The sequence below is a fragment of the Nonomuraea sp. NPDC004702 genome (genome assembly GCF_053601695.1).
On record NZ_JBSGCE010000040.1, the window covers coordinates 41455 to 96444 of the forward strand.

Annotated in this window: 31 protein-coding genes; 16 read left to right on the forward strand and 15 right to left on the reverse strand. The window is 71.2% G+C overall.

Annotated elements, in window-relative coordinates; translation table 11 throughout:
- The 10 genes from ACWEJ6_RS36940 to ACWEJ6_RS36985 form a co-directional block, all read right to left on the reverse strand.
- Positions 1-1554: alpha-amylase family glycosyl hydrolase (locus ACWEJ6_RS36940; RefSeq protein ID WP_452429846.1), on the reverse strand; the 1554-nt coding region annotated here is incomplete at its 3' end.
- Positions 1555-2146: 592 nt separating this feature from the next.
- Complete coding sequence (locus ACWEJ6_RS36945) at positions 2147-3397, reverse strand: glycosyltransferase family 4 protein (RefSeq protein WP_020544432.1); 1251 nt, start codon at positions 3395-3397, stop codon at positions 2147-2149.
- A complete protein-coding gene (locus tag ACWEJ6_RS36950; protein ID WP_452429849.1) occupies positions 3394-4698 on the reverse strand; it encodes a lipopolysaccharide biosynthesis protein in 1305 nt (434 codons plus the stop codon). The genes ACWEJ6_RS36945 and ACWEJ6_RS36950 overlap by 4 nt, the downstream gene beginning before the upstream one ends.
- Complete coding sequence (locus tag ACWEJ6_RS36955) at positions 4695-5960, reverse strand: glycosyltransferase family 4 protein (RefSeq protein WP_020544430.1); 1266 nt, start codon at positions 5958-5960, stop codon at positions 4695-4697. Before ACWEJ6_RS36955 ends, ACWEJ6_RS36950 begins: the two co-directional genes overlap by 4 nt.
- A complete protein-coding gene (locus ACWEJ6_RS36960) occupies positions 5960-6736 on the reverse strand; it encodes an NTP transferase domain-containing protein (RefSeq protein ID WP_246649784.1) in 777 nt (258 codons plus the stop codon). The genes ACWEJ6_RS36955 and ACWEJ6_RS36960 overlap by 1 nt, the downstream gene beginning before the upstream one ends.
- Positions 6729-7430, reverse strand: coding sequence for an HAD family hydrolase (locus ACWEJ6_RS36965; RefSeq protein ID WP_020544428.1), 702 nt, complete (start codon positions 7428-7430; stop codon positions 6729-6731). Before ACWEJ6_RS36965 ends, ACWEJ6_RS36960 begins: the two co-directional genes overlap by 8 nt.
- A complete protein-coding gene (locus ACWEJ6_RS36970; protein WP_020544427.1) occupies positions 7427-8692 on the reverse strand; it encodes a 2-phospho-L-lactate transferase CofD family protein in 1266 nt (421 codons plus the stop codon). The genes ACWEJ6_RS36965 and ACWEJ6_RS36970 overlap by 4 nt, the downstream gene beginning before the upstream one ends.
- Positions 8689-9477, reverse strand: coding sequence for a glycosyltransferase family 2 protein (locus ACWEJ6_RS36975; RefSeq protein WP_020544426.1), 789 nt, complete (start codon positions 9475-9477; stop codon positions 8689-8691). Before ACWEJ6_RS36975 ends, ACWEJ6_RS36970 begins: the two co-directional genes overlap by 4 nt.
- A gap of 58 nt (positions 9478-9535) precedes the next feature.
- Positions 9536-10255 (reverse strand): hypothetical protein, encoded by a 720-nt coding sequence (locus tag ACWEJ6_RS36980; protein WP_157383170.1) that lies wholly within the window; start codon positions 10253-10255, stop codon positions 9536-9538.
- 404 nt (positions 10256-10659) lie between these two features.
- Entirely contained in the window at positions 10660-13998 is a 3339-nt protein-coding gene (locus ACWEJ6_RS36985; protein WP_452429853.1) for an alpha-amylase family glycosyl hydrolase, read from the reverse strand.
- A 390-nt stretch (positions 13999-14388) separates the two neighbouring features.
- On the opposite strand from ACWEJ6_RS36985, the gene ACWEJ6_RS36990 reads away from it, so the two are divergent.
- From ACWEJ6_RS36990 to ACWEJ6_RS37050, 13 genes are all read left to right on the forward strand, one after another.
- Positions 14389-15414, forward strand: a complete 1026-nt coding sequence (locus tag ACWEJ6_RS36990; protein ID WP_020544423.1) for a LacI family DNA-binding transcriptional regulator — start codon at positions 14389-14391, stop codon at positions 15412-15414.
- A 338-nt stretch (positions 15415-15752) separates the two neighbouring features.
- Positions 15753-17048: an extracellular solute-binding protein gene (locus tag ACWEJ6_RS36995; RefSeq protein WP_026214588.1), complete on the forward strand. Its 1296-nt coding sequence runs from the start codon at positions 15753-15755 to the stop codon at positions 17046-17048.
- Positions 17049-17071: 23 nt separating this feature from the next.
- Positions 17072-18052: a carbohydrate ABC transporter permease gene (locus ACWEJ6_RS37000; RefSeq protein ID WP_246649785.1), complete on the forward strand. Its 981-nt coding sequence runs from the start codon at positions 17072-17074 to the stop codon at positions 18050-18052.
- The gene (locus ACWEJ6_RS37005) at positions 18049-18915 is read left to right on the forward strand and encodes a sugar ABC transporter permease (protein WP_020544420.1); all 867 of its coding nucleotides are present in this window, start codon (positions 18049-18051) and stop codon (positions 18913-18915) included. The genes ACWEJ6_RS37000 and ACWEJ6_RS37005 overlap by 4 nt, the downstream gene beginning before the upstream one ends.
- Positions 18916-18970: 55 nt before the next feature.
- Positions 18971-20542, forward strand: coding sequence for a glycoside hydrolase family 13 protein (locus tag ACWEJ6_RS37010; protein WP_020544419.1), 1572 nt, complete (start codon positions 18971-18973; stop codon positions 20540-20542).
- Positions 20536-21576: a LacI family DNA-binding transcriptional regulator gene (locus ACWEJ6_RS37015; protein WP_026214586.1), complete on the forward strand. Its 1041-nt coding sequence runs from the start codon at positions 20536-20538 to the stop codon at positions 21574-21576. Before ACWEJ6_RS37010 ends, ACWEJ6_RS37015 begins: the two co-directional genes overlap by 7 nt.
- Before the next feature lie 25 nt (positions 21577-21601).
- Positions 21602-24115: an AMP-binding protein gene (locus tag ACWEJ6_RS37020; RefSeq protein WP_020544417.1), complete on the forward strand. Its 2514-nt coding sequence runs from the start codon at positions 21602-21604 to the stop codon at positions 24113-24115.
- A 63-nt stretch (positions 24116-24178) separates the two neighbouring features.
- The gene (locus tag ACWEJ6_RS37025; protein ID WP_452429858.1) at positions 24179-27247 is read left to right on the forward strand and encodes a non-ribosomal peptide synthetase; all 3069 of its coding nucleotides are present in this window, start codon (positions 24179-24181) and stop codon (positions 27245-27247) included.
- A 3-nt stretch (positions 27248-27250) separates the two neighbouring features.
- Complete coding sequence (locus ACWEJ6_RS37030) at positions 27251-28225, forward strand: hypothetical protein (RefSeq protein ID WP_020544415.1); 975 nt, start codon at positions 27251-27253, stop codon at positions 28223-28225.
- A gap of 71 nt (positions 28226-28296) precedes the next feature.
- Entirely contained in the window at positions 28297-29886 is a 1590-nt protein-coding gene (locus ACWEJ6_RS37035; protein ID WP_020544414.1) for a condensation domain-containing protein, read from the forward strand.
- Positions 29876-36301, forward strand: coding sequence for an amino acid adenylation domain-containing protein (locus ACWEJ6_RS37040; RefSeq protein ID WP_452429861.1), 6426 nt, complete (start codon positions 29876-29878; stop codon positions 36299-36301). The genes ACWEJ6_RS37035 and ACWEJ6_RS37040 overlap by 11 nt, the downstream gene beginning before the upstream one ends.
- Entirely contained in the window at positions 36298-36468 is a 171-nt protein-coding gene (locus ACWEJ6_RS37045) for an MbtH family protein (RefSeq protein ID WP_020544413.1), read from the forward strand. The genes ACWEJ6_RS37040 and ACWEJ6_RS37045 overlap by 4 nt, the downstream gene beginning before the upstream one ends.
- Positions 36465-41816, forward strand: a complete 5352-nt coding sequence (locus tag ACWEJ6_RS37050; RefSeq protein ID WP_452429863.1) for a non-ribosomal peptide synthetase/MFS transporter — start codon at positions 36465-36467, stop codon at positions 41814-41816. The genes ACWEJ6_RS37045 and ACWEJ6_RS37050 overlap by 4 nt, the downstream gene beginning before the upstream one ends.
- Before the next feature lie 68 nt (positions 41817-41884).
- Here the strand turns inward: ACWEJ6_RS37050 and ACWEJ6_RS37055 are convergent, their stop codons facing one another.
- The 3 genes from ACWEJ6_RS37055 to ACWEJ6_RS37065 all read right to left on the reverse strand — a co-directional run bounded on the left by ACWEJ6_RS37055 (position 41885) and on the right by ACWEJ6_RS37065 (position 47502).
- A complete protein-coding gene (locus ACWEJ6_RS37055) occupies positions 41885-45355 on the reverse strand; it encodes a S8 family serine peptidase (RefSeq protein WP_344219770.1) in 3471 nt (1156 codons plus the stop codon).
- 451 nt (positions 45356-45806) lie between these two features.
- Positions 45807-46679 carry an oxidoreductase gene (locus tag ACWEJ6_RS37060; RefSeq protein WP_344219768.1) on the reverse strand — a complete coding sequence of 291 codons (873 nt, stop codon included), beginning with the start codon at positions 46677-46679 and terminating at the stop codon, positions 45807-45809.
- A 70-nt stretch (positions 46680-46749) separates the two neighbouring features.
- A complete protein-coding gene (locus tag ACWEJ6_RS37065) occupies positions 46750-47502 on the reverse strand; it encodes an alpha/beta fold hydrolase (RefSeq protein WP_452429866.1) in 753 nt (250 codons plus the stop codon).
- A gap of 95 nt (positions 47503-47597) precedes the next feature.
- Here ACWEJ6_RS37065 and ACWEJ6_RS37070 point away from each other — a divergent pair, with 95 nt between their 5' ends.
- Positions 47598-48515, forward strand: a complete 918-nt coding sequence (locus tag ACWEJ6_RS37070; RefSeq protein ID WP_452429868.1) for a LysR family transcriptional regulator — start codon at positions 47598-47600, stop codon at positions 48513-48515.
- 1111 nt (positions 48516-49626) lie between these two features.
- Positions 49627-51246 carry a tyrosine-type recombinase/integrase gene (locus ACWEJ6_RS37075; RefSeq protein WP_020544404.1) on the forward strand — a complete coding sequence of 540 codons (1620 nt, stop codon included), beginning with the start codon at positions 49627-49629 and terminating at the stop codon, positions 51244-51246.
- A gap of 458 nt (positions 51247-51704) precedes the next feature.
- Here ACWEJ6_RS37075 and ACWEJ6_RS37080 read toward each other — a convergent pair whose 3' ends face one another.
- Positions 51705-52856 carry a hypothetical protein gene (locus tag ACWEJ6_RS37080; protein ID WP_452429870.1) on the reverse strand — a complete coding sequence of 384 codons (1152 nt, stop codon included), beginning with the start codon at positions 52854-52856 and terminating at the stop codon, positions 51705-51707.
- Between the two features lie 152 nt (positions 52857-53008).
- Between ACWEJ6_RS37080 and ACWEJ6_RS37085 the strand changes: the two genes are divergently transcribed.
- Complete coding sequence (locus ACWEJ6_RS37085; RefSeq protein WP_452429872.1) at positions 53009-54046, forward strand: tyrosine-type recombinase/integrase; 1038 nt, start codon at positions 53009-53011, stop codon at positions 54044-54046.
- Between the two features lie 318 nt (positions 54047-54364).
- Here ACWEJ6_RS37085 and ACWEJ6_RS37090 read toward each other — a convergent pair whose 3' ends face one another.
- Positions 54365-54886: a hypothetical protein gene (locus ACWEJ6_RS37090; protein ID WP_452429874.1), complete on the reverse strand. Its 522-nt coding sequence runs from the start codon at positions 54884-54886 to the stop codon at positions 54365-54367.
- Positions 54887-54990: the final 104 nt, after the last annotated feature.

Below are 54990 nucleotides of genomic sequence, written 5' to 3' on the forward strand. Positions count from 1 at the left end.
GGCGGTGTCCATGGCGATGCCGGGGACGGTGGTCCAGGTGCCGCCGATGCCGTAGTGGATGTTGGCGGTGCTCCAGCTCGTCTTGTAGAAGACGGTCGCGGTGCTGTCGCCCGTCGGGGTCGGCGTCGGGGTTGGGGTCGCGGTCGGCGAGGGCGAGGTGCCGACTCGGATGGCGACGGCGCTCTTGGCAGGCACGGTGACCGTCGCCGTGCCGCCGGCGTTCACGGTGACCGAGCCGCTGCCTGCGACGTTGGGGTACGTCCCGGCGGGCAGGCCGGTGGTGAAGGTGCGGGTGACGCCGCTGTTCTCGTTGTTGATGGCCACCCAGCCCCTGTCGCCGCGGCTGAAGGCGATCAGGTTGCTCCCGTTGTCGGTCCAGTTGCCGACGGAGGTGCCGCTGACGGCGTTGTAGAAGCCCACCATGCCGGACATCTCGCGGTCGAAGCAGGTCCAGCGGCCGTTGGAGCAGTCGGTGTCGGTGACGAACCCGCCGTTGGCCGACGGAGGTCCGCCCTCCCTGTCGTTCCAGGTGAAGGAGGAGTAGACGTTGGGCTTGCCGAACGGCCAGGCCAGCATGAACGTGTTGGCCAGCTTGTAGGTGGCGCCGTACTTGTACGTGAGCGTGGAGTCGCCCCGTTCGGTGTCGTGGTTGTCCACGAAGACCATGGCCTTGTCGCTGCCCACCGACAGGCCCCAGCTCTGGCCGAAGGTCTGCAGCGACTTGATCTGGCCGGTGAACTGCTCCTTGAGCTTGCGGCCGTAGACGAACTCGTCCACGTCGCCGACGCCGGTGTACTGGCTCGGCTGGACCGCCTCGTTCTGGCCGTAGATGACTTCCTGGTGGATGTAGGGCGACCCCTTGAGCCTGGACTTGATCGCCGCGAGGTCGTCGGGGCTCATGTGCTTGGCGGCGTCGATACGGAAGCCGTCGACGCCCAGGTCGATCAGCTTGTTCAGGTACGCGGCGATCTGGTCGCGCACGTGGTCGGAACCGGTGTTGAGGTCCGACAGGCCGACGAGCTCGCAGTTCTGCACCCGCCAGGCGTTGTTGCCGTAGTCGGCGTCGTTGATGCCGCAGGCCGGCTGGTGGAAGTCCTGGGAGGAGTACAGGCCGGGGTAGTCGTACTTGCTGAAGCCGTAGCCGCCGTAGCTCGTCGAGCCTTGCCCGGTCATGTGGTTGATGACCGTGTCCACCTGGACCTTCACGCCCGCGGCGTGGCAGGCGTCGATCATCTTCCTGAACGCGTCCTGGTCACCGAACTTGCTGGTCAGGTCGTACCGGGCGGGCTGGTAGATGTCCCACCAGACCGAGCCTCCCTTGGACATGGAATCGGACGGCGGGGACACCTGCACCGATCCGTAGCCGGCCGGTCCCAGGACGTCGGCGCACTCCTTGGCCACCGACTTCCAGTTCCAGTTCCACAGGTTGACGGTGACGCCGGGGCCGGAGGCGGCGTTGGCGGGCTCCTCGGTGAGAACCGGCAGCGCCACGGCGGTGGCCGCCACCGCGGCCGCGCTTAACGCGCCCGCAACGATTGCTTTGTACAGTCTCATGGTGGGGGTCTCCAGATTGAGGACGGGATCCCGTGAGGGCGGGCCGGGTGGGCGAACACCTGGCCCGCTTCCATGCGAAACGCCTGCCGAGAGGCGTACGGGTTGTTTCGGCTCGACGACACGAGCCGCCGTGACGATGTGGTGTCGTCCTCGTTCCGCGCCGCTGCGGAGTGCTTGAGAACGGAACACGGAGACGAACTGGCCGCCCGGCCCCGTACATCGTGGGCGTTGGGGGAGGGGGGCGGCGCCCTCGGAGGGGTGGGGGACGGGCACACCGTAGGGGCCTCCATGTTCAGGTTTCCTAGGTGTTGCCTGGAAGTTACTCAGTGGCCATCCGGATTGCAATACTTTGCAGAGAATTCCAGAATGTCTCTCGGTCTATCTCGCCACTATTGCTATCAAGTGTCCGCTTTTTCGCGGACATCCGCGCGCGTCGATGACTAAAAGTAACGGGAAAGAAGCGGTCCGCGTGAAGCCGAAGAGGTAATTGTGGATCATTGCAAAGAGCGTGGAAAGCTCTTGCGGTGACCGCAGAGGGGTCCGCAACGTTGCTGTCGCAAGTCCTTGCTATGGCTCTGTTCGGGGGAGAGGTTCACCTGTCCGAGACGACGGGGCGCAAGGCGGCCTTGTACACCGCGTGCGTCTCGTCGGCGGCGCGGGCCCAGCTCAGCCGCTCGCGGACGAGCCGCTCGCCGCGCTCGGCCAGTGCCCGGCGCAGGTCCGGATCGGTCATGACCTCGATCACCGTACGGGAGATGTCGCCAGGCTCATCGGCGCGTACGAACCGGACGGCGGGCCGATCCGGGTCGCCGAGGAAGACCTTGGAGAAGCCATGGCCGAGGATCGTCGGTCTGGCCATCGCCATGGCCTCGGTAGCCACCAGGCCGAACGGTTCGAAGAGGGAGGGAAAGACACAGACGTCGGCCATCTCGTAGTACTCCAGCAACTCCTGGCGGTCCACCCAGCCGCCGGAGTCGAGCACCCGCCCGTCCAGCCCGCTCTGAGCGACGATCCGCCGGACCCCGGAGTGGTCACCCTCCCCGACGATCACCAGCCGCAGCCCCGGGACGGCGGCGGCGATCGGCCGCATGGCCTCCAGCAGCTGGTAGATGCCCTTCTGCCGTTCGAGGCGGCCCACGAACAGCAGCACGGGGTCCCCGGCGGGGATCCCGAGCCTGGCGCGCAGGGCCTTGCCGCCTGCACGAAGCCCGTCCCGGGCGCCGCCGGTGGCCAGAAGCCGTTCGAAGGTGCCACCCAGGCACACGACGTCGATCGACGCCCGATCCCAGCCGGAGGCGGCCAGTTGCTCCCGGACCTCGGGCGTGGGGACGATCACGCGCCGGGCGACGCGCGCCAGCCACCGCTCGATCGCCGCGAACACCGCGCCCGCGAGGTCGCTCCGCCCGCGGTGCACCCCGTACTCCGTGGTGTGGACGTGGAGCACCACAGGGAGCCGCAGGACATGGTGGCAGAGCAGGCCGGCGAGGAAGTTCGTCGAGTCGTGGACGGCGACCAGGTCGGGCCGCCCGTCCCGCCCCGCGCGCCACAGCCGCAGGAAGTACCGCCAGTTGCTCGTCACGACCGTCAGCACGAGCAGGACGACGTCCGTGCCGCGCGTGCGGTTGAGGCGTCGGCGGCGGCCGAGCGCGCCGAGGACGCGGCTCATGGGCCGATACACGGTGACCCCGCCGTTCCGCTCGTGCACCGGGAGGCGGCCGTCGTTGAGCGTGAACACGGCAAGCCGGTGACGGGCCGCCAGATGAGGGGTGATCTCCTCGATGTAGCGGCCGAGTCCGGCCGTGATGTTGGGCGGGAACTGGGTGATGATCTGGGCGATCCTCATGGTGACGTCTCCGGGGCGGGGCAGGCGTCCACGGTCTCCGCCCGGCTGTACGTCAGCCGGCAGACGGCGACGATGAGGGCGACCAGGACGAGGTTGGACAGCGCGAACGCCCACAGCCCGCCGGCCAGGCCCTGCCAGGCGATGAGCGCCGCCTGGCAGCCGAGCACGAGGGGAGCGCCCGCGACCTGGGCGACGATGAGGGCCCTGGCCCCTCGCACCCCGTCCATGAGCAGAGCGAGCGAGTACAGATTGAAGACGGTGTGGACGCCGATCCCCACGGCCGAGAGCGCCATCAGCCCCGGCGAGTAGGGGTAGTCGGCACGCAGCAGCAGGAAGAACACCGCGCTGGCCGCGAACGAGACGAGCGCGGTCACGGCGAAGACGGCCGGGGACAGGCGGCCGATGCGCCGCAAGGCCGTCGGCTTGTGCATGGTCGCCAGCGTGGGGAGCAGCACCAGGCCGACGCCGTCGGTGAACAGCACCCCCAGCAGCCGCTTGGGGAAGTTGTTGTAGATCGAGTAGACGCCGACGTCCGCCTGGGCCGCCCAGTGGTTCAGGAAGATCACGTCGACGCCGAACAGCACGGTGGTGAGGGCGGTGAGTGCGGTCAGATAGGCGCCGTGACGGTACAGCGTGCGCGCCAGCGCCGCCGACCAGAGGCGCGGCACGACCCGGAAACCCGCCGTGGCGGCGACGGCGAAGAGCACGTTCGACGCGATGAGGCAGGTGAGGTAGAGGTAGGCGTCCCCGATTCCGGGGACGAGCAGGCAGTACGCCGACGTGCCGAGGTAGGCGACGGCCACGACGAGCTTCAGGCCGGCGGTGAGCGCGTACCTTCCGAGCCCGCGCAGGAAGCTCTCGGTCAGGTACGCGGCCGTCAGGGACAGCGCCAGGGCGAGCCCGAAGCAGAGCGTGGGGACGTCGACGCCGAACACGGCGGTCAGGACGGGAGCGGCCGTCAGCCCCGCGACGCACAGGACGATCCCCAGCACCAGCGTGGCGAGCAGAGCCGTGGTCACGAGGGCGGGGCGGTCGGCGGGCTCGGCCCGCGGCAGTTCCTGGTACATCACGAAGTGCAGGCCCATCACCATGGGGACGACCACGATCAACCCGATCGACAGGACCACCGTGAACCGGCCGAAGGCGGCGGCGCCGAGCCCCCAGGCCACGGCCAGTGTGGTCGCCGCCGAGATCCCGCTGGCGAAGGCGTTCACCAGAGCCGGTCCCACCGGCCGGCCCTGGGCGGCGAGGAGCCTGGCGACCCGCGCGGGCACGCTGGTCGCCGTCCGCGCCGGGGTCACCGCGTCGCCTCGCCGTACGCCGCCAGGGTACGCTCGGCCGTCCGGGCCCAGCTGTAGTGCTCCCGCACGTACGCCGCGCCGCGCCGGGCGAGCCGGTCCGAGCCCTGTGGGTCGCCGAGGCAGCCCAGCAGGAGCGCGGCCAGCTCGTCCGGATCGTCGTGGCCGCAGCGCAGCGCCCCGTCGCCGACGACCTCCGGCGAGTAGCCGGGACCGACGACGACAGGCCGGGCCAGTGCCATGGCCTCGACGGCGACCAGGCCGAACGGCTCGTACACGGAGGGGAAGACGCACACGTCGGCGGCGAGGAAGTGCGCGAACACCTCGGTGGACGGCAGGAACCGGTTCCCCGCGACCACGTGGGCGGCGGTGCCGGTCTCCTCGATCACCCGGGCCAGCACGGCGGCGTCGTCGGTCTGCGGGAGCTCGGCGCCGACGAGCACGACCCGGGTGCCGGCGTGCTCCTCGACGAGCCGGGGTACGGCACGTACCAGGGTGTGGACGCCCTTGTGGGACGACAGGCGGCCGGCGAAGACGACGAGCCGGCCCTCGCCGCCGGGCAGGTAGCGGCGCCGGACCTCCGAGCGGATCCGGTCGCGCTCCTCCTCGGGCAGGGCCGCCAGCCGCAGGAGCTCGGGATCCTCGAAACCGTGCGGCACGACGCGCACCCGGTCGGCCGGCCAGCCCCTGGCCGTCAGCTCGTCGCGCATCGCGGCGCTCGGCACCACGATGAGGCGCGCCAGCCGGGCCTGGGCCGTCTCCAGCGCGTCGAGGACGAGGGCGTGCCGGGGGCGACGCCGTCCCGGAGCCGCGTTGAGTTCGCGGGTGTGCACGTGGAACACGACCGGCAGGCGGCCGAGCACCCGGCACAGGATCCCGGCCGGGCAGCTCATCCAGTCGTGCACCGCGACGACCGCTCCGGCTCGTCCTGGCCCGGAGCGGCCCGCCTCGGAGCGCAGGATGCGTGCGGCGGCGCGCAGGTTGAACACGAGCAGCCCGGCCGTCCTGCCCAGCAGCCGCAGGGGCCGAGGAAGACGGGGATTCCCGACGAGGCCCAGGCCGGCCGAGGTCAGCCTGTGCAGCGTGAGGTCGCCGGAGCGTTCCGTCCGGGGGGTCCGGCGCCGCCCGGCGGCCCCCAGCACCTCGATGGGGATTCCGGATTCGCCGAGAGGGGCCGTCATCCTCTCGGCGTACCGCCCGAGACCTCCCACGATCTCCGGGGGAACCTCTGAGCAGACGGCGTAGATCCGGCTCGGACGGTCCATCAGTCCGCCCGCCGCAGGTAGGCCGTCCGGGCGAACTCGAGGTCGGCCGGAGTGTTGATGCCGCGCGCCTCGTCCGGGTCGCCGACCGGCACCGCGGTCACCGGCCGGCCCTGCCGGGACAGACAGGTGAGGAACGGCAGGAAGTTGATCTCGCCGGTGACCGCCCCGGGAACGGCGTCTGCCAGGAACCGGTTCCATGCCTCCGTGAGCTCGCGGGTGCCGAGACAGAAGACGCCGACGTCGCCGAGCCCGCCCGGACGGCACCGGTCGCCCTCGCGGGACATCCGTACGCGCAGCAGCCTGGAGGTCGCGGCGTCGTACTCGTACTCGACGTACGGGTCGGGCAGCGGGACCAGGGGGAGGACGAGTCCCGGCCGGTCCGGCGAGGCCGTCCGCGCATGAGCGCGCACGACCCGTCCGAGCGTCGCGGTCGACACGTTCGCCTGGTCGCCCCAGACCACCAGGATGGCGTCGTACCCCAGCCAGTACGGGGCCGCGCCGAAGACGGCGTCGCCCATGCCGGTGGGCGTGGCCTGGACGCTCACGGTGACCTGCCCGCGGGCGATCTCCTCGGCCGCGAGCCGCCGGAACGGGCCCTCTCCGCTGGGGGAGAGCACGACGTGGATGTGCTCGACCCATGGCCGCAGGCGGCGCAGGAGCAGGGACCAGACGGTCACACCGTCGGCGATCTCCAGCATGATCTTGGGGATTCCCGTGCCGAGGCGGCTGCCCTGCCCGGCCGCCGGAATCACCGCACAGGTACGCAGGTCACTCACGGTCGTCCGTCTCCGCGTCGATGAGGTGGATGAGCTGGTCCAGATGCCGTACCGGCAGGGCCCCCTGAGCGGGCAGGGCCGCGTGGACCTGGAGGGTCACCAGCCCGGCGCCGAGGGCGGAGGCCACCCCGTGGGCGGAGTCCTCCAGCACGAGGCAGTCGGCCGGGTCGAGGGACCACAGCCGGCAGGCGTGCAGGTAGAACCGAGGGTCGGGCTTGGCGCAAGCGACCTCGTCGGAGGTCAGCACCGCTCGGAAACAGCCGGTCAGGGCGCCGGCCGACAACACCCGCCGCACCGACTCACGGCTGCCGCTGGTGACCAGGTAGAGCGTGCGGCCGGTGCGGGTCAGGCGCTCCAGGAGTTGGCGGGCGCCGGGAAGGAGGGTCACCATGCCGGCCTCGACGCGTTCGCGGTACAGCTCCTGCTTGCGCCGGATCAGGCGCTCGGCGTCCGCGGGGGCCGCGCCCAGCGTGGTCACCACCTCGCGTGTGCCGGCCCCCGCGTGGTCGCCGTAGCTGAAGGAGGTAAGCAGTTCCGGTGCGATCTCGGCGAGGGCCTCGCGGAAGGCCGCCTCGTGGACGGGAGAGGAGTCCACCAGCGTGCCGTCCAGGTCGCACAGCCAGACTCGCCTGGTGGAGACCAGCCTCGCCACGTCGGTGGACAGGACGTCCGTCCGGACGCGGACCACGCTCATACGGTCCTCACCAGGGCCGTCTCGCCGGCGGTCGTGCCCACGACGCCCGCGAGGGCGGAGAGGGTGCGCCGGCCGCAGTGCACGCCTGGGCGCTCGGGATCCTCCAGGTCCGTCACGATCCAGCGCGCCCTTTCCCAGCCGCCGCCGTCCACGGCGCCGGCGAACGTGGCCCGATGGCACAGGACGTGGGTCACCGTGCGCCGCTCGTTGTACGGATCGCCCAAGTAGGACAGGGTGCGCCGCACGAGCGCACGCGGGCCCAGCCCCTGGACGTCGTGGTCGTCGTGGATGTTGACGACGAAGACCTTGGCGGCGGCCCGGCTGTCGGAGACGGCGTCCGCGACGCCGGGAGTGAGATACGTGGGCAGCAGCGAGGAGTGCGGTGTCCCGGGACCGTACACGATGAGGTCCGCGTCGCGGATCGCGTGGTCCGCCTCGGGGTTCAGCGTCACCTCGGCCGCCGCGCCGGCCAGAACCGGCCGGACGAGTTCGGCGGGAAGTGCCTGGAGTTCGGCGCGGCGCTCCGGGCTGACCGGCTCGCGCAGCAGGTACAGGTCGGTGATGGCGGTGTCGCACTGAGGGGCGACGATGTCGGCCTCGTCGGTGAGGATGCGGCCGTCCTGCTTGAGGGCGGTCAGGTAGGCGTTCTCGCCGTTCGTCACGTTGAGCAGACGGGCGGGTGACCGGAAGGTCGCGGCGCACGCGCGGACCGCGGCGTTGAAGTCCTCGCCCAATCGCAGGTAGGCCCCGGCGAACAGCAGGTTGCCCAGCGCGCAGCCGGCGAGGGCGAGCTCCTCGGGGTCACGGCCGAGCCGGCCCGTCATGAACGACAGGTCCCGTACCGCTTCGGCACGCGTCCGGGCCGGCAGCGCGGCGAACATCCGCCGGTCCTGATGACCGCCGATGCCGTCGCTCGGGGAACCCTCCGCCGATTCCCGGGCCGCCAGCGCGCGGACGATGGCGGCGAGGTCGTGGTAGGTCGCCCCCGGCGGTAGCCGGTGCTCCAGCAGGGCGATCATGGCCGCCTGCGCCGGGATGCCGGCGTCGAGGTGAAGCAGGAGGTTCTTGCGGAAGTCCGACGGCCCCAGCATGCCGGGGAGGTAGCGCCGGAGCATCCCGGTGGACGACCCGTTGTCGTACCCGTTGATCACCACCGACAGGGTGGTCCCGGGCGTTCGTACGAGTCCACGAGCGATGCTGGACCCGCCGCGGCCGCCGCTGAACAGCACCGCGGCTGCTCCTTCGAGGTGTTCCACGGTCATCCCGCCTCCTCGGGGCCAGAGGCAGTGCGTAGGACGCCTCGGCGCAGCAACCAATGGCGGTAGCCGAGATAGGCGACGAACAGGGCGCGGTCGCACGCGCCGCGCCAGAACCGCCAGCCGCGTCGGCCGCTGCCGCGCTCCCGATGTTCGATGGGCACCTCGACCCACTGGTGGCCGATCTCGGCGACCCGCGCGGTGATCTCGGTCGAACAGTTCATCCCGCCCGCCTCCAGCGGCAGCGCCCGGAACAGCGGGCCGTGCACCACCTTGAAGACCGAGTTGAAGTCGCGGTAGCGCGTGCGGTGCAGCAGGTTGCTGATCGCGCCGCTGGCTGCCGACCCCCACCGGTACGCCAGGCCGTCGGCCTTCCTGATCCGGGCACCGGAGAACGCCATGGCCTCCCCTGCCTGGACCCTCGGCAGGACGCGGTCGAGGTTCGCGATGGGAAACTGCCCGTCGGAGTCGAGCAGTACGACCCAGTCGAACCGGGTGCGGGCGATGGCGGCGGCGATCGCGGCGCCCGCCCCGCGGTTGTGCTCGAACGTGACGACCACCAGCTGAGGGCAGTCGTACGACAACCCGGCCAGGACGGCGCTCGTGGCGTCAACGCTGCCGTCGTCGCAGACGACGATCTCCCACTCGCCGACCGACGGATGCCGCTCCAAGTACTCCCGCCACTCGGTGACCACGGCCGCGATGGTGTCCGCCTCGTTGTAGGCGGGCGCCGCCACGGAGACATCGACGGTGCGGGTAGAGGTCGGGAGGCCGCGGGGAAAGGTCAGCATGGTTCCACCTCCTCTGGCTTCGGGTGAACGGGTGGGCTGGTTCCGACGACGAGGCCGGTCATCGCACCCGGGCGGAGGACGCGAGTCCCAGCAGGCGATCGATCCACCGGTCCAGCGGGAGCAGCGCGACCCCGACGACGATCGGGACGTGCGCCAGCGCGAACAGGATCGTCGCGCCGAAAGAGATGGGGCCGCCGGTGAACACCGCGATGTGGGGGGCGTCGATACGTTCGGGGATCGGGATGGGGTTCACCAGCTGCCACATGATGTCGAGGAAGCCGGAGAACACGATGAGGACGCCGTTCACCGCGATCTTGAGGCAGTTTCCGGGGCTTCCGCCCCCCAGCCGGTAGGCCGCGGCCACGCTCAGCACGATCCCGGGATAAAGCAGCAGGTAGAGGTGCGTGTAGAAGCCGTCACCCTGCACGCGGGCGGTGTCGCCGTAGTAGAAGTAGCTGATTCTGGGGAGCACGTAGCCGGTGAAGAAGACGAGCGGGACGTACAGCAGCCAGTACAGGCGCCGCGATGCCCATGGGAAGAACGCGATCCCGCAGCACAGACAGGCGAACGCCAACAGCTTGAGGCCGAGTTGCCACGCCGCCTGGATCTCCCGGCCGTGCGGCGTGGCCAGCCAGACGAACGCGGCTCCGCCCCCGCCTCCGAGCAGGGCGATCCACCAAAGGTGAGGAGCCCAGGCGCGCGGTGACCTGAGAACGATGTCGCCGGGCAAGGGATTCTTCTCACTCACTAAATGCGGGGCGTCACTGTCCGCCGTCATCGACCGGCCTCCGGGGAAGATAAAGGAAAGGCGCACGTGCTGCGCGCAAGGGAGTTCTACGGGCAAAAGACTGTGGCCAACTTCGCCTTACTGTCAACACTCTTGCAATAATTCCCGCAGGTCAGAAAGGGAGATCACGCTGACGAGCTGAAATGAGTTTCCCTTGGTGCCGCATCTTGCAATGGGCGGAAGGACGATTGAACTTTGGTCGGCGAAAGGTGGCGAAGGGAAGAGGTCGCCAGCAGCGGGGACAGAAGTAAGGGTGGCGCCTGCGATTCCGAAAAGGCGCAGAGTGAATCGCAGGATGTTGTCGCACTTCTTGCCTGCCGAAGCCCCGTTCCATGGAACGAGGTCACGTCCACGGGCTGGGCGGTCGACGCCCAGCCCGTGGCGATGGGTCCGGGCTAGCCGGCGAGGCTGACGCCTCGGGCGGTCAGCAGCGCCCCCTGCGCGTCGCGCTCCACGGCCACGACCTGGCCGCGGCGCGCCTGGTCGATCAGGTCCTCGTCACGCGGATCCACGCGGAGAGCGGCGTAGGAGGCCCACTCGGGCCAGGCGGCCCGCTGCTCGTCGGTGAGCGCGCCCGGCACCAGGCGGATGATGCGGTAGTCGCCGGTCAGCTCGCCCTTGTCGTGGCCGATGCCGTCCGGGGCGAACGCCAGGGTGTACTGGCGCGCGGATCCGGGCCGGACGTTCCACGCGATGGTGGAGCGGTCGATCCAGTGTGCCTCCGCCTTGTCGAGGTCCACGTCGGCGACGCGGGCCGGCGGCTGGGGCAGGACGTCGCCCGGCGAAGCGGCCAAGCGCCACACTTCGTGACCGGTGGTCGCCACATCCAGCGACTGGTTGTCGGGAAGGTCCTTCTCGTCGCCCTTGTGCAGGATGTAGCTCACGTTCTTGCCACCCTCGGTGAGCGGCACCTCGAAGACCGCGCCGAACGCGTCGTACCGGGCCGGTCGCAGCGGCGCCGACCATTCGGTGGGCTGCCGGACGTCACCCCACAGGTGCAGCCCCCAGCCGTCGTAGTCGCCGCCGGGTCGCCGGTAGTGCAGGACCATGGTGTTACGAGCCGCGGCCTCCGAAGGATGCACCTGCTCGGAACCCGAGTTCACGTACGCCTCCGCCTGACGGCCGGGCGTCACCGACTGGTCGCCCCCGGGGTCCTTGGCGTCGCCGCGGTGGATCACGAAGTTCACCGGCACATCCGCGTCACGCACCGGGACCCGCCAGTACAGCCCGAACGCGTCGGTTCCGTCGGGCACGCGCGGCTCGCTCCACTGCGTGGCCGCGCCGTCGGCCAGGCCCTCGCCCCACAGATGCAGGCCCCAGCCGGTGTAGGCCGCGTCCGGCCGGTTGTAGCGGATGGTCACGAACCCTTGGGCGGCGGCCCGGGAGACGTGCACGTCCTGTTTGCCCTGGACGAGCCAGATCTCACCGTTCCGCGCCGGATTGACGGTGCGTGGAGCCCCGTCGGCTCCGTCGGCGCCGCGAACGGTCAGGGTGACGTTCGCGGCGTTCTCCCGGAGCTTGATCCAGGCGAAGCGGCCGAACGCGTCCTGGCCGGTGAGCGGCGCGGCGCTCGGCTGCGCGACGTCGCCTGAGACCTCCAGGTCCCAGCCGTCGTAGTCGCCTCCCGGCCGCGCGTAGTGCACCACCAGCCAATCGCGCCGCGCCGCCCCGGGCTCCGGCGCCTGCGGCTCGGGGCCGACCACGGCGGAGGCCCTGGCCGAGGCCAGCCGTCCCGCGGAGTCCTCGACGACCGCCTTGTAGATGACGGGGGTCCCCGCCCGCAGCCCTGTCAGATCGTGGAAGACGCGGAAGGTGCGCCCGTTGGGCGCCGTGTCGGTGCCGAGCACCCGCCACGGTCCCGAGCCGGCCTTCGCGGCGAAGGTGACGCGGTCGAAGCCGGTGCCGGGAACGGTCGCCTTGATCTCGACGCGACCGTCGCCGTCGGCGCCGCGGATCTCGGCGCCCGGCAGTTCGAGGGCGATGGACGGGCGCGCGGCGGGCGCGTCGAGCGGACGCGCCGCCTTGTAGACAACGGCCGACAGCGGCGGGACGGTGGTGGTGAGGACGCGCCCGGCGTCGGCGCGCAGAACGTCGGGACCGGTGCCGTACAGCCTGGTGAAGCTCATGCCCGCCGTGTAGGTGGGGATGGCGGCCTTGGCCGGCTGCTCGGCGTTGTTCACCGCGACGACGTACTCGACGCGCCGCCCGGCGTCGATGCGGGAGAAGGCGTACACGCCGCCCTGCGCGAGGCGCTCGATCTGCGCGCCGTCGGCCAGGGTCGGGTGGGTGTCGCGGAGCCGGGCCAGGGCGGCGATCCCCTTGTAGAGCGGGTGGCCGGTGTCGTAGTTGTCCGTCGCGTGCGTGGACGTGGTGCCGATCAGGTCGTCCGACAGATAGGACGCCGCCTTCGAGGCGAACATCGGCTGCCGCGCGTCCCTGTCGCCGCCCTTGCCGGTGAAGCCCTGCTCGTCACCGTAGTAGACGACCGGCTGACCGCGCGTCAGGTACATCAGCTCGTGCGTGAGCAGGTCCCGGCGCAGCAGCTCCTCGTCGCTCGCGCCCGGATTGTCCTGCGCCAGGAAGCGGCCGATGCGGCCCATGTCGTGGTTGCCGAGGAACGTGGGCAGGCTGGAGGCGTCGGAGTCGGCGTCCGTGTAGGAGTCGTCGGCGGCGTACAGGCGTGACAGGCGGCTCGCGTCAGCGGTGCCGCCGCCGTACGACCGCGCGGCCTCCTGGAACGGGAAGTCCAGAGTGGCGTCCATGCCACCGCGGGTGGAGTAGCGGCTGGTCTCGGACGGGTCGCTGGAGTACACCTCGCCGAACATGAAGAACCGCTCGTTGCCGAGCTTGGCGGCGTAGCCGTGCAGCGCGGGGGAGAAGCGCTCCCAGAACTCCATGTTGACGTGCTTGGCGGTGTCGATGCGGAAGCCGTCGATGTCGGTCTCCCGCACCCACGTGCGGTAGATGTCGATCATCCCTTGGACGACTTCGGGCCGCTCGGTCCACAGGTCGTCGAGCTGGGAGAAGTCACCGTGCTGCGAGCTCTCCCCGGCGAAGGTGGAGTCGCCCCTGTTGTGGTACATGGTGACGTCGTTCAACCACGCGGGCTTCTTGACGACGCCGTCCACGGGCACGGGCGTGTACGGGAACGCCCCTTCGTCCACCTTCGGGAACGGCTTCGAGCCGTCGGCGTGGTCGCCGTCGTCGAAGGGCTTGCCCGTCGCGTCGACGTACGGATAGGCGGCCTTGGACCGGTAGCCGTACTGCTTCTCCTTGTAGTCGATGCCGTCGGCGGTGTGGTTGGTGATGATGTCGAAGAAGACTTTCATCCCGCGCCGGTGCGCCTCTTTGACCAGCTTCTTCATGTCGGCGTTGGTGCCGAGATGGGGGTCGATGGAGGTGAAGTCGGTGATCCAGTAGCCGTGGTAGCCGGCCGTCGTCCCCTGCACGGGACGGTTGCGGAACGCCGGTGTGATCCACAGCGCCGTGGTGCCCAGGCCCTTGATGTAGTCGAGCCTGGCCATCAGCCCCGCGAGGTCTCCACCCTGGTAGAAACCGGTGTCGGTGGGGTCGAAACCGGTGGCGAGTCGGTCGCCGGACAGCCCGCCACGGTCGTTGCCAGGAGTGCCGTTGGCGAAGCGGTCCGTCATGGCGAAGTAGAACCGCTCGCGGCTCAGCGGGAGGTCGCGGCGCTGTCTGGCCAGCTGCCGGTCGCTCGGCTCGCGGTCGCCCATCCCTTGAAGGGCGGACGGCGCCGTGTCGGCCTGGTGGTGAGCGGCTGCCTGGGCGGGAACGGGTGGCGTGAGGGGGAGGAGCAAGGGGAGCGCGAGGAAGGCGGACGCCAGCCCGAGCTTGCGTAACCGATGAGAAGGGGTGTTCAGGGGCACGGCGGCCTCCAGAGGGCGATCAGGGTGCGCAACTAGTTCCCGGAAACTACCTAGGAGATGAAGCTTCTGCAAGAGTTTGCAAGACAGTTGCAGGGACGGAACTGGACGACGGACGCCCTGGAGGGCGTCATGTCAGGCGTTCGGCTCCTCTCGGCAGGCCACCGAGTGCTGCTTCCGCTTGTAAAGCGGGCAAAGGCGCGGGTCATGGTGGGAAGGGAAGACGGTAAAATCACCGGCATGACCATGCGCCTCGCCGACATCGCCGCCCAAGCGGGCGTGAGTGAGGCGACTGTGAGCCGGGTGCTCAACGGCAGACCCGGTGTGGCGGCCGACACCAGGCAGGCCGTCCTCACCGCCCTTGACGTGCTGGGCTACGAGCGTCCGTTGAAGCTGCGGCAGAACCAGACCGGGCTGATCGGCCTGATCCTGCCCGAGCTCAACAACCCCATCTTCCCGGCGTTCGCGCAGGTCATAGAGAGCGCTCTGGTGTTGTCGGGCTACACGGCCGTGCTGTGCACGCAGACTCCTGGCGGCGTCACGGAAGACGACTACACCACCCTGCTGCTGGAGCGCGGCGTCGCCGGAATCATCTTCGTCAACGGGCTGCACGCCGACTCGCGCTCCGACCGCACCCGCTACGTGCGGCTGGCCGAGCTGGGCCTGCCAATGGTGCTCATCAACGGCTTCCGTCCCGACATCCCCGCGCACTTCATCTCCAACGACGACGTCGCCGCGCTCGACATGGGGGTCAACCACCTGGTGTCTCTGGGCCACCGGCGGATCGGGCTCGCGGTCGGGCAGGAGCGTTTCGTTCCGACCATCCGCAAGACGCAGGGATTCGAGCGCGGCATGGCCGCCTACGCCGGCGTCACCGACGTCTCCGAGCTGGTCGTCAACACCCTCTACACCGTCGAGGGCGGCCAGTCCGCGGCGCAGCAGCTGCTGGAGCGCGGCTGCACGGCCATCTGCTGCGGCAGCGACATCATGGCCATCGGCGCGATCAGGGGCGCCCGCAACCTCGGGCTTCGCGTCCCGGAGGACGTCTCGGTCGTGGGCTTCGACGACACGCCGATGACGGCCTACCTCGACCCGCCACTGACCACCATCAGGCAACCGGTCCGCGACATGGCCCTGGCGGCCGTCGCGAGCCTGCTGGACGAGATCCAGGGCCTGCCCGCGCCTCGCGCGGAGCTGTTGCACCGCCCTGAGCTGGTGGTCCGCCGCTCGACGGCTCCGGTCCGCGCCGCCGTTCCCACCAGCTGACCCCTGCCGGATCCCGCGAGGTCCCGGCTTTCGCCGTGCCCTCTTGCGGGCGGAAGCCGGCGCGAACAACCGTCCCGTAACGGCGCCCCTCCACTGGGTTGGGCGGCCGCAAGCGGAATGTTCCCGATGCGCGTCCTATGTCCGAAAAGCTGCATCACTCGACTACATAGAGTGATGATCTGACGCCTTGCTGCAAAGATAACGAAAAGAGTGTCTCTGTATGAAAGGTCTTTCAATTTTTCTTGCAGCCGCGTAACGTCCTCCTCACTTCCCAGGACCCCGGCGGCGAGGTACCGCAGGGCGTGTCCTCAACCCCGGCCTGAAACGAGGAGACAGAGATGCGGCAAGCCCTTTCAGCCGTGACGATGGTCGCGGCACTCGCGCTCGCGGTCAGTGCGTGCGGCGGTGGCGGCGGCACCACGTCCTCGGCGGCGCCGTCCAGCGCGGCCCCCGCGGACCCGACCCAGATCAGCGGTGAGATCACCTGGTGGGACACCGTCCGTCCCGACAGTGAGGGCCCGACCTTCCAGAAGCTGATCAAGGAGTTCGAGGCCAAGTACCCGAAGATCAAGGTCAAGTACGTCAACGTCCCCTCCGACCAGGCGCAGAACCAGTTCCAGACCGCGGCCCAGGCTGGCACGGGCGCTCCTGACGTGATCCGCTCCGAGGTCGCTTGGACGTCGCAGTTCGCCGAGCTGGGCTACCTGCAACCGCTGGACGGCACCCGCGCGGTCGACAACGAGGCCGACTACCTGCCGGGCCCGCTGAGCAGCACCAAGTACAACGGCAAGACGTGGGCGGTGCCGCAGGTCACCGACACGCTCGCGCTGCTGTACAACAAGCGGCTGCTGAAGGAGGCCGGCCACGACGAGGCCCCCAAGACGATGGCGGAGCTCAAGCAGACCGCCTTGGACGTCAAGGCCAAGGCCGGCGCCAACGGCCTGGCGCTGAACGTGGACGGCTACTTCCTCCTGCCGTTCATCTACGGCGAGGGCGGCGACCTCCTGGACGTCCAGAACAAGAAGGTCGTGGTCAACTCGCCGCAGAACGTCAAGGCGATGACCGAGCTGCAGGACCTCATCACGTCGGGCGCGGCGGCCAAGCCGGCGCTGCAGGACAGCTACGCCAACGCGATGACCGCGCTCAAGGACGGCAAGACCGCGATGATCTACAACGGCCCGTGGTCGCTGTCGGAGGTCTACCAGGGCAAGGAGTTCAAGGACAAGGAGAACCTCGGCATCGCCCCCGTGCCCGCCGGCTCCGCCAAGGCCGGCGCCCCCACCGGCGGCTGGAACCTGGCCGTCTACGCCGGTTCGAAGAACATCGAGGCATCGTACGAGTTCCTGCGCTTCATGAGCTCCTCCACCTCGCTGGCCACCGTCTCCAGTGAGCTGGGCCTGCTGCCGACCCGTTCGTCGAGCTTCGACGACCCGAGGGTCAAGGCCAACCGGGACGTCGCGGTCTTCAAGCCGATCCTGGACACGGCGGTGCCGCGCCCCTGGATCCCCGAGGGCGGCCAGCTCTTCCAGCCTCTGCTCGAAGCCTTCCAGGGGCTCGTCGGCGGAGCCAAGCCAGAGGAGACGCTGAGCAAGACCGAGCAGCAGTTCCAGCAGGTCATGAAGGCCTGGAGCTGAGCGTGGCGGTCTCGACCGGACGTGTGAGAAGCACGCCCAGCGCCGGCGCCCATCACGGCCGGCGCCGGGGCGGCCGCGCCCCGGGCCCGCTGCGGCGGGCCCTGGGGCGGCACTGGTACGCCTGGGCCATGGTCGCGCCGGTGCTGGTCGTCATCGGCGTACTGATCGGCTGGCCACTCCTGCGCGGCGTCTACCTGTCCCTGACCGACGCCACCGAGGCCAACGTCGGCCGGACGATCGGCGTCAACGTCATCCCGGCCAGCTACGAGTTCGTCGGACTGGACAACTACCTCGACATCCTGACCAGCAGCCTGTTCTGGGACAAGCTCACCTGGACGGTGATCTGGACGGTGTCCTGCGTCGGCCTGCACTACGGCCTGGGCCTCGGCCTGGCCATGCTGCTGCACCGCCGGATGCGCTTCCGCTCGGTCTACCGCATGTTGCTGATCCTGCCGTGGGCGATCCCCGGCTTCGTGGCCGCCTTCATCTGGCGCTACCTGTTCAACAGCGACTTCGGCGTCATCAACGCGATGCTGAAGGCCGCCGGCCTCGGCGCGGTCGGCTGGCTGGACGACCCGACCACCGCCAAGCTGGCCGTCATCGCGGTCAACGTGTGGGTCGGCGTGCCGTTCATGATGGTGGCCCTGCTGGGCGGCCTGCAGGCGATCCCGGCCGATCTCTACGAAGCCGCGGCGGTCGACGGCGCGACCCCCTGGCAGCGCTTCCGGCACATCACGCTGCCGATGCTGCGGCCGGTGTCGGCGACGGTCGTCCTGCTCGGCACGATCTGGACGTTCAACATGTTCCCCGTGATCTTCCTCATCACGAGAGGAGGCCCTGGCAGTGACACGGAGATCCTCGTCACCTACGCCTTCAGGGAGGCGTTCACGGGGGTCCGCAACTACTCCGGCTCGGCCGCGTGGGGCGTGATCATCCTGGCTCTGCTCATCGTGCTGGCCAGCGTCTACCGGCGCGCGCTGCGCAAGCAAGGGGAGGTCTGGTGAGCACCGTGAACACCCGCCCGGTCGCCGGCCAAGGCGACAGGCGCGGCCCTCTCGCGTCCGTGCTGTTGCACGCCACCCTGATCGCGGCCAGCGTCATCTCGCTGTTCCCGGTCGTCTGGCTGGTGCTGACGTCGCTGAAGCCGCGCGACGGGTGGCTGTCGGCCGAGCTGGAGCTGTTCAACCAGCCGTCGCTGACGAACTACTCCCGGGTGTTCAGCGAGACCGAGTTCCCCGTCTGGCTGCTCAACTCGGTGGTGGCCGCGGGCCTGACCACCGTGCTCGGCGTCTTCCTCGCCTCGACCACCGGGTACGCGCTCAGCCGGTTCTCCTTCCCGGGGCGGCGCGGGATCATGTGGCTGCTGCTGATCACCCAGATGTTCCCCGTCGCCATCCTCATCGTCCCGCTGTACAACCTGATGGCGGCGCTCGGGCTGCTCAACCAGATTCCGGGGCTGATCGTCGCGTACATGACGATCGCGGTGCCGTTCTGCGCCTGGATGATGAAGAGCTACTTCGACTCCATCCCGCGGGAGATCGACCAGGCCGGGCTGATCGATGGCCTGACGCCGTTCGGCACGTTCTGGCGGGTGATCCTGCCGCTGGCCCGGCCGAGCCTGGCCGTCACCGCGTTCTACTGCTTCATGACCGCGTGGGGCGAGGTGGCGTACGCGACGGTCTTCATGTCGCAGGAGGACAAGCGCACCCTCGGCGTCGGCCTGCAGCAGTTCGTCGGCCAGCACTGGTCCGACTGGGGACTGCTGACCGCCTCCGCCGTGCTCATCGCGGTCCCCGCCGCGGCGGTCTTCCTGGTCGTCCAGCGCCATCTGGTGGCCGGCCTGACCAGCGGCGCCACCAAGTCATGAGGCGGGCCGCGACCCTTCCCTCCAGCCATCCGCATCCGACCGATCGGGGAGACACATGACCGAACTGGCCGAGGACGCCGCGCGGGCGGCCGCCGCCACCCGCTGGTGGCGGGACGCGGTGATCTACCAGGTGTACGTACGCAGCTTCGCCGACAGCGACGGTGACGGCGTCGGCGACCTGCCGGGCGTGCGCAGCCGGCTGCCCTACCTGGCGGACCTGGGCGTGGACGCCCTCTGGCTGACCCCGTTCTACCCCTCGCCCATGGCCGACTTCGGCTACGACGTCGCCGACTACCGGGACGTCGACCCGCTGTTCGGCACGCTCGCCGACGCCCGCGAGCTGATCGCCGACGCGCACGCGCACGGCCTGCGCGTCATCGTCGACGTGGTGCCGAACCACACCTCCGACCGGCATCCCTGGTTCGCCCGGGCCCTCGGGGGCGGCCCCGACCGCGACCGCTACATCTTCAGGGACGGCCGGGGGGCGAACGGCGAGCTGCCGCCCAACGACTGGGAGTCCGTCTTCGGCGGTCCCGCCTGGACCCGGGTGGAGGACGGCCAGTGGTACCTTCACCTGTTCGCCCCCGAGCAGCCGGACCTGAACTGGGAGCACCCGGAGGTGCACGCCGAGTTCGAGGGCGTGCTCCGCTTCTGGCTCGACCTGGGGGTCGACGGCTTCCGCGTCGACGTCGCCCACGGCATGGTCAAGGCGCCGGGGCTGCCGGACGTCGGCCGTACCGGCCAGGTCGAGATGATCGGCACCGCCGTCGTGCCGTTCTTCGACCAGGACGGCGTGCACGACATCCACCGCGCCTGGCGGCGCGTCCTCGACTCCTACCCGGGAGAGCGGATCGGCGTGGCCGAGGCGTGGGCCCCCACCGCCGAGCGGCTGGCCGACTACGTCCGCCCGGACGAGCTGCACCAGGCGTTCAACTTCCACTTCCTGAAGACCCCCTGGGACGCCGCGCAGCTGCGCGCGGTCATCGACGAATCGCTGCACACCGCCGCGCTCGTCGGCGCGCCCTCGACCTGGGTGCTGTCCAACCACGACGTCAAGCGGCACGTCACCCGCTACGGCGGCGGCGAGCGGGGGCTGCGCCGGGCCCGCGCCGCGGCCCTGCTCGCGCTGGCGCTCCCTGGCTCCGTCTACGTCTACCAGGGGGAGGAGCTGGGCCTGCCCGAGGTGCTCGACCTGCCGGAGGAGTGCCTGCGCGACCCCCAGCGGCTGCGCGACCCCGACAGCGGCCGGGACGGTTGCCGCGTGCCCGTTCCCTGGACGCGCGAGTCCGGCTGGAACGACCCGTGGCTGCCCATCCCGGAGGAGTGGGCGGGGCTGAGCGTCGAGGCCCAGCGGGACGACCCCGGCTCGACCCTGGAGCTGTACCGGACGGCGCTGCGGCTGCGTCGCGAGTGCGCCGAGCTCGGTGACGGCGACCTCACCTGGCTCGACGCGCCGTTCGGGACGCTCGCCTTCACCCGCGGCGACGGATTCACCTGCGTCGTCAACCTCAACGACCACGAGGTGGAGCCACGCGTCGAGGGCGAGCTGCTGCTGGCCAGCGCCCCGCTGATCGACGGCGCGCTCCCGCCCGACTCGGCCGCCTGGTGGAGGCGGCCCTCGTGGTAGCCGCGGCCGGGAACGGGACGCCCCGGCTCATCGACATCGCCGCGCTCGCGGGGGTGAGCGAGGCGACGGTCAGCCGGGTGCTGAACGGCCGGCCAGGAGTGTCGGACCAGACCCGGCGGTCCGTGCTGACCGCGCTCGACCTCGCGGGGTACGAGCGGCCGGCGCGGATCAAGCAGCGCAGCCGCGGGCTCGTGGGCCTGGTGACGCCCGAGCTGGACAACCCGATCTTCCCGGCCTTCGGGCAGGCGATCGAGAAGGCGCTCACCCAGCACGGTTACACGCCGGTGCTGTGCACGCAGCTGCCCGGCGGCGCCCCCGAGGACGAGTTCACCGAATTGCTCCTCGAATGCGGCGTCAACGGAATGATCTTCGTGTCGGGGCTGCACGCGGACACGACCGCGCGTGCCGACCGCTACACCAGGCTGGTGGCGCAGAGCGTGCCGATCGTCCTGCTGAACGGGTACGCCGCCGACGTCGAGGCGACATTCCTGTCCACCGACGACCGATTAGCGGCCCGGCTCGCCGTCCAGCACCTGCACGACCTCGGGCACGTGCGGATCGGGCTGGCCGTCGGCCAGGCCAGGTTCGTGCCCGTGGTCAGGAAGGTCGAGGGCTACCGGCAGGCCATGGCGACACTCGGACTCGGCGGGGCCGACGAGTCGCTGATCGCCCACTCGCTCTTCTCCGTCGAAGGCGGGCAGGCGGCCGCGTCCCAGCTCCTGGACCGCGGCTGCACAGGACTGGTCTGCGCGAGCGACCTCATGGCGATCGGTGCGATCAGGGCCTGCAAGGAGCGCGGGCTCGACGTGCCGCGCGACGTGTCGGTGGTCGGCTACGACGACTCCACGCTCATCGCCTACACCGACCCGCCCCTGACGACGATGCGCCAGCCGGTGCAGGTCATGGCGACCGCGGCGGTCGACGCGCTCCTGGAACTGGTCGCCGGTGGACCCTACCGGCACCAGGAACTGATGTTCCGGCCGGAGCTCATCGTCCGCTCCTCGACCGGCTCAGGGCCCAACATCATCCGTTGACCGAAGGAAGAAGGGAGGCGAGGGTGTGGAGGCCGAGCTGACCATCCCCGGCCTGTTACAGGCCCGCGCCGAGGCCGAGCCGGACAGAGCGGCCATCGTCGTGGACGGCCGGGGCGAGCTGACCTTCGGCGCATGGGCGTCGCGCTCCAACGCGGTGGCGCACGGCCTGCTGGACCGGGGGCTGCGGCCCGGCGATCGGGTGGGGCTGCGCTTCGGGGGAGCACGGTGGATCGACTACGCCGTGGCCTACTGCGGGGTTCAGAAGGCGGGCGGAGTCGCCGTCCCCCTGGCCGCGGCGCAACCCGTACGCGTCACGGACGACATCCTCGACCGGTGCGACGCCGTCGGCGTGCTGCAGGAGGACACCGGCTGTGCGGCCGGGCCGGGCCGATGGGCGGCCACGATCGAGGAGGTCGAGTCCGCCGACGACACGCCCCCCGGCATCGAGGTCAGTCCCTCCCGGCTCGCGCAGATCGTCTACACGTCGGGGACGACCGGAGACCCCAAGGGCGTGGCCGCCAGCCACGCCAACCTCACGTACGGGCGCCACCCGATGCCGCGCCGCCGCGCGTACGCGCACTCCCGGCACTTCCTGCACGCCTTCCCCATCGGCACGAACGCGGCCCAGATGATGCTGATGGACGCCCTCACCGCGTACCCGGCGGCGCTGGCGCTGCCGCGGTTCGACGCCGCGGAGTTCTGCCGGCTCGTCGAGGCGTACCGGGTGGGGACCGTGTTCCTGGTGCCGTCCATGGCGATCGAGCTGCTCGGCTCGGCCGCCAGGCGACGCCAGGACCTGTCGAGCGTCGTGCTCGTCGGCTCCTCGGCCGCCGCCCTGCCGCCCGCTCTGGCGCAGGACCTGGCCGCGGCCTTCCCCGGCGCCGTCCTGGTCAACACCTACACCTCCACCGAGGCGATGCCGGCCGGGACCACGATGGTCCTGGACCCCGAGCGGCCGGGGTCGCTGGGCAGGGCGAGCGACCCGGGCGACCTCGTGATCCGCGACTCCGGCGGGCGTGTCCTGCCGCCGGGCGAGGTGGGCGAGGTCTGGCTGCGCTGCCCGGCGCCGCCGCGCTCGTACTTCGCAGACCCCGGCGGCAGCGCCGCCGTGTTCAGGGACGGCTGGGTGCGCATGGGGGACGTCGGCCACCTGGACGACGCCGGATACCTCTATCTCGCCGACCGCGCGGGCGACGTCATCAAGTCGGGCGCGCTCAAGGTCTCGACGCTGCGTGTCGAGGCCGCTCTGCACGAGCACCCGCTCGTGGCGGAGGCGGCGGCCGTCGGGGTTCCCCATCCCGTGATGGGCGAGGTCCCGTCGGCGGCCGTACGGCTTCGGGGGCACGTACGGCTGGAGGAGCTGCGCGACTTCCTCACCACGCGCCTGGCCAGGCACGAGCTGCCGACCAGGATCGCGGTGGTGGACGACTTCGCGCGCAACGAGGCGGGCAAGGTGCTCAAACCAGCCGTGCGCGCCCTGTTCACCGGCGCTTCCACGCGGGTGCCGTTGACGGCGGCGCAACTCGCCGACCTGGCCGGCGACCCTTCGCCGCACGAGTCGGCGCTGCGCGTGCACGATCCCCTCGACCTGGCCGCGCTCCGCCGCGCGCTGGCCGATCTCGCCGCCCGGCACGACGCCTTGCGCATGACGTTCCCCGGCGGGGGCGTCGCCGAGATCGCCGACGGTCTCGCCCCTGACCTGGAACGGGTGGAGGGAGGGACGGCGGCCCTCACCGGAGCGCTCCGAGCCGCCTTCGACGCCAGGCGCGGGCCGCTGCTGCGCGCCGTGGTCGCCGAGACGCCGGACGGCGGGCGCCTGCTCGGGCTCGCCGCGTATCCCCTGGTGTGCGACGCCTGGTCACTCGACCTGCTCGTCCAGGAGCTCGGCATCCTGTACGGCGCCGCGTACCACGGCAGGCCGGCCGGCCTGCCGCCGGTGGAGACGACGTACGCCGGCTTCGTCACCGCCGCCCACGCCGGGTCAGGTGCTCCGACGCCCGTCACCCGGCCGGGCCCGGTCTTCGACACCGGGCCGGCGGAATGGGTTCCCGTGGTGATCGCCGCCGGGACGGTCGGCAGGCTGCGTCGCGCCGCACGGGCCAGGGGCACTGCTCCGGGCAGCCTGGCGCTCGTGGCGTGGGCGTCCGCGCTCGCCGAAGAGCATGGCTCCGCGTGCGTGCTCGTCCGCTCGCCGGGGCGTACCACCCCGGGCGCCGCCGGATTGGTCGGTCCCTTGGGCGTGGACATCCCCGGCCTTCCTGAGCAGGTCGTCGAAGCGGCCGACGCCGAGGCTCATCGGTTCCGGCCCGTGCCCCCGCACGCCGGACGGTTCACCTTCGAAGGACTGCGGCCCGAGCCTGACCTGCCCGGACTGCGGACCGAGCCGCTGCCGCTCCCCGCGCCCACGCCTCCGCACGGGCCCCCCCGGCTCACCTTGACCGCGCAGCCCGACGGCAGCCTGTCCGGCCACTGCGAAGGGCGTTCGGCGGCGCGGGCGGCCGAGTCCTTCACCCACCACCTGGGCCTGCTCCTCTCGTGAGCACCCCCTGAAACACCGCACCTCGTGATCGGAAGTGAAACCTCAGCGATGGCCATTCCCACGATGACCGATCATCCGCGCATCCGGGCCTCCCTCGCCCAGCAGGGCATCTGGTTCAACGAACGCCTCGGCGGCCTCGGAACCGTCTACTCCATGCCGTTCTCGGTCCTCTTCACCGGGCCGCTCGACGTGGCGGCGCTCGATGCCGCCTGCACGGCGCTGGTCCGCAGGCATCCCTTATTGGCCGCCGTCGTCGCCGAGGACAGAGGGGAACCGTACCTCGTCGAGTCGGCACGGCCGCCCCGGCTTGCGGTCGTGGAGGTCGCCGGGCGCGAGCCGGACGAACTGGTCCGCGCCGAGCTCCTGCGCCCGTTCGACCTGCGCACCGGCCCACTGGTACGGCTCACGCTCCTCGTCGAAGGGCCGGAACGGGCCCTGCTCCTCGTCGTGGCCCACCACCTGGTCTTCGACGGGGAGTCCACCTCGGTCTTCCTCGACGACCTGGCCGAGCTCTACCGCGCCGAGGTCACCGGCCGGGCGGCGGACCTGCCCGAGGTCCCGTACGACGGGCTGGCGGAGAGGGAGGACACCCGCGTCACGGCCACACTGGCGCAGGCCCGCGACTTCTGGGCGGCGCGCCACCGGGAGCGGACGGAAGTGGTGCTGCCCGGCCTCACCGGGGAAGCGGCGACGGCGGCGAGCGGCGAGTCGGTGGAGTTCACGCTGACCGGCGAGCTGTCGTCGGCGCTCGACCGCCTGGGCCTGGACACCGGCGCGAGCCGGTTCGAGATCCTGCTCGCCACGCTGCACGCCCTGCTTCACCGGTACGGCAACGCGGAGCCGACCGTCGCCGTCGACCTAGGCACCCGCACCGCTGACACCCGCCAACACATTGGCGCCTTCGTCAACGAGTTACCGGTGACCGCCCGGCTCGACGGCTCGTGGAGCTTCCGCAGGTTCCTGCAGGACCAGCGGTTCGCCCACGGGCTGCGCTCCGATCTGCCGGGCCTGTTCCGCGTCCGTGAGGTGCCGCTGTCACGCGCGGTGCGCGACGTGCGGCCCGGGGTGGCGCTCGCCCCCGTGTCGCTCGGCTACCGCAGGCGGGGGGCTGCGCCCTCCTTCGAAGGGGTGCGCGCCGACGTCACGTGGGCGCTGTTCAACCACACCGTGCGCGGCGCCCTGCGGGTACACGTCGTGGACGGGCCCGACAAGTGCGGCGTCATCCTCCAGTACGACCCCGCCACGATGCGCCGCGAGAGCGCGCAGCGGGTCGCCGCCCACTGGCTGCGCCTGCTCGCCGACGTGACCGCCGACCCCGACACGCGGCTGTCGGAGGTGGAGCTGCTCGGCGCCGACGAGACCGAGCCGCTACTCGGCGCCTGGATCGACACGTCCGTCGCCTATCCGTCGGCCACGCTGCCCGAGCTGGTCGTCCGGCAGGCGCGGCACGCCCCCGAGGCGGTGGCGGTCCGCCACGGACCCGGCGCGACGACGTACGCGGAACTGGCCGCCGAGGTGGAGGGGCTGGCCGTACGGCTGCGCGAGGCCGGAGTAGGACCGGGCACGCTCGTGGCCGTCCTCGCCGAGCGGTCGCGGCGTACCCTGGCCGTCCTGCTCGCCGTGCTCAGGGCAGGGGGCGCGTATCTGCCGCTCGATCCCGAGCACCCGGCGGACCGGCTCGCCTTCATCCTGGACGACTCCGGCGCCAAGGTCGTCGTGGTCTCCGAAGCTCTGCGCGAGCGGCTGCCCTGCGGCAGTGCCACGACGGTCCTCCTCTCCGACACCCTGGAGCCCGCCGCGGGAGACGCGGGGCCGTGGCCGGAGCCCGACAGCCTCGCCTACGTCATGTACACCTCGGGCTCCACCGGCCGCCCGAAGGGGGTCGAGATCCCGCATCGGGCGCTGGCCAACCTGCTGTGGGCGATGCGCGACCGCCTCGGCTCAAGGAGCGGCGACGTCTGGCTCGCCGCCACGTCCCTGGCCTTCGACATCTCCGCCCTGGAGCTGTACCTGCCGCTGATCACCGAAGGGAGCGTCGTCCTGGCGCCCGACGCCCTGACGAGGGACGGGCGCGCGCTCGCCGCACTGGCCGACACGTACGGCGTCACCCACGTCCAGGCCACGCCCTCAGGGTGGCGGATGCTGCTCGACGGCGGGTTCGACCGCCCGGCGGTGACCGCGCTCGCGGGCGGCGAGCGGCTGACCGCCCCGCTGGCCGCCGAACTGCTGGCCAGGACCGGCCGGCTGATCAACGTGTACGGGCCGACGGAGACCACGATCTGGTCCACCAGCGCCGAGGTGACTCAGGCGGGAGCGGGCGTGCCCATCGGGACGCCCCTGGCCAACACGCGGGTGTACGTCCTGGACGACCGGCTCCGGCTGCGGTCGGTCGGCGTGCCCGGCGAGCTGTGCGTCGCCGGTGACGGCGTCGCGGACGGCTACCGCGGCAGGCCGGAGCTGACCGCAGAACGGTTCGTCGCCGACCCCTTCGGCAAGGGCCTCATGTACCGCACCGGGGACCTCGCGCGTTGGCGCGAGGACGGCGTGCTGGAATTCCTCGGACGCCTCGACGACCAGGTCAAGCTGCGCGGCCACCGTATCGAGCCAGGAGAGATCGAGGCCAGGCTGGCCGAGCACCCGTCGATCGCGCACGTGGCGGTGGCGGTGCGCGGCGACAGGCTCGTCGCCTACGCCGTGCCTGCCGCCGGCGCGCCCGGCCTTCCCGCCGGGCTGCGGGAGCACTGCGCGAGGACGCTCCCGCCGTACATGGTGCCGGCCGAGTTCGTGGAGCTGGACGCGCTGCCGCTCACCCCCAACGGCAAGATGGACCGTGGCGCGCTCCCCGCGCCACCGGCCAGGGACGCGCCGCCGCCCGAGCCGGACGCGCCCGCCGCCGCGCTCACCGGCGCCGCGGCCGTGGTGCACGAGATCTGGTGCGACGTGCTCGGCGTGGACCGGGTCGGCCCGCACGACGACCTGTTCGACCTGGGCGGCCACTCGCTGACGATCACGCAGATCGCCGCGCGAGTACGCTCCCGGCTCGGCGCCGACCTGCCGCTGCACCTCTACTACGACGACCCCACGATCGCGGGCATCGCCGCCGCCGTCGAGCGGTCGCGCGGGGAGGGCTGACCGATGGCGTTGACCGCGGCGCACGTCGCCTGGACGGGCCCCCACCGGGCGGGGCTGCGCAGGCACCGCGACAGGGCGCTGGAGAACGGGCCCTACGCGATGCCCGTCGAGGAGATCCTCACCTGCGTGCACGGGATCCGGGCGTGGCGGGCCTTCCACGGCGGCGTCGAGCTGGTGACCGACACACTGGGCGCCAAGTACGCCGCCGAGCAGGGCCTGGACGTGCTCTACGACCGCGTCAACACCGCCCTCGACGCCCTGGACGAGCTCGACATCGACCCGCTGTTCTACTTCGCCGCGGGCAAGAGCCATCTGGCGACGCTCCGCCGGGCCCCGTTCGCCGTCATCGACACCGATCTCTACCTGCGCAGTCCCATCGAAGGGCTGGACCGCGGGGGCTTCGTCTTCGCCCACTGGGAGTCGACCGGCAACGCCGTCTACCCGCCGGTTGCCGAGGTGCCCAACCAGGGCGGCGCCGACCTGTCGCGCTGGGTCTTCGACACTCCCGCCGCGAACATGGCGATCTCGGTGTTCCTGGACGACGAGCACCGGGCCGCGTACGCGGCCGCGTCGATGGAGTTCATGACGGGCAACGCCGCGCCGTCGGCGACCGACCCGCTCGTCCGGCAGACGTTCGCCGAGCAGCGCCTCGCCCCGGCGGTGGCGCGGGCGCTCGGTATCGACCTGCGCCCCGTGACCGGCAGGTTCTGGATCGTCGAGGCGGAACGGTGGGACGGCCCCCCGCACGCCGGGCTCTTCCACCACACCTGGCACCACAAGCGGATCCTGCGCGACCACCCCGAACTGCGGCCCGCCTACTGGCGCTACCTGCTGGAAGACCTGCTGTGGACGTTCCCCGACACCTACGACCTGCTGATGTCCGCGCCTGGGCTGGGGGAGTGCGCGGAGCTGATCCGCCGGACCCGGCGCGATCTGGAGGCCGACGGCCCCAGCCTGCTCGACTGGAGGAAGCGATGACCGCACCGGCCACGCCGCTCGGTTGGGGAAGCGAAGACCGTACCGGCGACGGCGCTCGACTGGGGGAAGCGATGACCGCACCGGTCGCGTCGCCGACGCTCGACGCGCTCGGGGGGATCTGGCGCGAGGTGTTGCGCCTTTCGCGCGTCTCCCCTGAGGACAACTTCTTCGCCCTGGGCGGCGACTCCTTCCGCGCCACCAGGCTCGCCGCGCTGGTCGGCGAGCGGTTCGGCGTGGCCGCCACCGCCGCGCTCGCCTTCGACCGGCCCGAACTCGCCGGGCAGGCCCGCTGGATCGACGGCGCGCGGGCCGGCGACGCACCTCTCACCCCGCTGCCGCAGGCCCCGCCGTCGGCCGTCCCGCTCAGCACCCAGCAGGAGGACTTCCTGTACTGGATGTTCGAGCCCCGGCTTCACGGCTCCCAGGACGTGCGCGACATCGGCTCCTGCTGCACCGCGATCAGGATCAGGGACGAGCTGGACGTGCCGCTGCTCACCCGTGCGCTGAACGCGCTCGTGGCCCGCCACGAGGCGCTGCGCACCGTGGTCCGGCCCGACGGGACGGTGGAGATCGTCGCCGATCGTCCGCCGCAGGTCGCCGAGGAACGGGCGGCGGACGAGGCCGAGGCCGGCCGCATCGTGTGGCACGAGCGCATGCGCCTCGACGACGTCATCGCCGGCCCGCTGGTGCGAGCCCTCGTCGTCCACATCGGCCAGGACGACGACGCGGACGACCACGTCCTCGTCTTGGCCGTGCACCACTTCGCGTTCGACGGGTTCTCCTTCGGCGTGCTGCTGAGGGAGCTCGCCCTCCTCTACTCCGCGCTGTCGACGGGACACCCCGACCCGCTGCGGCCCCTGCCGATCACCTACACCGACTACTGCCGCTTCGCCCGCGAGCAGTGGCCGGTGAACCAGCCGTACTGGGACCGCGTGCTGGAGGGCGCTCCCACGGACCTGAGCCCGTTCCCGGGGCGCAGGGAGACGAGCCGGTTCTCCCGGCGGCGGCACGCCTTCGAGGTCGAACCCGCGCTGCGCGACCGGCTGGCCGAGATCGCGCGCGAGCGCGGCGCCACCACGTTCATGGCGGTCGCCGCCTGCTGGACGTGGCTGCTGGCCGAGTGGACCGGCCGTACTGACATCGTCGTGATGTCGCCCGTGCCAGGCAGGACGCTGCCCGAGCACGAGACCCTGGTCGGCTGCCTGGTGCAGTCGCTGATCCTGCGCTTCGACGTCTCCGGCCGCCCCGGCTACGCCGAACTGCTCGACCGGGTGCGGGACGTCGCCGTGGGCGCCGTGGCCCACCAGCTCCACGCGTACCAGGACGCCCGGCTGCGCGTGCCGTTCCCGTCGCGCATCCACTACGAGAGCTTCGGCGCGCCGCACTTCCCCGGCCTGGCGTCCGAGCCGTTCCCGTTCCCGCGCGAGCAGGAGGCGCTGGAATGGTCGGCCAACCCCGGCGAGCTGGACCTGAGCGCCCCCGAGCTCATCGTCGAGGAGCAGCGGGACGGCTCCATGCACTGCGCCGTCGTCTACAACCACCACGGCTACGACCCCGAGACCGCGGCCGCACTGGCCGACGCCTTCCTCCGGTTGGCCCGCGCCGCCGCTGGCCGTCCCGACCAGGTCCTTCCTCCGCTCGCGGTGCGCCATGCGGGCTGACGTCTCCTACGTTCAGGAACGGTTGTGGTTCCTGCAGCGGTACGATCCCGCCGACTCCTCCTCGAACCTGTTCATCTCCGAAAGGCTTCGCGGCCGACTCGACGCGGACGCGCTGGAACGGGCCCTGGCCGCGCTGGTGTCGCGACACGAGACGCTGCGTACGCGCTACCCGGCCCGCGACGGTGAACCGGTCGCGGTGCCGGGACCGATCCCCCCGCTGGACCGCCTCGACCTCACCTCCCACCCCGAGGGCGAGCGGGAGCGCCGGGCGGCCGACGCCGTGGCCGAGCGCACCCGGACGCCGTTCGACGTGGCCGAGGGACCGGTCCTGCGGGCCGCGCTGATCCGGCTCGGGGAGCGCGACCACGTGCTGCACCTGGCCGTGCATCACATCGCGGCCGACGGCTGGTCGATCGGACTGCTCACCTCGGAGCTGGCGTCGCTCTACACGGAGTTCGTCACCGGAGTGCCCGCCGACCTCCCGCCCCCGCGCGGCCACGCCCTGCACGCCGCGGACGAGCGCGCACGCGCCGTGGACGTGGCCGCGCTCGCCTACTGGCGCGAACGGCTGAAGGGGGCCCCGGTCCTCGACCTGCCGACCGACCGCCCTCGCCGCGACGGCGCGTCCCGTGCGTCCGGCGGGTCCGCCGCGTCCGGTGCGGGCACGGTCGTGCTGCGCTTGCCCGCCGGGCTCAGCCGCGGTGTCGCCGAGCTGGCCAGAAGCCGGAGATGCACCCCTTTCATGGCGTTGCTCGCCGCCTACCAGCTCCTGCTGGCCCGGCAGACCGGCCAGGACGACGTCTGCGTCGGCTCGGCCGTCTCCACCCGGGACCGGCCGGAGCTGGAGGAGGTCGTTGGCCCGCTCATCAACACCGTCGTCCTCCGGGGCGATCTGACCGGTGACCCGTCCTTCGCAGAGCTTCTCACCCGTACCAGGACCGCCGTGCTGGGAGCGTTGTCCCGGCGGGACGTGCCGTTCTCCCGCGTGGCCGAGGAACTCGCCCCCGGCCGCCACGGAGGCAGGAACCCGCTGCTGCGCGCCCAGTTCGGCCTGCACCACGAGAACACCGTCCGGCCGGCCCTCCATGGTCTCGCGGCCGAACCGTTCACCGTGGACACGGCCCACGCCCAGGCCGACCTCTCCCTGGAGGTCCACCCGTCAGCGGACGGGCTGACCGCGAGGTTCGTCTACGACGCCGGGCTGTTCGACCACGGAACCGTCGAACGCGTGGCTCCCCGGTTCGAGGCGCTGCTCGGCCAGGTCGTCGCCCATCCCGACACCCCGCTGGCGCGGCTCGACCTGCTCGCCCCCGGAGAGCGGGCGGCGATCCTCGCCAGGGCGGGCGGTCCCGAGACGTCCTGCCCCGGCGTCACGCTCGCCGACCTGCTCGGCGGCAAGCCCGGCGCGGTCGCGGCGATCTGCGGGGACGAGCGGGTCACCTACGCCGAACTCGACGCCCGCAGCCGCGCGCTGACCCGGCGGCTGCGCGCTGCCGGCGCCGCGCGGGGCACACTCGTCGCGATCTGCGCGTCGCGCTCGATCGACTTGCTCACCGGGCTCCTCGCGGTGGTCCGGGCCGGGGCCGCCTACCTCCCGCTCGACCCGGGACACCCTGCCGAGCGGCTGGCGTACGTGCTGGCCGACTCGGGCGCGCAGCTGCTGCTCACGCAGCGTGGCCTGAGCACGCGCCTGCCGGGCGACCTGCCATCGCTGCTCCTCGACGAGCCGTACGGGGAGGAGCCGGAAGACGAGCCCGGCGAACCGGCTGTCGCCTCCGACCTCGCGTACGTGATCTACACCTCCGGCTCCACCGGCAGGCCCAAGGGCGTCGCCATCAGCCACGGAGCCCTGGCGAACCTGCTGCTGTCGTTCCGCGACCAGCTCGAAGCCGGCCCGGACGACGTGTGGCTGGCCTCCACGTCGCTGTCGTTCGACATCTCGGCCCTGGAACTGTACCTGCCGCTGATCACCGGCGGCACCGTCGTGATCGCCTCCGACGAGGACATCCGCGACGGCTCCCGGCTCGCGGCCCTGGCCGCGGCCGCCGGCGTCACTCATCTCCAGGCCACGCCGTCAGGGTGGCGCATGCTGCTCGACGCCGGTTTCCACCGGCCCGGCGCCGTCGCGCTCACGGGCGGGGAGGCGCTGCCGGGGCCGCTCGCCACCGAACTGCGGCCCCGCGTCGCACGACTCTGGAACGTGTACGGACCCACTGAGACCACCATCTGGTCGTCCTGCTGGGAGGTGCCGGCCGGCGTCACCGGCGCCGTCCGCGTCGGCCGTCCCATTGCCAACACCCGCCTGTACGTGCTGGACCGCCGGATGGAGCCGGTGCCCGACGGCTCGACCGGCGAACTGTTCATCGCCGGTGACGGCCTGGCCAGCGGATACCCCGGCCGGCCGGGGCTCACGGCCGAGCGCTTCCTCCCCGACCCCTACGGGCCGCCGGGCACCCGTATGTACCGCACGGGCGATCTGGCCAGGTGGCGCGGTGACGAGGTCGAATGCCTGGGCAGGACCGACGAGCAGGTGAAGCTGCGCGGCCACCGCATCGAGCCGGGCGAGGTGGAGGCGCGGCTGATGGAGCACCCCTCGGTCGCGCAGGCCGCGGTCGTGGTGCGCGGCGACCGGCTCGTCGCCTACGTCGTGCCCACGAGCGCACCCCCACCGCCGGACAGCTCCAGCACACCCTTCGCGCCGGACAGCTCCGGTACCCCCTTCGCGCCGGAAGGGTCCGGCGCGCTCTCCGGGCAGGACAGGCCAGGCGCCCTCTCCGGGCCGGACAGCTCCGGCGAGTCCTCCGCACCGGAGGGGCATGGCGAGGCGATTCCGCAAGCGCTGGCCGCGCACGCCCGCGCGATGCTGCCGGCGCCCATGGTGCCCGCGTCGTTCGTGCCGGTGCCCGCGCTGCCGCTCACCCCCAACGGCAAGGTGGACCGGGCCGCGCTGCCCGACCCGGACGTCGTACGCGGTGACCGGCCGCCCGCGACGCCGGCCGAGCGCCTGGTGGCGGAGGTCTTCGCCGAGGTGCTCGGCCTCGACGCCGTGGGCGCGGACGACGGCTTCTTCGACCTCGGTGGCCACTCGCTGCTCGCCTCCCGCGCCGCCGCCCGCCTCACCCGGGCGCTCGGGACCGAGGTGGCGGTACGGGCTCTGTTCGACCACCCCACGGTCGCGGCGCTCGCCGCGGAGCTCGACACCGGGGACGGCACCGCGGCCCGGCCGGGAGGCGACGTACGGGTCGTCCCGCGCCCGCCGGGCACACCGCCGCCGCTGTCGGCGGCCCAGGAGCGGCTCTGGTTCCTGCAGCGGCTCAATCCCGACGACAGCTCCGCCAACATGTACTTGGTCCGGCGGTTGCGTGGCCCACTGGACCGGGCGGCGCTCGCCCGCGCGGTCGCGGGGGCCCGCGCGCGGCACGAGTCGCTGCGCACCAGCTTCCCCGAGGCGGACGGCGTGCCGATCGCCGTCGTCCACCCCTCGGCGGGACCGGAATGGGAGGACCTCGTCGCCTCCGACGAGGACGAACGGGCGGACCTCGCCGCCCGCGACAAGGACGAGTGGGAGGATCTCGCCGCCCGTGACGAGGACGAGGCCCGCAGGCTGGTGGCCGCCCGCGTCAACGCGCCGTTCGACCTGGCCGCCGCGCCGCCGTATCGCCTCACCCTCGTCCGGCTCGCCGACGACGACCACGTCCTGTGCTGGGTGATCCACCACATCCTGGGCGACGGCTGGTCGCTCAACGTCCTCATGGACGACCTGGCAGGACTGTACGCGGGCCGCCGGCTCACCGAGCCCGTCCTGCAGCACGGGGACGTGGCCGCCTGGCAGCGCGGCAGGGACCTGTCGGCGCCGTTGGCGTACTGGCGGCGCAGGCTCGCCGACCCGCCGGTGCTCGACCTGCCCACCGACCGCCCCCGGACGTCCGCCGGCATGCGGCGTGGGGGCCGCGTCCGTGCCCACCTGCCGGAGGAGACGGCAGCCGGGCTGGAACGGGTGGCAAGGGAGCACGACGCCACCCTGTTCATGGTCCTGCTGACCGCGTACCAGGTGCTGCTGTCGCGGCACTGCGGCCAGGACGACGTCGTGGTGGGCTCAGTGACCGCCGGACGGGACCGCGTCGAGCTGGAGCCGGTGTTCGGCAACCTCACCCACACCGTCGCCCTGCGCGCCGACCTGCGGGGCGACCCGTCGTTCCGCGACCTCCTGGCCGCCGCCCGGCGGACCGTCATGGAGGACCTGGCCGGCCGGGAGGTGCCGTACGAGCTGCTCGTCGACGAGCTCGGCATCGGGCGCGACCTCGGCCGGACACCGCTGTTTCAGACGATGATGATCCTGCACAGCCAGGACACCGGTCCGCACGCGCCCGGCGCCCGCTTCGGCGGCCTGGAGGCGGAGTTGTTCGAGGACGGCCACGCCCAGGCCAAGCTCGACCTGGCGCTCGACGTGTGGCGCGAGCCCGGCGCTCTGTCGCTGGTCCTCACCTACGACGCCGATCTGTTCGACGCGACGACGGTGGAGCGGCTGGCCGAGCGGTTCCACACCCTCTGCCAGGGGATCGTCGCCGACCCCGGCCGCCGGATGAGCTCGCTGCCCCTGCTGACGCCCGCCGACGACGCCGAGCTGCGCGCCCTGGCCACAGGCCCCGCACCCGTCGCCGCCGGCCCCGCACCCGTCCTCGCCGCAGGGCTGGTGCCCGCGCTCGTCGCCCGGAGCGCCGAGCACACTCCTGACGCCGTCGCCCTGCGGTGCGGCGGCGACCTGCTGTCCTACCGACAGCTTGTGACGCGGGCCGACGCGCTGGCCGCCACCCTTCACCGGAGCGGCGTCGGCCGCGGGCACGTCGTCGGAGTGGCGCTGCCGCGTGGCATGGACGCCGTCGTCGCGCTGCTCGGCGTGCTCCGGGCCGGCGCCGCCTACCTGCCGCTCGATCCCGCCGACCCCGCCCCCAGGCGGGAGCGGCTGCTCGCCGACAGCGGCGCCGCGGCCGTGCTCACCCCGGATGACCTGCGGAACCTGTCCGGGCAGGCGCTCGCACAGCCGGAGCCGCACCCGCGTGACGCCGCGTACGTCATCTACACCTCCGGCTCGACCGGCGTCCCCAAGGGCGTGGTGGTCGAGCACGCCGCGCTGGCGGCCCGCATCCGCTGGATGGCCGCCGTGTACGAGCTGGGACCCGGCGACGTCGTCGTGCAGTTCGCCTCGTTCGGCTTCGACGCCCACGTCGAAGAGGTGTACCCGACGCTGGTCTCGGGAGCCACGCTGCTTCTCCTGCCGGACGGCGGCGCCGCCCTGCCCGACCTGCTCGCCTCCCCCGAGGGCAGGGACGTCACCGTGCTCGACCTGCCCACGGCCTACTGGCACCACCTGGTCGACGTCGTGGACGAGGTGGACTGGCCGCCGTCGCTCCGCCTGGTCATCCTCGGCGGGGAGCAGGCGGACGCCGCCGCGGTGTCGAGGTGGAAGCGCCGCTTCCCCGGCGTCCGGCTGGTCAACACCTACGGCCCGACCGAGGCGACGGTCATCGCCACGTCCGCCGACCTGGTGGACGACGGCCTGCGCCCGGCCATCGGCCGGCCGGTGGGCGAGACCACGGTGTGGCTGCTCGGCGAGAGCGGCGAACCGGTGCCGCCGGGCGCCCCCGGCGAGCTGTGCGTAGGAGGCGCGGGAGTGGCGCGCGGCTACGCGGGACGGCCCGCGACGACGGCGGCGGCGTTCACGCCCGACCCGTTCACACCGGGCGGCGGAAGGCTCTATCGCACCGGCGACCGGGCCAGGTGGCGGCGCGACGGCACCCTGGAGTTCCTCGGACGGCTCGACTCCCAGGTCAAGGTGCGCGGCTACCGGATCGAACCGGGCGAGGTCGAGGCCTGCCTGCTCGCGCACCCGGACGTGGGCCAGGCGGCCGTCGCCGCCCGCGGTGACCTGCTGGTCGCGTACGTGGTGGGCCGGGCGACGGCGGAGGAACTGCGCCGCCACGCGGAAGAACGGCTCCCCGCGCACCTGGTGCCGGGCGCCTGGACGCTCCTGGACCGGCTTCCGCTCACCGGGAACGGCAAGGTCGACCGCGCGGCGCTGCCAGATCCCGAGCCCGCCAGGGAACGTTCCTTCGTCGCGCCGCGCACCGACGCCGAGGCGCTGGTCGCCGAGGTCTGGGCGGACCTGCTCGGCGTCGCCGCCGTCGGCGCGTACGACGACTTCTTCCACCTCGGCGGGCACTCGCTGCTCGCCGTCCGCATCGCGGCCAGGCTCAGGGCGGTGATCGGCGTCGAGGTGCCGATCCGGACGCTGTTCACCCGGCGCACGGTGGCGGAGTTCGCCGGCGCGGTCGAGGCACTGCTCCTCGACTCGCTCGCCGGGCTGTCCGACGAGGAGGCGCTGCGCCTGCTCGACCAGAAAGACGAGGATCAGTGACGACGTACCACGTAGTGATCAACGACGAGGAGCAGTACTCCCTCTGGCCCGGCGACCGGACGGTCCCCGAGGGCTGGCGGTGGACCGGTTTCACCGGCGGCAGGGAGGACTGCCTGGCCCACATCGACGAGGTCTGGACGGACATGCGTCCGCTGAGCGCCCGATGACCACACTCGACGACGGGCTGTCCCCGGCCAAGCAGGCGGTGCTGTCCGGGCTGCTGCGCCGTCGCGCCGCCGCCTCGTCCGTTCCGAGGCGGCCTGAGGGCCGGACGCCGCCGCTGTCGCACGCCCAGGAACGCCTGTGGTTCATGGAGCAGTACGCGCCGGGGACCGCCGCCTACACCGTGCCGCTCGGCACCAGGCTCTCCGGCGACCTCGACGCCGAGGCGCTGGCCCGCGCACTGCGGGAGGTCGCCGCCCGGCACGAGAGCCTGCGCACGCGCTTCGTCACCGACGGCGAGGGGCGGCCCGCGGTCGTGATCGAGGACGAGCCCGCGGTGGAGTTCACCGTCGCCGAGTCCGACGAGGCCGGCGCGGCGGAGTTGTGCGCCGCCCAGCTCGCCCGGCCGTTCGACCTGGCGTCGGGGCCGCTCCTGCGCGCCCTTCTTGTCCGGCTCGGCCCGGAGGAGCACGTGCTGCTGCTGACCGCCCACCACGCGGTCATCGATGGCTGGTCGTACGACCTGGTGCTCAGCGAGGCGCTCACCCTGCACGACGCCTTCCGGGCCGGTGAGCCGTCCCCGCTGGAGGAGCCCCCGGTGCAGTACGGCGACTACGCCCTCTGGCAGCGGGCCCAGGAAGAAAGGCAGCAGGAGCCGGCGTACTGGACGCGGCGGCTGTCCGGCGTGCCGGCACTCGACCTGCCCAGCGACTGGCCCAGGCCGGCCGAGCAGACGTTCGCCGGCGCCGGGCTGCGCTTCAAGGTCGGGCAGGAGACAGCCGGACGCGTCGCCGACCTGGCACGCGGCCGAGGGGCGTCCCTGTACATGACCCTGCTGGCCGCCTTCCAGGTGCTGCTGTTCCGCCACTCCGGCCAGCGGGACTTCGCGGTCGGCTCGCCCGTCAGCGGCCGGGAGACGCCGGAGCTGGAACGCACCGTGGGCGTCTTCGTGAACACGCTGGCCATGCGGGCGGACCTCAGCGGCGACCCGCCCTTCACCGAGTTGCTCGACCGGGTGCGCGACGCCACGCTCGACGACTTCGCCCACCAGGGGTTGCCCTTCGACCGGCTCGTCGGCGAACTGAACCTGAAGCGTGACGTCAGCCGCTCGCCGGTGTTCCAGGTCATGTTCGCCCTGCAGAACTTCCAGGCCCCCGCCCGGTGGGAGACCGGGCTGCGCATGGCCGAGTATCGCGTGGACGCCGCCACCACACGCTTCGACCTCACCCTCTACCTGCGGCAGACCGGCGACGGGCTGGACGGCCACATCGTCTACAACACGGCGCTCTTCCTGCCCGAGACGATGGAGCGCCTGGCCGCCCGGTTCGTGACCCTGCTCGGTGCCGTCGCCGCCGAGCCGTCCACCCGGATCTCCGAGCTGAACCTGCTCGACGCCGCCGAACGGGCGGAGGTGCTGGCGTTCGGCACCGCGCCCTCCCTCCCACGGCCCGAGCGGCGGCTGCTCCACGAGCTGACCGGCGGCCACCCGTCCGCCACGGCGGTGGCCTGCGGAGACGCCACCCTCACGTACGCCGAGCTGGACCGCAGGGCCAACCGGCTGGCCCGGTTCCTGCGACGGCGCGGCGTCGGCAGGGACACGCGGGTGGCGGTGTGCATGGAGCAGTCGGCCGACGTGGCGGTCGCCGTCCTCGGCGTGCTCAAGGCGGGCGGCGCGTACGTGCCGCTCGATCCCGAGCACCCGGCCGCCCGTCTCTCCCACGCCGTGTCCGACTCGGGCGCCCTGGCCGCCGTCGTCACCGAGGGGACCCGGGACCGGTTGCCTCCCGGCCTGCCCACGTTCACCCTGGACGACACCGACGGCGAGGAGGACGGCCCGGTGGACGCGGACGTGCGCCCCGGCGACCTCGCGTACGTGATCTACACCTCCGGGACCACCGGCACCCCCAAGGGGGTCGCGGTCCAGCACCGCGAGGCCGTCACCTACCTCCTCGGCGTCCGCGAGCGGCTGGGCGTCGTGCCCGGGGGCGTGTTCGTGCTGCTCCAGTCGCTGGCCTTCGACTTCGGCGTGACGGTGTTCTACCTGTCGCTGGCGACGGGCGGGACGTTGCACCTGGTGCCCGCCCGCACCTCGGCCCCCGAACTGGCCAGGAGGCTCGCCGGCATCGGCCCGGACTACATGAAGATCACCCCGTCGCACTTGGCGGCGCTGCTGGCCGACGCCCCCGCCGCGGAGCTGCTGCCCAAGCGGCTGCTGATCCTCGGGGGAGAGGCGGCCGGTCAGGCGCTCGCGGACGAGGTGGTGGCGGCCGGACGGTGCGCGGTCGTCAACCACTACGGTCCCACCGAGGCCACCGTGGGCATGACGACCTATGCCGTCGACCCGGCCAGCGCCCATGGCGGCGCGACCCTGCCGATCGGCAGGCCGCTGCCCGGGGCCGTCGTACGCGTCCTGGACGAGCACCTGCGTCCCGTCGGCGTGGGCGTCCCCGGCGAGATCCACCTGGGCGGCGACCGGCTGGCCCGCGGATACCTCGGCAGGCCCGGCCTGACCGCCGATCGGTTCGTCCCCGACCCGTACGGCCCGCCGGGGGCGCGGCTGTACCGCACCGGCGACCTCGGCCGCTGGCTGCCCGACGGAAACCTGCAGTTCCTCGGCAGGACCGACCACCAGGTGAAGATCCGCGGCTACCGGGTCGAGCTCGGCGAGATCGAGTCGGTGCTCACCACGCTGCCGGGCGTCTCCCAGGCGGTGGCGGAACTCCGGTCGGACCGGCTCGTCGCCTACCTGGCCGGGCCGGAGGCCGGTCCCCGGCCCGGCGCGGCGGACCTCCGCGAGGCCCTGCGGGCGCTGCTGCCCGACTACATGATCCCCAGCCGGTACGTCTGGCTGGACACCCTGCCGCTGAAGGCGCACGGCAAGGTCGACCGGGACGCGCTGCCCGAGCCCGGCCTCGACCGCGAGACCGAGTGGGAACCGCCCGCCACGCCGACGGAGCAGGCGGTGGCCGCCGTCTGGTCGGCCGTGCTCGGCGTGGACGAGGTCGGCGCGGCCGACGACTTCTTCGACCTCGGCGGGCACTCCCTGCGCGCGATGCAGGTCGTCGCACGGTTGCGCGCCGTCGCCCCGGATCGGCTGGTCACCATCATGGACCTGTTCCGCCATCCCACCGTCCGCGAGCTGGCCGGGCTCCTGGAACGCGGCGAGGACGGCCCACGCGCACTGCTGCACCGGCTCACCCCCGCCCGGCAGACGACCGGGACCATCGTGTGCGCCCCGTACGGCGGCGGCAGCGCCGTCATCTACAAGCCGCTGGCCGACGCGCTGCCCGCCGGCTGGGCCCTGTACTCGATCGCGGTCCCCGGCCACGAGCTGGGGGAGGAGTCCAGGCCGCTCGACGAGGTGGCGGCCGCGTGCGCCGAGGAGATCCTGGCGAAGGTGGCGGGCCCGCTCGTCCTGTACGGCCACTGCGGGCTCGGCGTCATGCTGACGGTCGAGATCGCCCGCTGGCTGGAGGCGGCCGGACGCGAGGTGGACGCCGTCTACCTGGGCGGCATCTTCCCCTTCGCGAGAACGCGGTGGACAGGGGTCACCGAGGCGCTGGAACGCCTGCGCAGCGACCAGCTGTGGGCCAACGCGCTGCGAGCGGCCGGGCTGGAGGTGGACGAGCTGGGACGCGACCAGCTCAAACTGGTCATCGACAACCGCAGAAAGGGCACCAGGGAGGCGGAGCGCTACTTCACCCGGCTGTTCGAACAGGACGGACGGCCACTACGCGCCCCCATCGTCTCGGTCGTGGGCGAGCGCGACCCTGCGACCGAGTTCTACCAGGAACGTTTCCGCGAATGGCACCTGCTGAGCGCCACCACGGCCGTGGCCGTGCTGGACGAGGCGGGCCACTTCTTCCTGCGTTACCGCGCCGCCGAGCTCGCCGAGATCGTCACCCGGACGCACGTCGCGCTCGCCGAGGGCGAGCCCGACCGGCTCGGCCGCACCGAGAGCTCCACCTGGTGGCTGCAGGGCGCGTCCGCGGCGGCCGACCCGCCGCCCGAGCAGCGGGGGCCGAGGCCGAGCATGCGTCGCTTCGGCGTCATCGCGGCAGGTCAGCTCGTGTCGATGATCGGCGCCGCGCTGACCGAGTTCGCGATCCCCATCTGGATCTACACCACGACGGGATCCCTGGTGAGCTTCGCGCTGCTCGCGGTGCTCGGACTCGTGCCGGGCATCCTGATCGCGCCGCTCGCCGGGGCCGTGGTGGACCGCTTCGACCGGCGCAGGGTGCTGCTCGCCGCCGACGCGGCGGCGATGTCCACCCAGCTCATCTTCGGTGCACTGCTCTGGACCGGGGGACTGACGACCTGGCACGTCTACCCGCTGCTGGCCTGCCTGTCGGTCGCCCTGACGTTCCAGCGTCTGGCGTACACGTCGGCGATACCGCAGCTCGTGCCCAAACGCTTCCTCGGTCACGCCAACGGCGTCGTGCAGATGGCGACGGGCTCGGCGCAGCTTGTCGTGCCCGTCGTCGCGGCCGGGCTGATGGCCGCCATCGGCGTCGAGGGCATCCTCGCTATCGACGTGGCGAGCTACGTCGTGGCGATCGCCGCGGTGATCGTGACGCGTTTCCCCCGGACGATGGCCGCTACGCGCAGGGAACCGATCGTCACCGAGATGCTGAACGGGCTGCGTTACTCCTGGGGCAACCGGGGTTTCCGCGGCATGCTCGGCTTCTTCGCGGTGCTGAACGTCTTCCTCTCGCCGCTCTTCCTGATGATCTCGCCGCTGGTGCTGGCGTCCGCGGGTCTGCCGGACGTGGCGCAGGTGTCGTTCGCCGGGGGCCTCGGCACGCTCGCGGGCGGCCTGGCGATGGCCGTGTGGGGCGGCCCTAGCCGGCGGCGGCTGCGCGGCGTGCTGCTCGCCACCCTCGCCCTGTCGCTCGCCTGCCTGGTCACGGGGCTGCAGGGGAACGTGCAGACGATCGCCGTGGGCGCGTTCGGCATGTCGCTGTGCCTCACGCTCGTCAACGGGGTCTACGCCACGATCATCCAGGTCAAGGTGCCGCAGCGGTACCACGGCCGGGTCATCGCGCTCAACACCCTGGTCGCCTGGTCCACCCTCCCGATCGGCTTCGGTCTGGTGGCACCGTACGGCGCGGCGCTGTTCGAACCGCTGCTGGCCCCAGGCGGACCGCTCGCGGGCACCGTGGGCGCCGTCATCGGCGTCGGCGCCGGACGCGGCATCGGCTTCATGTACGTCTGCTTCGCCGCCGCGATCGCCGTCATCGCGCTGGCCGCCATGCGGGTCCGGGTGCTGGCGAGATTCGACGAGATCGTCCCCGACGCGGTGCCCGACGACCTGATCGGCTACGAGACCGTCGCGGCACGCCGCCGAACCTGACGCGTGGGGACACTCGACGCTGAGAAGACCGGGCTTCCCGCCCCGCGGGAAGCCCGGTCTGGTCTCGGTCAGAAGGTGGGCGTGATCTCCTGGGTGGTTCCTCCCACACCGTGGTAGTTGCTCCCGATCGACCACACAGAGTCGTTGATCAACGGCTTGTACTCGAACGCCTGGCCGGCCGGGATGCCCGGCACCCAGCAGTCCCACACAGCGGTCGAGACCTTCACGCAGTCACGACCGGCAGACCAGGTGAGCGGGCTGACGTTGCCGCGGATCGTGATCCTGTTGCCCGCCCCCGCGTCCTTCTGCACGCGGATGCGCGTCGACCCCGGCGCCTCCTTCACCTGGTACGCCCGGATGATCGTCTGCTTGGCGGTGTTGCCCGCCTGATCGGCCAGCGTCGCGCGCAAGGACACGAAGCCGGGGGCGGCCGGGTTAGTGATCTGCGGGGTTCCGCACGTCGACCCTTGGGCCACCGTCGTCCAGGTGGAGCCGTCGTCGACGGAGGACTCGATCAGGCAGGAGGCCAGGGACGTGACGGCCTGGCCCGGCTCCCGCTGGACGCTTGTGACCACGGGGGTCACCGTTCCGGCCGCCGCGCGGTTCAGCTCGTCCAGTCCGTCCGGCCGATACCGCACCACCATCAGCGGGAGCGGCCCGTTCGCCGTGGCATCGGAGGTGAAGGTCCATTCCGTATCGATCTGGGTGGACGTGGCGCCATTTCTGTTGGTGGCCGAAGCGGTGAGCTTGTACTGCGAGGGGGCCTCCGGGACGGTCACCGGGACGAGCCAGGTACGCGGCTTCACGAAGTTGGACCAGATCTGCTGGTCGTCGCGGAACAGGCGCATCGACCCCTCGGTGTCGGCGTTCTCACCACCGTGACCGGCCTCCGAGTCGGAGTGGAGCTTGATGTAGTTGAACACCATCTCGTTGTTGTCACGCCAAGCCGTACCACTCCAATAGCCATTCTTCGCGGGGAGGGCGGGCCCGATAACCGCGCCGTTCCACGTCTCCGTGTTGTCCAGGCCGGAGCCGAACTCCCGGGGATCGGAGAGGACCTGCTTTCCGTCGAACCGGAGCAGGCCGCGCCAGCGTCCCGGCGTCCGGTACTCGGTCACCACCGACGGCATCTTGACCGGCGAGTAGATCAGGGCCGCCGGAGAGCTGAGCCCCGTGTCGAACTCGGGCTGGACGAGCAAGCTCGCGTACGACGCCGTGCCGCGGTAGGTGACGTCGACCTTCGTCAGGTTGGCCGGCGTTCCCTGGAAGGTCGGCTCGCTGGGCACCCCGCTGCGCTGGTCGACGATGCGGTAGAAGTACGGGCTGGGACTGGTCGCCGAGGAACCTTCCTTGTCGAAGTAGGCGATGGCGGTGTAGGTGATGCCTTGGTCGCTGACCGGGAGGACGTAATCCGCCATGCTGAACCCGGTGTAGAGCCCGTCCTCGACGCCGTAGTGGAAGTTCACGTACGTCTCGCGCAGGATCTGCCGGGCAGTCGGCTCGCCCACCGTGACCGTGGCCTTCTTGGCCTGCTGCGAGTCGAGGATGATCGTCCGGTCCTGCGACATGTTCGCGGGCACGACCGCCATCGTCCACGTGTCGTCGGTCTTGATGAGAGCGCCGAGGTAGTAGGAGCCTGCCGGCAGGTCGATCGTGCCACTGCCGTTGGCGATCGCGACCGGCGTCTCGGTGTCCGACTGGCGGGAGAAGACCCACACCGTGGTGTTGGCGGGTGCGCCCAGGCGGTCCTTGACGACGAGGTTCAGCGTGTGCTGCTCGGGCTGGACGTAGGCGCCGATGGCCGTGCGAATGACCTCGCTGCCGGTGGTGGCCGTGAGCTGCCCGGAATAGGAGCCGACCGGCCGGCCGTGGCCGTCGACAGTCACGGTGACGTCCGCGGTCCCGCTGGCGGGAACGGTCACGCTGGTCGCGCTCACCGTGAACAGGCCGGCCGGAGCCCCGGCCGCACTCACCTCCAGGGTCAGGGTGACAGGTGTGCTGCCGAGGTTGCGATAGCTGACGGTACGCGTGACCGGTGCGTTCACGGTCGAGGACACCGGACCGAAGACCGGGGCTCCCTCAGCGATCACTGTCGCTGTCGCGGCGGCGTTCACATCAACCCGGCCGGTGCCCTGCTGGAAGGCGGTCAGCCCAGGAGTGGGAACGGCGCTGCTAGTCAGAGCAGCCTTCAGCCGGGTAGCCGGCCAATCCGGGTGCAGCTCCGCCAAAAGCGCCGCCGCGCCGGCCACGTGCGGCGCCGCCATCGACGTCCCCGACGCCGAGCGCAGGCCACCGCCCGCTTTCGCGGCGACGATGTCCACTCCCGGCGCGGTGATGTCGGGCTTGACGGCGAGGTCTCCTACGCGAGGCCCGCTGCTGGAGAACTCGGCCAGCACGTTCTGCTTGTCGACCGCCCCCACCGTGACCGCGGCGTCCGCCGAGCCAGGAGAGCCGATGGTCTGCGAGCGAGGCCCCTCGTTGCCCGCGGAGATGACGAACAACGCGCCCGTCTGCGCGGACAGGTCGTTCACCGCCTGCTCCATGGGGTCGACGCCCGCGGTGTCCGGCCCGCCGAGGCTCATGTTGACGACCTTCGCGCCGGCGGTCGTCGTGGCCCACTCCATTCCCGCGATGATGTCGGATTCGACGCCGGAGCCGTCGTTCCCGAGCACCTTGCCGACGACCAGGTCGGCCCCTGGCGCCACACCCTTGCCCGCTCCACTCGTGGTCGCCCCGGTCCCGGCGATCGTGGCGGCGACGTGCGTGCCGTGTCCGGCCACGTCTTCCACGCCCTGGCCGGTGAAGTCCTGCGAGTCGATCACCTTGCCCGCCAGGTCCGGATGGTCGGTGTCGTAGCCGGTGTCGAGCACCGCCACCTTCACACCCTCACCGGTGTGACCCGACTGCCAGACCTGCGGAGCGCCGATCTGCGGCACACTCTCGGTCAGCGTGGCCTTGACCCGGCCGTCCAGCCACAGCTTGCCCACCTCACCGACGAAGGCGCGCGGTGAGCGCTCGCCGCCCACCAGCGCCTTCCACTGTGCGGTGGTCTTCGTCTTGTCCACGGCGAAGGAGCTCATCGCGAGCCGTGGCAGCGACTTTCGGAGCCTGGCGTCCTTCATCACCTGCTGGGCTCCGGCGGTCGAGCGCCCCTTGGGGCCCTGCACGAGTACGGCCAACGCCTTGCTCTTGTCGTCGCTATAGTGATCGTCGATCAGGCGGTCAAGGTCGAACAGACGCGGGTCCAGTCGCCCGTTGGCGAGCAGGTCGAGGGCGTCACCCGGGACGACCGACAGGGCGCCGTCGCGGCCCTTGGTGACTCGGTAGCCGATCCCCTCGCGGCCGGAGCCCGGCTCGAAGGCCAGCAACCGCAGGCCGTCGCGACCGCCGGCCACCGTGACGACGTCTCCGGTGATCAACGTGATGCGTTGGGAGTTCGGCCCTGCTTGGGACGCAGGTGGTGGTGCGGCGGCGGCGACCGCCGGGGTCGGCGCTACGGCAAGCGCAAGGCTGAGCAGCGCGGCTAACGATCTGCGCATCGGTTCTCCTAGATGCCAGGTAGATGCTTGGAAGATTTCAGCAAATTTCGACGCTGACGAGATCGAATATAGAGCCATATGATCTCAAGCCGCGCGATGGGTCGGCATAGCCAGGGACGCGGGCCGCTCGATGGCAGGTGCATGCATCCAAAAAGAGACATTTCGCCCATAATGGGGAGTAATGACGCCTGAATTCTTCCAGAAATTTTCTGAAAAGCCTTCCATCGGGTTCTGCAAGTTCCTATGCTGCGATCATGCGCGGCGAAGCTCTCGGGGGCCTGCGCATGCCACGTCCTCAAGCAACGCCGACGGACAAGGAGAGCGCCGGCTGTGAAGCCGGCGCCGCGGGGGTCGTCGGCGGGGAAGCCACCTTGGTCAGCCACTTCGCTGTACCGGGCGACGGCCTCGGGCAGCAGGTCGTGGGCGGGGCTGCCGGGGCGCGATCTACTGCTCAGGCGGTGGGCAGGGGGAACTTGACATGAGTGAGGTGTTCGGAGACCTCCCAGAGCTTTTGGGCGGCGGCGTCGTCGAGTGCTTCGCCGGACAGTTCTTCGAGGGCGGCGGGGCCGCGTACTCCGAACCGGCTGGGGCCGGAGAAGCTGGCGCCGGGGACGTCGCCGATGGTGGCCAGCAGGGTCGGCCGGGCCCCGCCTTCGGGGCTTTGGGCCAGTAGCCGCGTTCCCAGTGCGAGGGCGTGGTCAAGGAGCCGCCGGCCGGTGGTCATGGTGAATCCGGTGGCCGCCCAGCCGGGATGCGCTGCCGTGGCCAGGATCGGTGAGCCGGCCCTGTTCAGGCGGCGTTGCAGTTCCCGGGTGAACAGCAGGTTGGCCAGCTTGGTCTGTCCGTAGGCGCCGAACGGCCGGTAGGGCCGTCGTTGCCATTGCAGGTCCTCGAAGTCGATGTGGGCGCTGCGGTAATTGGTGGAGGACACGGTGATCACCCGCCTGGTGATCTGGCTCAGGAGCAGATTCGTCAAGGCGAAGTGCCCGAGATGGTTGACGCCGAGCTGGCTCTCGAAGCCGTCGGTGGTGTGCCGCAGGGTGTCGGTCATGGTGCCGGCGTTGTTGATCAGATAGTCGACGGGGCCGTTCACCGTGCGGGCGAACTCACGTACGGAGGCCAGCGACCCGAGGTCGAGCGGGCGTGACTCGGTGAGGCCGCCTATCTCGGCGGCGGCCGCGCGGCCGCGGGTCTGGTCGCGCACGGCGAGGATGACCCGTGCGCCCTTCGCCGCCAGTGCGGCGGCGGTGGCCTTGCCGATGCCGCTGCTGCCGCCGGTGATGATGGCGGTCCGGCCGGTCTGATCGGGGATGTGCGTGGTCATGAGGTGACGGTGGTCTTTCCGTGATGGTGTTGCGCGGTGTTCAAGATCGGTGACTTCCGGACGTGTGGCTTCACAGGCTGTCCCAGAAGTCCGACAGCATGCGGGCGGACCGGGCCGGGTCCTGAAGCATCCACCAGTGACCGAGCCCGTCGAGGTCGACGGCACGGGCGCCGGCGCGCTGGGCGGCGCGGTGGCGGAGGGCGACGCTGCCGGCAGTGAGGTCGTCGGTGGCCACGGGAACCAGACCGGGCCGGGCCGCGGCCGCCGGCAGCTTGCGCCCGCGTTCGGCCAGCATGTTCTCGGGTACGGAGCGGTACAGCGACAGAATGGCTCGGCCCATCTCGGGGCCCTGTCCGAGCGCCACCTGGCCGGCCGCCGGCTGCGGGATGCCCCACGAGATCATGCGCCCCGTGCGTTCCGCGGCGTCTCCCGTGAAGGTCTCCTCGATGTGGCGTTCCCCGTCGCCCGGCGTCTGCCAGGTCTTGGCGATGTCATGCCAGGTGAAGTCCGGTTCGTACCCGCCGATGGTGTCGCTGGTCCAGCTGCGCACCAGGTCGGGGCGGGCCATCGCGACTTCCAGCACGTAACCGCCGCCGAAGTCGTGGCCGACCAGGTCCACCGGGGTCCTGAGCTGCGACAGCTCGTCAATGAGCCAATCGCGGTAGTCCAGGAAGGTGGCACCGAAGCCCGCGGGAAGTGCGGCGCCGAAGCCCGGCGGTGAGAGCCGGACCACGTCCTGCTGCTGGGGCTTGGGCAGTTCGCTGATCAGAGGGGTCCAGACGGCAGAGGTCACCGGGACGCCGTGGACAAAGACAATGGTCATAGCAGGTATGACACCACCGGGCCGGCGTAGGCGTCCAAGACCTGCCTTGCACCCCGTGATGCAAGAAGTGCATCACGGGGGACTAGTCTCGGGGCATGCTTCCCGATCTGGACCTTCGGCTGGTCCGGTACTTCACGGTCGTCGCCGAGCAGCTGAACTTCGCCCGGGCGGCCGAGGAACTGCGGGTCGCCCAACCTTCCCTGAGCCGTCAGATCCAGCGCCTGGAGAACACTCTCGGCGTGCGTCTGCTGGAGCGCACCACCCAGGGCAGCCGCCTCACCGCTGCGGGCGCGGCTTTCCTGCCCCAGGCACAGCAACTGCTGCACGGCGCCCGGCAGGCGGTCCAGACCGCCCGGGCCGCGGCGCCGGCGCGCTCGATCACCATCGGGTACGTCGACGACCTCGTCATCACACCCGCCGTGCGCGACCTGCGCCATCGCTGTCCCGATGCCCACGTCCGTACGCGTCATCTCGGCTCGCAGGACGCCTCCGCGCTGCTGGAGCGGCAGGTCGATGCCTTGGTCATCCGTACGCCGCTGCCGATCCCGGCCGAGGATCTGGAGGTGACGGTTCTGTACTCCGAGGCCCGGGTCCTGCTCGTGCCCGCCTCGCACCACCTCGCGGGGAAAGAGGTGGTCACGGCCGACGACATCGCCGCAGAACCACTGGTGGGCTGTACCGGGATGGGCGTGGAATGGACCACCTTCTGGCGGCTCGAACCCCGATCGGGCAGCGAACCCGCCCCGGTGGGTCCTACCTTGGCCGAGACCTACGAGGACAAACTCGAGGCCATCGCCGACGGCACCGCCATCGCCGTCGTCCCGGCCGGCGACCGGCGCTACACCCTGCGCCCCGGCCTGGTCACCGTTGCGCTCGACGGGATCGAGCCTTGCCAGATCGTTGTGGCCACCCGGACCGCGGACACCGACCCACTCGTCACAGAGTTCGTACGATCCGCGAAGGATCTCCTGGTCGGTCCCATCACCAGGGTTCCGGCCCCTCCCGCCCGCTGAGTGGAGGGTTCCCGGGCGCGATGCCACGACGGAAAGGACCGCCGTGTCGGCACCGGAGGCTCCGGCGAGCACGGTGATCGTGGAGATCAGCAGACCGGCGAGGAAGCCGCCGAACCTGTTTCCCAGGTCATCGGAGAGCGGGAGGAGCCCCAGAGCCGCGCGAAACTGCTCGCCAAGCCACCACTGCGCGAGGAGCTGGCCGAACTGTGCCTGTTCCCCATCCGGGTGGAGGCCTCCACCCTCGGCAGCCGGTCGGTCGCCCTGGGGCGGTGCGGCTCGCTCTCGACGAGGTCGAACGGGCGCTCTTGGTGGCGGCTGACCCGCATGAGTACTCGCAGAGCGAATGAGGCCCAATATTCGACACGCATACGCCGAGTTCGCCTGCCGACTCGTCGCCCCATGGCCAGGCGTTTCCTGATGTTGGTGCTGCCGTGGGCATGATGTGCTGTTCCTGGCCGGGGCGCTGAGATCGCGTGTGGCGTGTGGTGCTCGAGGCGATCGGAGCGGGTGCTTACTTCGATTTGACCAAGGTCTGGCCTACCGCGCTGTCCTAATTCGGCTCTTCGAGCCGGTATTTGGATAGTGACCGGGCAATGCTCGCCCGCTGGATCGGGACGATGATGCTGACAGGACATTCTTTTCGTTCAGTCGAGCTTTTCTGCCTTCTCCCGCCATTACGGCCAGAAGGCGGTTATGCGTGCAAGCGGGACAATCTGCGGCCAGCCGCTGCCCGGGACGCCACGCCGGCGGCTTGCCCGGCCGGATCATGTGTGTCCCGGGGAACGTGACCAGGGGATATCGCTTGACGCGGGCGGTGAAGGTGGGCGTCGATACCACCGCCCCCGACCAGCGGCCGCCGTGGGCGTTCCACAACGGCCGCCTCGGCCGTGTGCGTGCCATGGGACGGCTGCAATCCGGGCCCTGGACGCCGCTGCCCATGCGTGGGGTGCCTGACGGCATGACCGCGTCCCGCGCGACGCTGCGGGCAACCCGCCGGTCGGGTCGTGCAGGGACCCATCGCCCAGGGGCGATGGCGTGTCCAGCCGGTCGTAGGGGTGCAAAGGAAAGGCGTCGTCGAGCAGCGACGACGCGGTCAGCAGCCGATCAGGACATGAAGGGCAAGACGACGCAGATGAACGGAACCACCTTCAAGACATGTTCCTGCCGCGACGAGGCGACCGGCAAGAGACTGGGCAAGGCCTGCGCCAAGCTGCGCCGCCCCGGCGGCGCAGGGGAGAGGTGGAGCAGCACCCACGGCCGCTGGGCCTACCAGCTCGAGTTGCCCGCGCACGCCGATGGGCGGCGGCGCAACCCCCTGCGACGGCGCGGCTTCGCCACACTGGAGGAGGCCGAGGCTGAACTGGAGCACGCCCGTGCACTGCTGGCGCTGGATGAGGACCCACACGTGCAGCGGAAGATCACCGAGCTGATGCTGTCGGTGCTCAAGGACACCAAGACGCTGCCGCCTGTGGAGGAGGTGCGGCGCAAGGTCCGCACACGGCAGGACCTCAACCCCACCGTCACCGTCGCTGAATGGATGCAGGAGTTTCTGCGGCGTAAGCGGAAGATCGATGCCACCACCCGTCGCTCGTACGAGGCGCACATCCGCCTGTACTTCACCCCCTACCTCGGCGACATCCGGTTGGACCGGTTGCGGGTGTCGGATGTGGCGGGGATGTTCGATGCGATCGAGGAGTTCAACGACGTCATCACCGCCGCCCGCGCCAGCGCCGATCCGGAGCAGCGGGCGACGGTGCGGTATCGGCGGCCGGTCGGTCCGGCAACCATGCACCGCATCCGGGCGACTCTCCGGCACGCGCTGAACATCGCGATCAAGCAGGACCGGCTGATCGACTTCAACCCGGCGGCGGTGGTCGAACTCCCCGACGCCGTATCTCCCAAGGCGCTGGTGTGGACCGAGGAGCGGGTGGCCGCCTGGAACCGCGACTTGCAGGAGCGGCTCGATGTTGAGCAGCGGCAACGGTGCGGGGCGCGGCTGAGCCGCGCCGCCATGATCAACGTGTACGCGTCCGTGCCGCGTCCGTCCCCGGTGATGGTGTGGACGCCCTCCCACACCTTCGCCTTCCTCGCCCAAGCGGCAACCCATCGGCTGTTCGCGCTGTACCGACTGATCGCGTTGCGCGGGCTGCGCCGGGGTGAGGCGGTCGGGCTGCGCTGGAAGGATGTCGACCTGGCCGCCGGGACGGCAGGGGTGCATTGGCAGATCACTCAGCTGGGGTGGGAGCCGGTGCAGGGCAGGCCGAAGACCGAGGCCAGCGACCGCACCATCGCGTTGGACGCCGATACCGTCACCGCGCTACGCGCGCACCGCAAGCGCCAAGCCGCTGAGCGGCTGGCGGCGGGGGAGGCGTGGATGGACAGCGGGTTCGTCTTCACCGACGAGATCGGCCGGGCGTTGCATCCGCAGCAGGTCAGCGACCAGTTCTACCTGCTGTCCTTCCGGGCGGGGTTGCCGCCGGTGCGGCTGCATGACCTGCGGCATGGGGCGGCTTCGATCATGCTGGCCGCAGGTGTCGATCTGAAGGTCGTACAGGAGACATTGGGGCATGTGTCATCCACCTTCACGCGCGACACCTACACCAGCGTCTACCCCGAGGTGGCCCGCGCCGCCGCCGAATCCGCCGCCGCCCTCATCAACACCGCAGCCAGCGGCGCGCAGACTGCCCGGTTGATCACACTGCCGAACCACATCGACCACGCCACTACCTGAGCTACCGAACCCAGCAGGCCCGCCGATTCCCCGGCGGGCCTGCTTGTTTGCCCTCCATGAGGGTGTCGAACTGTGGAGCCGATCGGTATCTAATTTCGGCTGCGAAGGGGCGAGCGGACTTCCGCATGAAGCAGGGGATCTTTTATCTGCTGGTCAGAAACGCCTGGCGAGCACAACGAAGCAGTTTGGCTAAGGCTTGACCGCTCACGAGGGCGTCGCTGACCGAGGACGCCGTACGGGCCTTCTTGCTTGGTCTTCTGTTGGTCGTCGGCGAGGTCTGAGCTGACGATGGCGGACTAAATGATCTACCGCCGTACACGGTCCGTACACAAGAGCAACCATGGAGCAACCGACCATGATCAACGGCAAGATTTGAGGGTGGCGAGAACCGAGAAACCCCAGGTCAGACGCGGTGTTGGTGAGTAGGGCGGGTGGGACTTGAACCCACGACCCACGGATTATGAGTCCGATGCTTGCGACTCCTTCGCCGAGTCGTCGGCAGCAGGGGTTGTGGATTCAGGCTGATCGGATGGGTGGAGGGATTGCTGCTCGCGTAGGAGCGCTTGGGCGACGGCGGCGGCCGTGACCGCCTCTTCGCGTTGGCGCTGGGCGGTTCTCAGGGTGCCGGCCAGGTCGGCGAGTTCGCCGCGCAGCCGTTCGGCCTCGCTCAGGGACGCGGCTCTGGCCTGGTCGGCGAGGGTGCGGGCCTGCTCGGCCAGGGCGGCGGCGGTGATCGCCTGCTCGCGCCGCTGACGTTCGGTGGTCAGCGCCTGGCGCAGCCGGTCGGCCTCTTCCGCGTGCGCTGCGGCGGTGCCGCGAGCCTGGTCGCGTTCCTGCTCGGCCCTTCGAGTCTGGGCTTCCTGCTCTTGGCGGTGCCGGCGGAGGTCGGCGAGTTCGTGCTGCTGGTCGGCGACTTGGCGTTCAAGGTCCGTGATACGGGCGGTCGCGGCGGTGTGCATCTCGGTGAGTTCGGCGGTTCGGCGGAGAGCGACGTCACGGTCCTGCTCGGCTTGGTGCTGTCGGGCGGTGGCTTCGGCGGCGAGTTGCTCAGCTTGAGAACGCGCGTTCCCGTATTCGCCGACCTGGCGCCAGGCGTCCTGCTCGCGTTCCTCGGCGCGGTCGCGGGCAGTCTCCGCCTGCCTTTGCGCCTGTTCGGCCGCCGCGATCCGGGCGGCGGCGGTGTTGGCCGCCGCCGTGGCGCGCTGATCTGCCGCATTGGCACGCTGGTCGGCCGCTGCGGCGGCGGCCCGGGCCTCCTCGGCTGCCTGCTCCGCGGCTTGGACCTGCGCCAGCGCGCCGCTGCCCAGCTCGGTCAACTGGGCGCTCAATGCTGCCTGAGCAGCCTGCCACTGCTCGCCGGCAGCCAGCAGCGGGCCGAGGAGATCCTGGGCGCGCAACAGCGCGTTCGCCACCGGTGCGGCGTGTGAGGCGGTACGCGCCCGGTAGGCGGCGGCACGGCAGGCGTCGCTGCAGTACTTGGCTCGGCTGCTGCGTCCGGGGAGGGCTTTGGCGCAACCGGGGCCCGCGCATCGCATCTCCTCCGTCGTCTCGACGCGGGGGATGTCGTCGCTCTGGGGTGATGCCACCACAAGTTCCTGATCGTCTGCCACAGTCAGCCAGATTAGCGTTCGTAGCGATCGAACGCATCCGTTTCGTGCGAACGGGAACGCTCGACTCTCACATTCTGATCCGTGATAATCTTCCTTATCAGAGGTTAGAGTTGGCGCGTCCAGTCGCATCAAAGAATGGGGACGAAACGGACATGAGTGAGGGCGGGTGGCTGCCGACGGCGGGGGAGCAGTCCAAGGCGGTCGGGGCGCCGGAGTACGAGGGCGGCCACACCGTGGCCGACTACGCGCTCAGCGAGGACACCCGGCGCCTGATCGCCGAGGGCGTGCCGGCCAACACCCGTCGCGCCTACGCCCGCCAATGGGCCGCCTTCACCGTCTGGTGTGCCGAGCACGGCCGGCAGGCACTGCCCGCCACTGGACAGACGCTGGCCGAGTACGTCGCCCAGCTGTGCCTGGCCGGGCAGGCCCCGGCCAGCATCGAGCAGGCCCTGGCTGCCGTACGCACCATGCACCGCCTGTCCGGGCACACCGGCCAACCCGCCACCGAGGCCGCCCGGCTGGCCTTGCGCGCCTACAAACGCCAGCGCGCCGAGAACGGCGGCCGCGGCCAGCGCGAGGCCCCACCCATCACCATCGACGCGCTGCGCGCCATGGTCAGCGCCTGCGACCTGGCCACACCGATCGGGCTGCGCGACCGGCTGCTGCTGGTGCTCGGCCTGGCCCTGATGGGCCGCCGCAGCGAACTCGTCGCCTTGACCAAGGACGACGTACGCGAGGTCGCCGACGGGCTGGAGGTCGTCATCCGCACTTCCAAAACCGACAAGGACTCCCGCGGCGAGACCATCGCCATCCCCCGCGGCACCCACCCGCTGACCGACCCGGTCGCCGCCTGGCGCGACTGGATCACCGTGCTCGACCAGGCCAGACACACCAGCGGACGGCTACTGCGCCGCGTCAACCGGCACGGCGGCATCGGCCCTTCCCTCGGCGCCGACGCGGTCAACGTCATCGTGCGCGACCTGGCAGTACGCGCGCGCGTGCCCTTCGCCGACACGGTCACCGCGCACAGCCTGCGCGCCGGCGGCGCCACCGTCGCCTATGCCGCCGGCGTCCCCGTCGCGGTCATCGCCAAGCACGGCCGCTGGGCTCCCGCCTCACCTGTGGTCTTGCGGTACATCAGGGCGGTGGATCGCTGGCGGGACAACGCCATGCGGAATGTCGGTCTCTGACTGGCAACGGGCACGCGGTAGCGGCGAATCCAAGGGATGCGCCTTCCGCCTCTGCCGCAGGGGCGGGGCAGCGTAGGAATGGCGGTGCCCCGGGTCGCATGAAACAGAGGCGAGCCCGGGTCTCATGTTGTGACTTGGATCGCTTGATGACGTGATTTTGGGATCGCTATTTGTCGTTGTCGTCCTGAGGGCTGGACCTTGCTGATGTCGTGTCTACCGTTTCTCTTCAGGAATGGCCCTTCCGTGAAGTACGGAGGTGAGACTGGCAGGAGTCGTTGATCAAGTGGTCTGTATTCAGGCCAGTCGGGCTGAGGGCGTTCACTGTGAGTGGTCATTCGGGGCGCAGCGGTTCCAGGTTCCGCCTGCGTCAGCGGCGACTCGGGTGGTGGTCTTGTCGTGGAAGCCGAGGGCCCGTGCAATGACCGGTGCGGGGGCCTGGAGGACGAGTTGGCGCAGTGCTGCTGGTCGTGCGGTGCTGGTGAGGAATCCAGCGAGGCGTAGATGCTCGCGGAGCGTGCCGGGGTTGGCGGGTTGGTCGGCTCGGCGGCCGGGAAAGAGCCAGCGGGCGCCGGGGTTGGTGGCGGTGTTCAGATGGGGCCGTTCGTCGGCCAGTTGGAGCAGAAGGCTTGCGAAGGGCTCGGGGACCGGTGTCGGCGGGTCTCCGAGTCGAACGTGGAGCTCGCCGTCGAGCGAGATTAGGTCGTCGAGCGTGATGCGAACGATCCGTGTGATCGGCTGAGCGAAGAGGAGCATAAGGCAGGCCGAGACCCGGGTGGGGAGGGCCAGTCTCTCGTCGTTGAGCGCGCGTCGGAGAAGTTCCAGGCGGCGGCGCTGAGACAAGGGCGGAGCCTTAGAGCCTGCTGACAAGGGGATTTGGTGTTAGGGCTCGAGTCAGTAGAGCGCCGTGCTGTGGTCATGAGTGGGTAGTTGCCCCGTAAGCAGGA

What these genes read in the sequence shown, in the direction of transcription:
- ACWEJ6_RS36945 (WP_020544432.1), bottom strand. Translation starts at nt 3,397, where the DNA reads ATGAGGATCGCCCAGATCATCACCCAGTTCCCGCCCAACATCACGGCC.
- ACWEJ6_RS36955 (WP_020544430.1), bottom strand. Translation starts at nt 5,960, where the DNA reads ATGGACCGTCCGAGCCGGATCTACGCCGTCTGCTCAGAGGTTCCCCCG.
- ACWEJ6_RS36965 (WP_020544428.1), bottom strand. Translation starts at nt 7,430, where the DNA reads ATGAGCGTGGTCCGCGTCCGGACGGACGTCCTGTCCACCGACGTGGCG.
- ACWEJ6_RS36970 (WP_020544427.1), bottom strand. Translation starts at nt 8,692, where the DNA reads ATGACCGTGGAACACCTCGAAGGAGCAGCCGCGGTGCTGTTCAGCGGC.
- ACWEJ6_RS36975 (WP_020544426.1), bottom strand. Translation starts at nt 9,477, where the DNA reads ATGCTGACCTTTCCCCGCGGCCTCCCGACCTCTACCCGCACCGTCGAT.
- ACWEJ6_RS36980 (WP_157383170.1), bottom strand. Translation starts at nt 10,255, where the DNA reads ATGACGGCGGACAGTGACGCCCCGCATTTAGTGAGTGAGAAGAATCCC.
- ACWEJ6_RS36985 (WP_452429853.1), bottom strand. Translation starts at nt 13,998, where the DNA reads ATGGGCGACCGCGAGCCGAGCGACCGGCAGCTGGCCAGACAGCGCCGC.
- ACWEJ6_RS36990 (WP_020544423.1), top strand. Translation starts at nt 14,389, where the DNA reads ATGACCATGCGCCTCGCCGACATCGCCGCCCAAGCGGGCGTGAGTGAG.
- ACWEJ6_RS36995 (WP_026214588.1), top strand. Translation starts at nt 15,753, where the DNA reads ATGCGGCAAGCCCTTTCAGCCGTGACGATGGTCGCGGCACTCGCGCTC.
- ACWEJ6_RS37010 (WP_020544419.1), top strand. Translation starts at nt 18,971, where the DNA reads ATGACCGAACTGGCCGAGGACGCCGCGCGGGCGGCCGCCGCCACCCGC.
- ACWEJ6_RS37025 (WP_452429858.1), top strand. Translation starts at nt 24,179, where the DNA reads ATGACCGATCATCCGCGCATCCGGGCCTCCCTCGCCCAGCAGGGCATC.
- ACWEJ6_RS37030 (WP_020544415.1), top strand. Translation starts at nt 27,251, where the DNA reads ATGGCGTTGACCGCGGCGCACGTCGCCTGGACGGGCCCCCACCGGGCG.
- ACWEJ6_RS37035 (WP_020544414.1), top strand. Translation starts at nt 28,297, where the DNA reads ATGACCGCACCGGTCGCGTCGCCGACGCTCGACGCGCTCGGGGGGATC.
- ACWEJ6_RS37040 (WP_452429861.1), top strand. Translation starts at nt 29,876, where the DNA reads ATGCGGGCTGACGTCTCCTACGTTCAGGAACGGTTGTGGTTCCTGCAG.
- ACWEJ6_RS37050 (WP_452429863.1), top strand. Translation starts at nt 36,465, where the DNA reads ATGACCACACTCGACGACGGGCTGTCCCCGGCCAAGCAGGCGGTGCTG.
- ACWEJ6_RS37055 (WP_344219770.1), bottom strand. Translation starts at nt 45,355, where the DNA reads ATGCGCAGATCGTTAGCCGCGCTGCTCAGCCTTGCGCTTGCCGTAGCG.
- ACWEJ6_RS37060 (WP_344219768.1), bottom strand. Translation starts at nt 46,679, where the DNA reads ATGACCACGCACATCCCCGATCAGACCGGCCGGACCGCCATCATCACC.
- ACWEJ6_RS37065 (WP_452429866.1), bottom strand. Translation starts at nt 47,502, where the DNA reads ATGACCATTGTCTTTGTCCACGGCGTCCCGGTGACCTCTGCCGTCTGG.
- ACWEJ6_RS37070 (WP_452429868.1), top strand. Translation starts at nt 47,598, where the DNA reads ATGCTTCCCGATCTGGACCTTCGGCTGGTCCGGTACTTCACGGTCGTC.
- ACWEJ6_RS37075 (WP_020544404.1), top strand. Translation starts at nt 49,627, where the DNA reads ATGAAGGGCAAGACGACGCAGATGAACGGAACCACCTTCAAGACATGT.
- ACWEJ6_RS37085 (WP_452429872.1), top strand. Translation starts at nt 53,009, where the DNA reads ATGAGTGAGGGCGGGTGGCTGCCGACGGCGGGGGAGCAGTCCAAGGCG.